We start from the raw sequence: 56,527 nt of genomic DNA on the forward strand, positions 1-56,527 counted from the left end.
CCATCCCAGCTACTCTTCTTTTACATCGCTGTAGGTACTGCTCTGAGCCACTGTAGGTCCAGAAATGCCCCTGTTTATGCCCTGCCTGAGGAGAGCGTAGGCATCAGGTGATTAGGATGGATTTATGGGGCTACAGGAAGCCTCTGGCATTGCTTCACTGGTATGCTCCTCTGTTAGACATCCTGATCGAAAAAGACCCTTAGGAACAAGCTAACCGAACCAGTCACGCCATCTTTCCGTCTTCTGGGTGGCAGAGGCCCTCTTCGGCCAAAAAGCGCACGAAGAGCAATGTCAGGCTTTCGCGCCGCGATTTGTCTGGCCACACAGCATAGATGCCCAGTTCGCTCAGTTCCCATTCAGGAAGAAGCTGGATCAATTCGCCGGATGCAATGCCCCGATCCGCAAGGAATGAAGGCAAGATCGTTACCCCCATGTTTTGAGTGGCGAGGTGATAGACAGCATCAATGCTGTCGACTTCGATCTGGGCGTTTCCGGTGGCTTTTTCGACTTTTCCAGTTGATGATATGAATTCAGTCGTGTCGCTACGTTGTTGGTATCTGATCCAATCCCAGTCGTCCAAATCAGACGGTCGTTTGGGTGATTTTCGACCCTGAGCATAGTCTACGCCAGCAACCAGCACACGCTGACCATTGGCCAGTTTTCGCGACATCATCGAACTATCTTCCAACCAGCCGACGCGGATGCTCATGTCAAATCCGCCGTCAATCAGATCTAGCGGGTGGTCGGTGTAGGCCACAGAAAAAGCCACGTTCGGGTGTCGTTTGGCAAAGACAGCAACTGCGGTAGACAGCGGGCCAGTCGCCAAGAATGCCGGAATTGAAATGCGCAAGGCACCAACGGGGTCGAGCGATAAGGCGTTCAATTCGTTCAGGCCGGCCTCTGCACTGCGCATCATTTCAACCACGCGGGCATAGAAAATGCGCCCCTCATTGGTGAGCGTGATTTTCCGCGTGGTGCGGTACAAAAGGGTGATACCGAGGTAGGTCTCAAGCTCTGAAACCGTTTCGCTGATCCGCGACGGGGCCAGGCCGACGTCTTTGGCCGCTGCCCTAAACGATCCTTCGTCCACGACGCGCGCGAAAATTGCCATCTGCCTCAAGTGATCGATCATTGTTCGGCCCTACGGATTAATGACTTCTGAAATGGCTCAATAGTCGAATTAACCCTCAAGGCATAGCCTAAGCGGCAGATGAGGAATTTGGAGCGTCGCGCTCAGGATTGATTGCAACAGCGTTTGCCCAATGCCTGATGCCACACCGACCAATCCCCAAGGAGGACCACCATGCATGAAGAAAGAAAACAGCGCTTGCGTCTTTTGTGCTCGCCACGACGTTGGCAATGCCCGCCTTTGCCCAAGACACGCCGCTTGATCTGAAATTTGCCGGAGCGCTCGAGTTTTCAGACACGGGCACTTTGTTCGTCGGAGACAACTACAACGGCGCGATTTACGCGTTCGATCTGGAAGGTGCTGCAGCACTTGAACAGGTGACCCCTGTCAACATCCTCAGCATTGATGAAAAGATTGCCGACGTTTTGGGTGTCGGCCCAAGCGCACTGGCGATCAACGATATGGCCGTTCATCCGGTGTCGGCCGAGATCTACATTTCGCTCACACGGATCGGTAATTTCGAATCCACCCCAGCGATCATGAAGATTTCACAAACGGGTAAGATCGAGCTGTTGGACCTTGCGTCGCTCGACTTTCAAAAGCAGGGGCTGAACCACTATCCCGATCAGGAAACCACATTCCGGCCGCGCGGCTTGGGCCAGAACCCACCACAGGCGCGTGACCTTGCCAAGGGCGACATCACGCTCAGCTCGCTTGCGATCATGGACATGGAATACCACGACGGCGAACTGTTCGTGTCGGGCGTCGCGTTTGACAATTTCCTGTCGACCCTGCGCCGTATGTCCTATCCGTTTGATGGTGCGCAAAGTGCTGCCAACGTCGAAATGTATCACATCTCGCACGATCAATTTGAAACACGTGCGCCGATCCGTGCGATGTCGATTCAGGACATTGATGGCAAGGCCCAGCTTGTGGCCGCCTACACGTGCAGCCCACTGGTGCTGATTGATCTGGACGACATCGTTGATGGTGCCCAAATCGCGGCACGGACCATTATGGATTACGGAAACGGCCAACCGCTGGACATGGTATCCTATTCTTTTCAAGGCAATGAGATGTTGTTTCTGACCAGCAACAGCCGCGGACCTCAGGCCATTCCGATCAACGGTCTGAGCAACGCCAAAGCCTACGCTCCCGAAGATTTTGAGCGCGGCGGTCAAATGGACTTGTTCCCGACGATGCCGGTTGGTCCCGTCGGTAAGGCCGTGATGTTTGACGGGATGTCGCTTCACATTGATGCACTGGGCGACGGTATGTTCGTGTCTATGACGCGCGATATGTTCACCGGCAGCCTCAATCTGGACTCGAACGCGAACATGTTCCCCAACCGGTTACATAACCTCGTGGCCGAGTTCGATTTCCCGCAATATTGGGCCGCGAAAGCCGAGTAAACTGTGGGGAATTTCATGAAACAGACTGCGTTCAAACGCGTTCTAATCGCCATCTGTTTTGCGGGACAATCATGGTCAACGGTCCTCGCGGATGAGGGACGCTTGATCCTTCCGATACAGGCCGATGGAAACGTCGTATTGCAGCGGCCGGACGGCGCACTTGGCAAACCGAGTGATGTCTTACAGGTGTTCACAGGTGTCGCAACGGACTGCTGTGAAGGCAAATCCCCGATGGCCGGTGCCTATCGCGTTGACGGGAAACGCGTCACTTTCGACCCCGCCTTCGATCTTGTGAGGCGGCAATCGTATACCGTTTTAACGCACGATCCCGTCCGCCACCTGACCGAATTTAAGATTGATGCTGACAGTGCTGCCAGCCGCCCAAAAGTCGTCGCGATCTATCCGAGCGGGGCGGATATTCCCGAAAACACCTTGCGGTTTTACATCCATTTTTCTGAACCGATGCAGCCCCGTTTGTCGACTGAGTTCATCAAGCTGGTGAATGCGAACGGTAAGGCTGATCTCGCAGCGTTCATGTCATTCAAGCAAGAGCTGTGGAACAAAGACCGCACGCGCCTGACCCAGTTGATGGACCCGGGTCGTATCAAACGTGGTGTCGCCACAAATCCTGAACTGGGGCCAGCTTTGCTAGTCGGCAACAGCTATTCCATCGTGGTTGAGGACGGTTGGCCAAATGCGCGTGACGGGCAAAAGGCCAGGCAATTTGAGCAGCCCTTCACCGCTTCTCCAGCGTTGCGGGTTTTGCCTGACACAAAACTCTGGCGGTTTCAGCGACCAAAATTTACGACCCTTGATCCGTTGGTGATCACATTTGATCGCCCGTATGATCATCAACTTGCACAAAACGCGATCACAATTTTGGACGCAGGTGGGCACATCGTGACCGGAACAGTGTCTGTCGGAAACCATGAAAAAACGTGGCGTTTCGTGCCGGATGCCGCATGGTCGAGCCGCGCGATCAACCTTGTTGTGAACGCACGGTTTGAGGATGTCGCGGGCAACAATTTCAGAGAGCTGCTTGATCATTCGGTCGAAACGCAAGTGGCGGGCATAGATCAAAAAACGATCCGTTTGGATCTGAGACCTTCGTCAGATTAAAGCGCCCGGACCGTCGATAGATAGTTCCGCCTATCCGAACAATGACTTCTAAAATGAGCCAATAGGCAAGATAATTAGATCTGCATAGGTTCTCTGTACACGTATGGAGACCACGCAAGTGAACACTTTTGCATCATTCAAAACCGATGGCGCGGGCCGCTATCTCGCGGCGCTGTGTGCGCACTTTGGCCGCAAGGTTGAGGTTGAATACGACATCAATAAAGGATGGGTTCAGTTCCCGTTTGGTCGCTGTGAAATGATTGCAGATGACAACAAACTCGACTTGCTTGCGTCAGCCGAAGATCAGCCACGGCTCGATCAAGTGGTGCACATCCTGACCAGTCACTTGGAAAGGTTCGCCTTTCGCGAAAACCCCACCCTTGTTTGGCAGCCCCCCTCGCAGTGATCCCCGAAATTCGCCCGAAATCATCCCAAAAGGAGCATCGCAAATGAACCGAAGACGCCTGATGAAAACTTCAATCGGGGCCGCATTGGCACTGATCCTCGCACAACAAGTAGGAGCACAAGATATGGACGAAACAAGTCAAGCCAGCTTTGACACGGTCATGGCTTTTATGGCCGCAATGAACGAGGGGGTTGATGCCATGTCGCCCCTGATGGCCGACGATATGGTCTGGCACAACGAAGGCGACACGACCCTACCATGGATTGGCGAAACCAAGGGCAAGGACGCCATTTTTGAATTCCTCGGGGTTTTTGGGGCCAACGTGCAGACCACCAAATGGGAAAACACAGACGCCTTTGCATCCGGTGATACGGTCGCTGTTTTTGGCGTCATGGACGGCATCACGCCACATTCCGGCCAAGAGATCGGCACGTTTTCATTCGCGCTGCGCGCCAAGGTTCGCAACGGCCAAATCGTGCTGTGGCATTGGTTCGAGGACAGCTTTGCCGTCAGCCAAGCCTACCACGGCCGCAGCTAACACTGCCAATTGGCCCTGCCCCATTTTTCAATTCTCCAGGAGAACACCAACATGAAACACCTCAAATCCAATTTTGCCACGGCACTCTTTGCGGGCACCGCCCTGACATTCGCCACGATAGGCCCTGTCGCTGCGGACACTGCCAACACCCTAAGCCAAGCGGTCAATTTCTTTGAAAACGGCCAAGCGACGGGCGGCAACCCTATGACAGTGGATGCCAAGGGGCCCGTCGCCATCAGTGACGCGGTTGAGCTGCCCGGTTTCGCGTTTGCGGTCTACGACGTGGATGTGACCAGCGACAGCCTGACCATGACGCTGGTGGCACAGCTGGAAAAGCTTCAGGTCACGCTCTACGACGACACAACGTTCGACCGTTATTATTTCGCGTTTGATACGGAAATCATCTCGGCCGCGTTGTCGGATCTGACCGATGAGAACTTTAACGCGACAGTCGAAATCGTGGCGCCCGGTACAACCGTGTCCTCAGTGGGCGCCTTCGTTGAAGGGCTGGCGACAGAATTCACCTTCGAGACCGGCGGTATTCTGATCACGGTCGGCGAAGGCACAGACCTCAGCAAGATCACGGAAAATGGCGGTGCGCTGACCGTCAATTTCTGAGTGGAAATCGTGGCCGCAAAACCACGCGTGCAACGTGTGGCCACGCCCCGATCCCCACTTGACCCTTTGAGGAAAACCAATGACGTTTAACAAACAATACCTGCTCGCTCGGATCCTGATCGGGCTGTTGGCGGTCGTAATGGCGGCGTTCACTCTGCCGGCGTATTCAAACCCGATATCAAACCCGGGGCTTGCGGAATTGACCGGTCCCGCGCTGTCCCTTGGCGGTACGGCTGGCGCATTTTTGGGGCGGCAAACGACCTTGATCCTGATTGCGTTGATCGGCGCAGTGGTCGGGCAACGCCATCTCGTGATGATCGGCGGGTTCGCCATGATGTTCATGAACGGCCACGATGCGATCTTTATGGGATTGATGGGCGGACCAGCTGAGGCCGCGATTGCCGGTCTTGTTTTTGCGATCAGCGCCGCCATTGCGATCCTTCTGGTGTGGCGCAAACCTGCTGCTGCGTAATGCAACTTAATAGGAGTTAGAGACGATGGGCAAAGGCTTGGACAACGTACGCGACATTTATTTGGACGGGATCGCGGGCGGCAATGCGCGCGCGGCCGTCCTGCGCAATACCGGTCACCGTTACACGCAACACTCAACCGGTGTTGCTGATGGGGCCGAAGGGTTTCTGGCCTTTTTTGAACCCTTCGTTGCGCGCAATCCAAAACGCGACATCGAGATCATTCGCATTTTTGAGGATGGTCCGTGGGTGTTTTGCAGCGCTTACCAATCGCTTAACGATGGCGCGGCGCGGTGGGTGACGATGGACATGTTTTACACCGATCCGGATGGGTTGATCCTGGAACATTGGGACACCATCGCGCCCTATGTTCAGGACAGTAAATCCGGCGAAGACATGGTCAAAGGCACGCGCGATGTTGATTTGGCTGCGGATGGCGCTGCCAGCAAAGCCATTGTCCTTGAGTACACAAAGCAAGTGCTGCAAGAGCGCAAGCACGACAAGCTTTCTGCCTTCGTGTCGCAAGACATCACCCAGCATGCGACAGCGATTGGCGCGGGACTGAACGGGCTTGCCGATTGGATTGCATCTGACGCAGCAGGCCAATACGAGATGCTATTTCAACTGATTGGCCAAGGCGATTTTGTTGCGACGTACGGCAAGCGCCATGTCGGTGGAAAAGATATCGCTGTGTTTGATCTGTACCGCATCGCAGGGGGTTTGATCGTAGAACATTGGATGAACCAAGAAGAAATCAGCCCCCGCGCGGACTGGGGGAATTCCGGCAAATTCTGAATTTGGCACGAGAAAGGCAATCAACACATGTCGATATTATCGAAAGTGGCGCAAGTCGCACGCAAGGCAACCGGTCGGTCAGCCGCTCGGGTTCTGACGGTTAAGGCAGCGTGGTATTTGACGCCCAATATGATCCGCGTCGTCTTTGCTGGCCCCGAGTTGGCCGGTTTTCCAGAAAGGTGCGAAGGCGGCAATTGCAAGCTGATGATCCCGGACGTGGATGAGACGAGAAACAGTTTTTTGGATCGACTGCACAACACAGAGTGTTGAGCGAAGCCGGATCAGGAACAGATTGGGAAGTTTTATGCCGATACGCATGATGAGGCGTCGCGAGGACAATGTTCAGGCTGCGCTTACAATCTTTGACCGCGACGGTTTCAAGGCGGCAAAAATGGTTGATATCGCGCGCGAAGCCCAAGTGGCCAAAGGTACGCTCTATCTCTATTTCGACACCAAGGTCGATCTGTTGGAAGCGGTGATCCTCACTGAAGTAATGCCCATGCTCCAGAAAATGGGAGAGGTTGCGCAATCATGCACTGGACCGGCAAGGGACCTTCAATTGCGTTTTGCCACAAGGCGCATGGTCTCTCAAGAAATGGCATCACGGCTGCGCCACATGATTGCTGGCGGTTCACAACATCAGCGGATCATAAAACTATATGGTGACAACGTTGTGCAGCTTGGCGACACCTATCCAGTTCCAATTTCTTGGAGGAGCTTCTTTATCTGCTTTCACAACGTCATCAGACGCACTAGGCATGCCTATCTTTGCAATTTCAGGACAGATCATGGCGCAAAAAGCCACCATTTATAAAGTTGAACTTTCCGTTTCAGATATGGATCGTCACTATTATGAAACCCACAAACTGACCGTCGCCAAACATCCGTCCGAGACCGATGAACGGTTGATGGTGCGCATTCTCGCTTTTGCGTTGAATGCCCATGAACAATTGGAAATGACCAAGGGTCTTTCAACGGATGACGAGCCGGACATTTGGCAAAAGAGCCTGAGTGACGAGTTGGAATTGTGGGTGGCGTTGGGGCTTCCGAGCGAGAAGATTGTACGTCAATCCTGTGGCAAAGCTGATGAGGTGATCGTCTATTGTTACGGCGGCAGGACAGCTGAGACGTGGTGGGAGAAGATAAAAAACAGCACCACCCGATTTGATAATCTCTCGGTCATCAATTTTTCAGAGACTGAGACCAGCGAACTGGCAAAACTGGCAAGCCGCGCGATGAAGCTGCAGGTCAATATTCAGGACGGCGAAGTAATGGTCAGTGTGGGTGATAGCCTCGTTTACGTGACGCCGCTCAAATGGAAGTAAACTGCGTAGTTGAGCGAAGACCGCTGGTTCAGTTAGGATTGGCCTCTTTCAAAGCCAATCGAGACCACTACACGACGCCATCCCACGATTTGTCCGCCTGCAGTTCAAACTTCAGGTGCTCGGAATGAAACTGTAGTAGGATCACCGGCTCCCTTATGGAGCACGTCTTTGGTCGACGCACTTCATTCTTGCGGGAACGCCCCGCCCGCTTGTTTGCGCATTTCAATGAATGCTTCGATGTTGCTGGCGGCGTGTGGCCCGTGCGCCGGGTCTTGGAAATCAGCGAGGTTCTTTGTCCAGATGTCAGTCGCGCGCTGGGTTGAAGTTTTGGCACCCGCCTCTGACCATGCGCCAAAATTCGTGAGGTCCGAAACCAGCGGCGCGTAGAAGGCCGATTGGTAGCGGTCCATTGTGTGCTGCGTGGCAAAGAAATGGCCGCCAGGGTCAACCTCGGCCAAAGCATCAAACCCGATTTCTGCATCGTTCCCGATAGGTTTCACGCACAGTTCGGCCATCGTTTGCAGCGCTTCGACATCGTTGATGAATTTTTCGTAGCCAAAGCTTAACCCGCCTTCGAGCCACCCCGCCGCGTGCACAGTCAGTGTGGCATTTGCCATCGCCCCGCCCCACACCGCCATGTTCGTCTCAGTTGCGGCCTGCATGTCTGGGGTGTTTGACGCAGCCCCCGTCGCTGAACGCCACGGCAACCCGATGTGACGCGCCAACTGCCCCGCCCCGATTTGCATTTTGACGTGTTCAGGGGTGCCAAACGCCGGCGAGCCGGATTTCATATCCACGTTCGAGCTGAAACCACCGTAGCTGATTGGCGCGCCTGCACGGGTCAGTTGCGCCAGCGTGATGCCGGTCAATGCCTCGGCATGTTGCAACGTCAGCGCACCGGCCACAGTGATCGGGGCCATTGCACCGGCCAGACAGAAAGGCGTGATGATTGTCATCTGACCTGCACGGGCAAAGTCGATCAGCCCTTGGGCCATCGGAATATCCAGCATACGCGGTGAATTTGAATTGATGACGGTTGTGGCCCAGACCCCATCGGTAAAGTCATCCTCAGACAGATCCAGAGCCATGCGGATCATCTCAAAACTATCGTTCACCTGCTCGGTGCCCCGGGAATAAACGAACATCGGCTTGTCACAGTGGATCAATTGCGCGCGCATCATTTCGTAGTGGCGAAACTGGATCGGCACGTCTTGGGGTTCAACGCAGGGGCCAAGCATGTGGATCACGTCATAGGTCTGCGCCAGCTTTAGCGTCTCGACGTAAGCTTGCAAATCACCCGGCCTGCGCCCCCGATTAAGATCGTTGGCATTGGGGCAGCCCGCACCGGCCATGAACAGCATCGCGCCGTTTTCGTACGTTTGACTGCGTGCAGGATTGGCGGCACGCAAACGAATGGATGCAGGGGCGGATTGCAAAGCAGCCGTGACAATATCCCGGCCTACAAACACCATATCATCTTTGATGCGTGCGCCTGTTTTGCGAAAAATCTCCCGCGCCTCGGGCAATAGAATTTTGATCCCCAATTCCTCGATCACACGCAGGGCGGTGTCATGGATGTTTGCAACTTCGTCGTCCGAAAAAACGACCTGCGGCTGAAACGGATGGCGCAGGTTCACGTAATCTGTTGCGCGCACAGGTTTGGCCGCGTCCGACTGCGCCCGACGACGCCCACCTGATCTGCGTGGCTTGGTTTCTTGTGACATTTAATTTCCTTTGGGCGGCAATTGTTAGCTGAAGGCGATCCAATCACGCCGAAATGATGACCCTGTGTCAGCGTCCAGCGCCCTGCCCGTGAATGCAAAAAAGTAGTCATCCAGCATCGACATGCGTTCTTCCATGACCTCGTCGGGGTTCATCGCGAAATATCCCACTTGCGCAAAATACAGCACTCGTGCCCGCACCTCGGCCTCTTGCTGCTGGTAATCGAACCGTTGGAAAAGTGCTGCGATGACTGCGATCCGGTTGGTATCTTCAGCGCGCACCACGCCAAGCACGCGGTCATCAAGGCGCGCCCAGTCCCGCACTGCCTGCTCCAACTGCGAGTTGAAATTGTCCGAGTTGGTCCAGATCGCAAAGAAGGACAAAACACCACGGTCCAGACTGTCCACTTGATCCAACACAGCCTTGATGCGCTGGCCATTTACCGCGAACCATTCGCCCAGCAACCCGTCCAGCAGCTCCTGACGCGACTTGAAGTGCCAATAAAAGCTGCCCCGACTCGCGCCGATGGACGTGGCAAGGCGCGTGACCTGAACAGCATCAATCCCGTCCTCCATCAAACACGACATTGCGGCGCGTAGCCAATCTGCTCTACCCAATCGCGGTTTGGGGGCGGTTTCAGTGCGGATTTGAAGTGTGTTCATTTCAAAACCATACAACCTTGTTTGGAAGCAATCAATCCTGTACAGTTGGAGTGCGAAACAAGGGAGATCGACAATGAAACCGTCACAGCCAAGGGTTATGGAATGGACCAAGTCCACGTTTCAGCCGCGCTTCGAACATGGCGATCAAGCCCAAGCGGCCCATCTGTGCGGCACAGACGACGGCAGCAAACTTGGGGCCGGATTTGGCCGCCTGACCAACGCGTCTTTTGAATGGACGGTGCAGTATGACGAGATCATTCTGGTTCTAGAAGGGCAGGTTTCGGTGATAACCGAAACGGAGGCACTGACGGCTGGTCCAAAGGACACGATCTGGTTGCCCGCCGGAACGCGCGTCACCTATCAGGCACAAAATGCCCTGATTTTTTACGCGATCCAACCTGCCGATTGGGCGCAGACGGATGGCGAGCAAGGGTAGAATTGAACATGCTGAACATCTCTCGCCTGCCGCGCAACGACCAGACAAACGCGTGGAATACAATCTTGCCAAAACGCACGCCGCATGCAGCTTTGGCACAAGATATCAATGCCGATTGGCTGGTTGTCGGCGCGGGATACGCAGGTTTGGCGGCAGCGCGGCAGCTGGCACGCAATCGCCCGAACGACAGCATCGCGCTGGTCGAAGCCGGCGTCTGCGGTGAAAATGCATCTGGGCGAAATTCCGGTTTCGTGATTGATCTGCCGCACACCACGTCGTCGAATTTGGACCAGCTAGAAGGGTCGCACCGTTATTTGCGTCTGGCCCGCGCCGCGACCGCCGCGCTGGAAAAGAACGTCCGCGATTTTGACATCCAGTGTGACTGGTCACGTGACGGAAAATACCACGCCGCTGTTACACCCGCAGGGTCGCGTGCGATGCTCGATCCATACGCCGCAGAATTGACCGCCTTGGGCGAGCCATTCGAGTGGGTCGAAAAAGACGCCCTTGCTGCCAAGTTGGGGACGACACATTTTCACCGCGCGCTTTATACGCCCGGATGTGTGCTGGTGAACCCGGCTGCGTTGACGCGCGGACTGGCCGATACTTTACCCGAAAATGTTTCGATTTTCGAGAACTCTCCTGTGACCGGAATGGATTATTCAAACGGCGCGCGGGCGACAACACAAGGCGGATCAATCACCGCACCGCGCCTGATCGTGGCCGCAAACGGATTCAGCGACCAGTTCGGCTACGGCAAAAACACCTTTGTTCATCTGGCCCTTTGCGCCAGCCTGACGCGCCCTTTGACAAAGGAAGAGCAAACGTCGTTCGGCGTAGATCAACCGTGGGGCCTGACGCCGGCCAACGGGTTCGGTGGCATAACGATGCGCTACACAAATGACCGACGCATTTTGATCCGCCAAGACATCAAAGTCGCGATGGGACAGGATTTTTCTACGCTGAAAACCCAAGCCATAGGACGAAACCACAAGGCATTGATGGACGCCCGCTTTCCGGCACTAAAGGGCGTAATGTTTGAAAATTCATGGGCAGGTTACATCTGCATGTCGCGCAACGGTGCACCGATGTTTGGCGAAGTGAGCCCCAACATTTGGATGGCAGCCTGCCAAAACGGGATCGGTGTTACAAAAGGCACGATCAGCGGCATGCTGACTGCTGACAAGGCGTGCAACATCGATCATCCGCTGATCGATGACATGGAGGCGTTGGGCAAGCCACTGCAATTACCGCCGCGGCCGCTGGTTGAAATCGGAGCACGGGCGAACATCGGTTGGGAAGTCTGGAAAAACCGGGCCGAGGCCTAGAATTTCTAGAATTGTCGCTGGATAGCGTACCACACTATGCCCGCTCGCAGTCAAACGCGCAAAACCACGAAATTCTTGAAAAACTCAGATGAAATTGAGCGCGACTGAGGTTACCCAGTTCTGCTTTTTTCGCTCAGGGCGTATCAACCCAGCAAAAAGGCATCGTTGCGTGCGACCGTGCCGCACGCAAGAATTTACGCGCCCGTCACATGTAGTAGACGTAAAAATCGCGCAGGGCTTCGGGATCAAGATTTTCCGTCTTTTCGACTTCGGCCTCTTTCATAAAGACATGGTTTTCAACCAGTCCTGCCCCCACGGCCTGCGCCAAAACGGTGTCAGCGGCCAGATCGGCGATGGCTGATTTCAGATCAGTTGCAGCACCGATTGTGGCGTCGGTTTTGACGAACCCGTCACCGGTTTCTATGGGCTGCAAATCATAGCCGTTTTCGACCCCCAACAGGGCTGCTTGCAAGACGGCGGCGACGGCTGTGTAAGGGTTGGCCGATGCGTCCGCCATGCGGTGTTCGAGGCGTGCTTTGGCACCGCCTTCCGAGCTGATGCGCGTCGTGACATTGCGGTGATCGCCGCCCCAGTTTTGCCAGTGACCTGACAATGATCCCGGTTGCAGGCGGTCGTAGGAATTTGCAGTTGGCGCGATGAGACCTGCTAAGCCTTTGTGATGATGTAACAATCCTGACAGGCACCCACGCGACAGATCGTTCAGATGATCAGGTCCACCCTTGCCGCCGGTGGACAGTGCGTTGTTGCCGTCCTCGCCGGTGAACGAGAAATTGATGTGCATGCCGTTACCACCCGCCTCGACGATTGGCTTGGGCATAAAGGTCAGAATGACGCCTTCGTGCAGGGCAACTTCGCGCGCCATTTGACGGAACAGGATGATGTCGTCGACGGCCTTTAACGCATTGTCAAAGGTCAGCGTGTATTCAAATTGTGGGCTGTCGTATTCGGCCGTGATCATGTCGAGGTTAAAGCCAAGTTCTTCGGCCACGTCCCAGATCGCGTCGTTAAATCCGCGCGGATCGGTGAAGGGGCCCGTGCCGTACACCACGCCGCCAAGGCTGTCGTAGGGCACGAGTTTGCCCTCGTCGTTGTGGATAAGCGCAAAGGCTTCCAGCTCGATACCGACTTTGGGGGTGAGACCCTTGGATTCCCATGCGGAAATCGCGCGTTTCAGGGCACCGCGAGGACACATCGCCAACGGCACGCCGTCGGTGTCGTACAGATCGCCAAGTACGATTTTTGTGCCATTTTCCCAGCAGTCGCGGATGTCATCAGCGGCCCAACGCAGTTCCATGTCCGGTAGCCCGTCCATCATCATCGCACCGGGGGCGGGTAGCAAATCTTTGTCGTAATGAACGCCAAACGTGGACCGGCAAAACCGCGTGTCATCGTCGCCAATCTTGGAATGAGGCAAGTATTTCCCACGCATAATGCTAAGGTGGTCGCAGAATACCGCGCGCAATCTATCGTTCATTTCGTTCTCCTAGCTCAGATGCGTTTGATGCGCACCGGAAGCGACTTGATGCCGCTGATAAAATTTGACCGCAAAAACTGCTCTGCTCCATCCGCCTCAATCGCGCTGATCCGTTTGCTGAGTTCCTGAAACAACACCCGCACTTCCAGCCGCGCAAGCCACATGCCAAGGCAAAGATGCGGCCCCCCGTGCCCAAAAGCGAGATGTTTATTGGGGGTGCGGAACAAATTCACGCGCATCGGGTCGTCAAAGGCCGTCTCGTCGCGGTTGGCAGAGGCAAACCAGTAGAGCACCTTGTCGCCCGCACGAATGGTTTTGCCGTGCATTTCGAAGTCTGTCGTTGCGGTGCGGCGGAAATAACTGGTGGGCGTGGCCCAGCGGATAATCTCGTCTGGCAGCGTGTCCCAAACGTCGCCGCCCGCCTGCATTTGGGCCAGCAATTCGGGCTGATGGCACATCGCGTGCATGCCCGCTGCGATGGAATAACGCGTCGTGTCGTTACCGGCCGCCACCAGCAGGCAAAAGAAATTTCGGAACTCTTCTTCGGTAATGACCGAACCGTCAGCGCTGGGTTGCAGGATCAAATGCAGGATGCCGTTGGTGTCGCCGGTTGCGTTCTTTTTCGCCATCAAATCCTTGGCATAGACGTATAACTCAGCGCCCGCAGGGGAATTAAACGGCATCATCCGAAACTCGTCAGTGCTCATCTTATCGAGCACGTGTGCGGTGAAATCAGGATCAGTGTTGGCGATCAGTGCGTCGCCTTTTTCAACAAGCCACGGCAGGTCTTCGTCCGGTGTGCCAAGGATGCGACCCAACATGCGCATCGGCAATTCACGGGCAATCATTTTAGTGGCATCAAAGCTGTCGCGTTGCAGAACATCATTCAAAATTTCGACGCAAATCTGGCGGATATCCGTTTCGAAATCAGCAATCACGTTCTTGGAAAACGCGCGCGCCAGCTTGACCCGCATCTGCATGTGGTCGGGTGGATCTGTCTCTTGGAACGTGCGGCGGGCGAGGTATTCTTCGTAGCTTTGGTCCTCCATCCGGATGCCCTGAGCCGAGGAAAATACCTTGGTGTTGCCGTTCATCAGCCAGATATCTTCATGGCGCGTGACAGACCAAAACCCTTTGCCGCCATCCCAATCGGTCCAGCTAAGCGGGTCGTCACGACGCATCCGTGCAAAGGTGTTTAGCGGCGGGCCGTTAACAAAGGTGTCGTGCGACGCAAGGTCGGTATGGCCATCGTCGGTCGGCGTCCAAATGGTCATGACTTTGCCTCTTGCGTTAGTATATTGAAAGATACCATAAATATACGTCACTAAAAAGAAAGTCCTAAAATGCATCTTGCCGTTTTGATGACCAACACAGACGAAAGCGAATTTGCGCAAGACCATCCCAAAGATGGTGAGAAATTCGCGATGCTGATCCACATGGTGCGCCCCGATTGGTTGGTCACGTCCTATGCTGTAAAAGGCGGTGATTTTCCGAGCGATATCAACAGCTACGATGGCGTCATGATCACAGGCAGCCCTGCATCTGTGCATGATATGGACCCGTGGGTGGGGCAATTGTTAACGCTGCTCCGAACCGCGTTCGACGCCAAAACCCCGCTGTTTGGCGCGTGTTTTGGGCATCAAGCCATCGCGCTGGCGTTGGGTGGCAAAGTAGAGCCAAATCCGGCCGGTTGGGTGTTTGGATTAACGGACGCGACCATCGTTGCCAAAGCCGACTGGATGCAGGGATTGCCCCAAACGCATTACCAATACGCCGCACACATTGAACAGGTGACGCAAGCGCCGTTAGGGTCGCAGATTTTGTCCATAAATTCCGCCTGCCCTATCGCGGGTTTTCGGATTGATGACGCTGTTTACACGACCCAGTATCATCCGGAAATGACAGCAGATTTCATGACGGCGCTGGTTGCTGAATACGCGCCCAAGCTGCCTGCACATGTTGCAAAAGTGGCCAAAGCATCGCTGTCAGGACAGGCGGATACACTTCAATATGCAGAGTCCATTGCACGGTTTTTTGAAACGGCTTCAGCCGACTGAGGCGATCAAATCCATGACGGTTTGGCGGTCATAGTTAAAGTGATCTAGCATTGCGGATGCGGCATCATCACTGCGGCGCGCAAGGATGTGACCGGCGATTACGGCGTGCTCTTTTGCGGATGCAGTTGCCGCATCAGGATGGCGATAGCGCATCCGGTAATAGGCCATCAATTTACGCGCATTTGTTTTGACCATGTGCATCAAAACATCGTTGCTGGCGGCGCGCACGACGATCTCGTGGAATTGCAAATTCAGCTGGTAATACTGCGCGGGTTCGGCGTTGCCGTGGGTGTCAACGTGGGCTTGGCAGGCGGCAACATTTGCACGCAAATCTGCCTCTGTCGCCTCGGTAATCCGGTGCGCGGCGAGACTGGCGGCAAAGCTTTCCAGGTTCGCGTGGACCTCTAGGATAGTCAGGAATTCGGCGACTGTGGGTTTGAAAATCACCGCACCTTTGCGCGAATGACGCTGCACCAGCCCGTCGGTTTCAAGCCGGATCAGCGCCTCGCGAACGGGGGTGCGCGAGACGGCGCAAGTTTCCATCAGTTCTTTTTCGCTGATCGCATTGCCAGGTAAAATCGATCCGGCGTCAATGCGCGCGATAATCAATGCGATGACCTGATCCGTCTGTCCTGCCACTGTGCATCCTTTCGCGTTTTACATGGCCAACTTACCCAAGCATTGGGTGAACGGCTACCACGTAAAAACGCGGCGCGGAATGTGACTATCTGAAGGTGTCGGGCATCAAAGTTGTCGGCAACCAAAGCGCGATTTGCGGGAACAAAATGATCAGCAGCAGGATCAGCAACATCGGTGTGAGGATGATCAAAACATCTGGCATGACTTTGACAACGTTGACCCGCCCAATGGCCGCCGAGATCAGCAAACACAGCCCGTAAGGCGGTGTGACCAACCCGAATGCCAGCGACACGATGCCGATAATTGCGAACACGACGGGGTGAATTTCTGCCGCCGTGGCGACCGGCAAAAGCACGGATCCCAGGATGATAATCGTCGGGATCGCGTCAATGAACAGTCCGAAGAACAGGAACAAGCAGGCGATCATGATGGCTGTGCCAAAGCCCCCGAATTGCATGGTTGTCATGAATTCAACGATCAGGCGTGGGGCATTATAGAACGACAACATCCAGCCGAATGCCGACGCCGTGCCGATGGCAAACAGCGAGATCGAGGCAAAGCGTCCGGTGTCATAAAAGATGCCTCCCAAGTCGCGGAACGTGACGGTGCGGTAGACAAAAACACCAAGGACCAGGGCGTAACCCGCTGCGATAATTGCGCTTTCTGTTGGAGTTACAAGGCCACCGACAATGCCGCCGATCACGAGGATGGGGGTGAGGATCGCGAGGAATGCGCCCTTAAAGGCGGTCCAGAAATCGCTGAACGTCGGGCGTGCCACGATCGGATAGTCGTAGATTTTGGCGTAAACATAGACCGTCGCCATCAGGGCAAAGCCGATCAGAAAACCCGGAACTGCGCCCGCGAGAAACAGCGCGCCGACGGACACTTGCATGACGCCGCCCCACACGACCATCAGGATGCTGGGCGGAATAATCACGCCCATCACGGACGAACACGCTGTGAGGGCAACGGCGAAACGGGTGTCGTACCCTTCTTTGACCATCGCGGGGATCAGGATTTTGCCACAGCCTGCCGCGTCCGCGGTTGAGGACCCTGAAATGCCGGCAAACAGCATCGACACGGCGACGTTTACGTGGCCCAAGCCGCCGGGCATCCAGCCCGTCATCACCCGCGCAAGCGCGATCAGTTTGTCAGTGATCTTGCCCGAATTCATCAGGTTGGCGGCCAGCAGGAAAAACGGCACAGCAAGCAGGATGAACGAGTTATACGACTGGAACATTCGATCAAGAATGATGAACGGCGTCAGGCGAATGTCCAGCACGACAATCGGAATAATGGCGATGCCCAGCGCAAAGGCCACCGGCACGCGGATCAGGATCAAGGCCAGAAATCCGCCAACAAGAATGGCGCAGGCAACGCCAGTTGTAATGATCATGTGGTCGCTCTTTTACTGGTTTGGAACGCGGCAAATGCCTCGTACAATCGATAGCCGCAGAACAGGGTCCAAACGACGCCGGCGATGGGCACGGTGACGTAGGTCCACAACAGGTTGGCGCGCATCATCACCGAACTTTGGATCGAGCCGATCTTGGCATATTCGATCCCGTACCATGCAAACAGCAGCGCAAAGGTCAGCACAAAAATGTAGACGATGGATTTTTGCAGCAAAATGAAAAACGGGTGCCTTGCGTCTGGGGTGATGACCACGTCAAAATGCGTGCCTTCCCAAACGGCGACCATGGAGCCGATCATGACGATCCACACAAAGATGAATGTCGCGAGTTCTTCGGTCCATAAAAAGGTGGGGATGATGCCGGTATAACGCGAAATAACCTGCATCCCGACAGGTATCGCCAGCGTCGCCATCAAGCATCCGAGCAGGATGCGCAGGCCTTGGCAAAAAGTCTCGAGTGCACGCCCCAGCATAGTGTTCCCCCGCGCGAAAGTCTGTCTTAGCAAAGACCCAAGGGCACCTTTTTGACAAGATGCCCTTGGTTGGAGATTTACATGCCACGCACAGCTTTGAGCAGCTCTGTCGCGTTGATGTCTGATGCAAACGCATCTTGCACAGGGATCACCATTTCAAGCAGCTTGTCGCGGCCGGCAAATTCCTGAACTTGCAACTGGCCTGCGTCGACCATTTCTTGCAATTTCACGCCGTCTTCGCGTGATTCCAGTTCACGACCATAGGCCCCTGCTTCGCCGCCAGCTTTTTTCACAGCAGCTTGCAGATCGGCAGGCAATTTGCGGAAGGTTTTGCCGCTCATGACGATTGGGCGCACGGTGATTGTGTGCTTGGTCAAGGTGACGTGCGGTGCGACTTCGTAGAACTTCAGGTTCTGGATGCTTGCCGCTTCGTTTTCAAAGCCTGCGATCACGCCGGATTGGATGGCGTTGTAGACTTCGTTGTAGGCAATCGCCGATGGGGCCGCTGTCAGAGCAGAGAAAATCTGTGCTTGGATTGGCGCACCCATGACCCGCATTTTGTGACCCGCAAGTTCATCCAGATTGCCGATTGGCGCGCTGGATACCAGATTGCGCACGCCGCCGCCTGTGTAGCCAAGGATCATGATGTCGGCGTTTTTCTCAAGCTCGGCTTCGAGCGGACCGAACGCTGTGCTGGACAGAACCGTGTTCCAGTGATCCAGATCGCGGAACAAAAACGGCATATCCATCAGCGGAATGGATGGTGCAAATTTCGCCATGTTGGACGGTGCCATGATCGTGTAATCGATCGCAACACCCTGCTGCAGGAAGTTCACGTAGTCTTTTTCGACGCCCAATTCGCCGTTCAGACGCAGATCAAACGTGACGTTACCGTCGTAATATTCGTCAACCAATTCGGCGAATTTCACCATGGTTTTGGTGAATGCGTGGTTGTCGTCAAACATGCTTGCGCCGCGCAATGTGACGTCTTGCGCCAGTGCCGGTGTCATCGATGCGACCCCAAGAGTGGCGGCAAGCGTCAGGCCAGCGGTCACTTTGGTTACTGTGTTAAAAAGCGTCATTTTGTTCCTCCCAGAATTCAATTCACGCCTGGAATTTCGCCCAGACGATCAGATTTTTCGCAAATCTGCCCTGAGATAATCCTGCAAACGCCAGCACGTCAAGTAAAATGCAGACTAGTATGGTACTTTGATTTATGGAATAATTTCACAACCAACCAAGACGGGGCGATTTGGTTTGATCCCAACGCGGCGTGCGTTCCATGACGACACCGTTGATGCCAAACGACTTTCGCCCTACACGGTATGTTGGACATTGCTCAGCGCCCGAGGATTTCGGGAAAATCAGGTATCGGATCGAAAAATGCTCGTTCATCAAATGATTAAAGACGCCAAACGGCTGACCACGGCTGAAGAGGTTTTTCGCAAGCTGAAGTCCGATATCATCACCCTGCGCCTCGCCCCCGGAGCCAAGATTTCAGAGGTCGAAGTCGCCAAGGCGTGCGATGTGTCCCGCCAGCCTGTGCGCGAGGCATTCATGCGTTTGGGCGAATTGAACCTGCTGCACATTCAGCCACAAAAAGCGACCCGCGTGCGCAAAATTTCCCACCAAGAACTTAGAAACACACGGTTTATTCGTGCGGCTGTTGAGGTCGAGGTGGTTCGGCATGCCTGCCAAAACGCGACCGAACAGACCTTGCTTCCGTTGCGAGACAACTTGATGCAGCAAAGCATTGCAGCCCGCGAAAGTGATCCGATCATGTTGCGTGAATTGGACTATCAGTTTCACAATCTGATCTGCGTTGCCGCCAACCGTTTGCCCGCATTCGAGACGATTGCCGAGAACAAGACCCACACCGATCGGGTGTGCACGCTGGAATTGGCAGACGTGTCTGGCATGGCCGAAGTCCTTGAAGGCCACACCAGTATTTTCGACGCGATTACAGCCCGAGACGAAGATGTCGCGGTAAAAATGACGCGTCATCATTTGAAACATCTGGATGTGACATTGGCGAATGCCAGCCAGAACTACCCGGATTTCTTTGAAGATTGATTTGCAACCGCGCGCCGAGATTAGCGCACTGCTATACCAGTTTTGCCCCCAAAGGCTGCCCTAAGACAATTCGTTTACGGATACCTCGTGCATCTGAACGGGGAATTGCCATAGAAATGAGTGGCAGGCGCGAGAACGACAGCTGAGTCTCACGACAACCGCACGCTTCATTCCGAATTTGACATCCTTACCCTCGCGCAATCACTTCTTGTCGCGCGCGGCTTTTTCTTCTTTGGTCAGCTTGTTGTTCCAAGCATTATTGCTCAGGCCCAGTTCGGCCGGAAGCGGCTTGGTTTTACCTTTGCTGATCTTGCCACCCTTGTTCAGAAATTCCTGAATAAGCGCGTCATCGGTGGTTTCTTTTGGAACATATTTCATGCGGACACCCTACGCCGCCACGCGTATGCTTGTCACGCGGGAACGTATGCGGATTGCTCGAAAAATCTTAGGCTTACGCAGAAATTTTCGAATGGGTCAGCGACCAGAACAAGAAACAAAAGCGCGGTTTCGACGCATCCGTTGACCTTAATAAAACTACACAATCTGCGCCTAATGCATCCAAGACCTTGCCCGAAACTAGCAGATGTTCGGGCACTGTGATTTAGCTAATCGTGTGGTCACAGATTGACTGGTGGATTTCAGGAAAGTGTGCAACAAACGCGGCATACAAAAGTGCCTGAGGCGTTTAGTCCTGCGCAAGGTGGGACGATCAGATGAGTTTGCGAAAAAGAATTATTGATAGCGACAGGTATGCGCGTGTCGTAACCGGAATCATTTCCGGCTACTTGCGCTTTGCGTATCGCACCTCCAGCTGGCAGCGACTTGGGTTCGAAGCGATGGATGACGCCGTAAAGAACGGCGATACAATTATCATGGTGCTTTGGCATGAACGGCTAATCATGGCCCCCTACATTTTTGATGTGTCGCTGGGAAAGCTCTGCGGCTTGACGTCATCTGCCCGTGGCGGAACGATGATCGGGAAATTTCTGAACCGCTTTGGAATTGATTACGTGCCAATGGCCAGTCGCCAGCGTCACGTTGCGTTGTCACGCACGGTTCTGAACCGCATGAAAGACGGCAGTTCCATCGCAATTGCAGCTGATGGATCGCGCGGACCGGCGCATAAATCAACAACCGTGCCCGTGGTTTGGGCGCGTGTGTCCGGCAAGCGTGTTTTCGCAGTAAGCTTTTCGTCGCGCCGATCGATTCGGATTCCCACTTGGGACCGGACGGTGGTCCCAAGACCCTTTTCGAGCGGTGTTTTTATGTGTCAGGAATGGAACCAGACAGTCCCTCGAAAAGGTACAGAAGCAGAATACGAAGACTTGCGACTGGACCTTGAAGGTCTCTTGAATGAAGTCACCGATGCCAGCGATTTGGCGAGCGGCCATAAGTCTTAACGTGAGGCGCGATACGGCGACACAACGCCTAGAGCCACCATTCGGCCATTTCAATCAGACAAAATTCAATCACGATTGACGGTTCACTCTTTCAGTAGCTGGCCGGAATCGTGAGCAGCCTCGATTTCGACGTCCGAGACAAGATCGTCGGAATTGGTATCGATCAGGTCAAAGAACTCATCCAAGCCCATCTGACGATAAAGCCGTTCGCCAGCATAAGCCGCCACTTCCTCGATCGTCAAAATACCGTCCGCATTTGCGTCCGAGCCGTCAAATGCAAACGCTGGTTCTACCTTGGCAATTTCGTCTTTGTCCAAAATTTGGTCAGCGTTGGCGTCGAATTTTTCGAAATAGGCCTCCATTCCGACGCCACGCTCAGGTCCCATCGTGATGAACTTTTCAATTTCAGAACGGGTAACCTGCCCGTCCTTGTCAAAATCTGAGGCACTGAAGGGGCCGTGAGGGCCAGGGCTGCGGGGACCATCCGCCAGAGGATTGCCCTCGTCTGGTGACAAGCGGGCAAAAATGACCACCGCTACAACTATGATCACGAGCGCCGAGCCGATAATCTTTTTCATCTCATTTCCTAATTTGGACCCAGAACAAATGGACGAACGAAGAAAACGTCGTCGCACACGTCATACGTATGAGATGGGTTTTTCTGTCGATATTTGGAGCACTCAAAAAGGACGTTCGGACCCTGGCCTCTTAGGGGTCCCAAACCGTGGGAATGTTTAAGCCCGGTTTTTGATTTTCCAATGCGTCGATGTAGGCCGTCATGTTGTGGTTCAGCCCGCGCTTTCGATCGTTGTGGATCAATTGTCTGGTTTGACCGGTGTGATGAAAGCCACTGGGCAAACTACACACGATGTCATCTGCGCGACAAATCGACAGAGACAGGTGATCGTGTTTGATCCGACCATTCACCTTGCGCAGCTTAGGTGCTGCAAAACCGATGGCTGGTGACACAAATGTCTTCGACAAAATCTGTGCAGACGCTGCCCCCAGCGAGTGCCCGATAATCAGGCTTGGCCAGTCGCTTTGATCTGCGCCGATCCATTTGGAAATGATGTTTGCATGCGAAAAGAACCCTTGATGCCAGATCGTACGCGAGGCCCCCGCCTCGGTTTCTTTTGAAAAAACCTCTTTGTCTGCGTGTTTGTAGCTGAGGGTCAGTTGCTTGGCACCTGCCTTGATGACCCGCAAATTGAACCTGACATAGTCCGCAAACGAATTGCTGCCCGGGATCAACAGGCAGTTGTTGCTCAGCATGTAAGCCTCGACGCCGGGCGTCGGACAACGACGGGTGACTGTCAGCCCGAACTTCGCATCCAATTCCTTGTCAGCAGTCCCTTTTCGCTTTTGCCTCAGCTGATAAGACAGGGCCGCCAAATGTGCGCTGGTCATGATGGAATGGTCGATTCGTCCACTGGATCCGAACATCACATCGCGGGTTCTACGCCCGACAATTCCGTCCACGACCAACCCATTTGCGGCTTGAAACGCTTTGACCGCCGCGAGGGTCTTGGCACCGCGAATGCCGTCAATTGGTCCGGGGTCATAGTTAAGCTTTCGCAACTGACGCTGAATGCTTTTCCAACTCTTTCCAGACATAAATAAATTTCCCAAACAATCTTTTGCGCAATACGCCCCTACGAAGTCACACCACAGACCAAAATGCGAGCATCATTTCACGCAGCGCCACAATCATAGATTGAACGCGCGCAAACATGTCTCGACGCAACAGGCTCGTCACGCTAACCAATGGCGTAGGGAAATTTTTGCCCAAGGGGAACCAAATGAACAGCAGCCTTGTCGCTGTGCTCGCAGCTGATGTTGCAGGTTATTCAAAATTGATGGGTGACGATGCAAAATCAACGCTGGTGGCGTTGAAGCGATTGCGCTCCGAGGTTTTCGGTCCCGTTGTTGCGTCTCGGCGTGGGCGTATTGTCAAAAGCATGGGCGACGGTTGGATTGTTCTGTTCGGGGCCGCCACAGACGCGGCGTCATGTGCGTTGCAAATCCAAGACTTGCTGACAGCCGACGTGGCACGAAGTGACCCGAATATTTTGCTACGACTTGGTGTTCATTTGGGCGATGTGGTCGAGGACGAAGACGACATTTACGGCGACGGCGTGAACATCGCGTCGCGCCTCGAACAATTGGCTGAACCGGGCAGCATCGTCATTTCTGATACAGTGTTTAGCATTCTGGATGGCACGTTGCGCCCGTCGTTCGATGACGCCGGAAAACGTTCGCTAAAGAACATCACGCATCCCATGCGCGTCTGGGCAAGTGGATCTGTACCAGCCCTTGGTCAATCCCCCGAGGTAGACGAGAGCGGCACACGCATTGTGATCCGTCCCATAGAAACATCCGATGACAGAGTAGAAGTTTTAGAACTTGCCGATGCGCTGACTGGCGACTTGGTCACGTTCCTGAATGCGACCCATTGGCTGTCCGTCACCACAGGATCCACCCCTACGGGGGCCTATGCGTTGACGGGTAGAATGCGCGCGCACGCAAACCGCTTTCGCCTAGAGGTGAAATTCATCGATCCGTCAGGTCGGGAATTGTGGTCCGACAAAATCGACGGCAATTTGGATGATGCGTTTGAATGGCAGGACATGGCGTGCGAAGCCCTCGTCGCGCGTGTCATGACAGCGACCTTTGATACCGAACGTCGCAAATTAGACAAGCTGACGATAGATCAGATGACGTCCAGAGAATGCGAATTACGCGGGCAATTGGCGATTGATCGGCTGGACCCCGACGCCTTTGCCTCTGCGCTAAAGTACTCAAGCGCGGCTATCGAAAAAGACCCAGCTGCGGCACATGCCTTGGCCCTTGCTCTCGTGGCGTACCTGTCAGCGGCTGTGATGGGGTATGACGAGGTGAATGAACGCTACACCGCCTCTGTTCCGGCTTGGTGCAAAGCCGCAGCCCCCTTGGCTGCGGATCATGCGTTGCTGCATTTGGCGCTGGGTGTCACCACCTACGCACAAAGCAATGATCCCAAGGCGTTGCGCATCATCGTAGAGCAAGCCTTGCGCCAATCCTCGTCAGATTTCATCACCCTGACGCTAAGCGGTTGGGCCTATATTTGGACCAGCGACTACGGCCCCGCGTTGGATTGCCTTACCAAAGCCCGCAAACTCGGGGGGCAAAGCCCATGGTCCATGTCGATCCTCGGCGGCCTGGCCTTGGCGTCTTTGCTGGCAGGCGATGAAGCCGCGGCAATCGAATATGCAGAACAAGGTTTGAACGTAAGCAGCAACTATTCGACCCTACACCGGGTCCTTGCTGCGGCCCACGCGCATCTGGGGCAGATGGACGCCGCCCGGCACGCCATACAAGCCGCACAGGCGCTCAATCCTGATGACTCAATCGCCAGCATTAGCGCGCGTAACATGTTTCGCGACACGGCCCACGAAAACAGATATCTGGACGGACTCAGGCTGGCAGGCATGCCAGAGTAATTGAGTTTTGCGGGTTGCTCGCGCGTCGCGGCGACATCAAACGTATCGTCAGCTTGGTGCTGTTTTTTGGGGTGGAAAAAATGCCGCTAAATTTACGCCCCGAGATAGGCGCGTTCTAATATCGTGTGATCGGACTTGAGTTCTGCAGGCACACCTTCAAACCGCACTTTGCCCTGAGACAACACATAACATCGATCTGCCACATCCAGCGCAAGTTGGGTAAATTGCTCGATCAACAAAATCCCGACGCCTTGGGTTCGTAAATCGCGAACCACGCCGATCAAACGGTCGATGATCACAGGGGCAAGGCCCAACGACATTTCATCGATCAACAAAAAGCGAGGGCGCGACACCAACGCTTGCGCGATCGCCACCATTTGCTGTTGCCCACCCGAAAGCGATCCTGCGGCTTGGTTTTGCAACGGGACAAGTTCCGAAAAAACATCGAGCGCATTTGCGACTGCGTTGTCCCGTTCCGCACGTGATAGACTGGGTGCGGCGGCGCGCAAATTGTCCAGCACACTTAACCCTTCGAGCACTTGGTGACCTTCTGGAACGGCCGCGACACCCTGCGCGCGAATGGCCTGGATGCCGGTCCCGTTCAAAACGTTGCCATTCACGCGAACGGTACCAGATGCAATTGGCATGACACCCGCGATTGCGAGAACCAATTCCGATTTTCCGGCACCGTTGGGACCCAAAAGAGCCACGATTTGACCCGCTTGGACCTCGATTGAAACGTCATTGATTACAGCCCGCATGTTGGATTTGATCGTGATATTGCAAGCTTTTAGCATTGTCGTTGCCTTCTATTTTTATCGACCAAGGTACGCGGTTTTGACGGCTTCATCTTGCAGCACGTCGCGCGTTGGCCCAAAGGCGATGAGTTTTCCGAAATCCAGCACCGCCGTAGATGTGCAAACGTCACGGATCAGATCAACGTCATGATCGACCATAATAATCTGGGCACCAAACATAGATTTTGTCTGTCTGATCAGTTTGCGCAAATGTTGCATTTCGTTTTCGGACAACCCGCCGCCTGGCTCATCCAAAAGGATGATTTTCGGATTTCCGATCAGGCATTTAGCGATCTCTGTCATGCGTTTTTGATAAGTATTCAGCTTGCTGCCCAAAACATCGCCACATTCAAACATCCCGACAAAATCCAATACTTTTTCCACCCGTTCCTTACGACATTTACGTGCAATCCCCTGTGTATCGAGCACTGCCAACATGTGGTCCGTGACTGTTAATTCTTGCACGACCTGCACCTTTTGGAACGATCGCGACAGCCCCCAACGGGCCCGCTTGTGAGGTGCCAAATCCAGCAAATTCAATCCATCGATCACAACGCGCCCGCTGGTGACGGGCGCAAACCCCGAGAATGCGTTGGTCATCGTGGTCTTGCCCGCACCGTTTGGGCCAATCAATCCGATGACGTCATCGTCGATCGCCAATGTTAGGTTATCCAAGGCAACAACGCCGCCGTATTTGACGGTCAGGTTTTCGATGCTAATCATGCGACTTCCTTTGCAGGACGTCAGACAACTGACCTGCGATCCCGCGCGGCGCAGTCATGATGGCGTGTAGCAATGCGGCCCCAAACACCATCAAAGCAATGTCCGCGCTGATCCCGAAATCGTTCAAGACCGCGGGCAACAGCTTGTAGAGCAAACCTGCGATTACCGCCCCGATCCATGAATAGGTTCCGCCAACGACAGCCAGGGCGAACAGCAAAATGCCGTCTGACGCGAGGAACGATCGCGCGTCCAATTGGCCCAAGGCGCCACTAAGCAGTGCGCCGGCAATACCAGCAAGCAGCCCCGACAGCGCGAATGCCCAAATCTTGTAAAATGTGACATTGATACCGGCGGCCAACGCGTTTGCTTCTGATTGCCGGATCATGGCCCACGCCCGCCCGGGTGCAGTGATCCTGTGCACTGCGACCACCCCGAAACAAAGGGCTGCGATGACGATGGTGTAGCGCAAATAGGCGACGTCGTTCGGGGCAAAAACAGGGGTCCGAATTTCGGCGGCAGATTGGCGGGCGACCCCCCAAAAACCTGCACCGCCGTTCGGGAATTGAAAGGCATTGAACAGAATTTGGAATGCCCCTGCGGCCATCAACGTCACCAACGCCAAATACAAGCCGCGCATCCGCATTGCGGGCAACGCCAGAACCGCACCGGTAGCAGATGCGCCAATCCCCGCGATCAAGACTATCGACGTCACCGGCAACGATGTCGCGTAGTTCAATCGTAGTGCGATCCAACCGCCGACCGCGACAAGCGCGATTTGCGCCAAGTTTATCAGACCAAGTTGTGCGAACAGCACCGAAATGCCGGCGGCAGCAAGCGCAAAGATTGCCGCAGAGGTGACGACTTTGACCCAAAGGGCAGACAGCAAAAACGGTAGGACCAGAACGCAAAATATCAGTGTTGCGGCGGGCGAAAGGGCAGTTTTGAACATCTTAGGCCTCCTTTGCGAAGGTCAGTTTTTGACCGCGCTGCATCCACAAAATCACAAGTGCCGCGATGACAAACGGGGCCATCGTGCGCAAAGGCGCGGCAGGGCGATAAAGCGTCAACATGGATTCAACAACGCCGATGAAGAGCCCCCCGACCAGCGTCATCGGCAAAGACGTCAACCGCCCGCAGATTGCGGCGGCCGTCGCGGGAATGACCATGAATGTGATCACTGTCGGTTCCAGCCGCACAAGGCTGCCAAAAATCAAACCGGTAAAGCCCGCCAACGCGCCCGAAATCCCCCACGCCAAAGCTTCGGTCTTGACGATCGGGATTCCCAACAAGGCCGCGTGGTCGCGATTGTCAGCCAATGCACGCATGTTCAATCCGGTGTGCGACCGGTGCAAATATTGCACCATTCCGATGACCGCGCCGATGCTAACCGTGAATGCGATGATCCGCGTCACAGTCACGCGAACCCCCAGTACGGTAACTGCGATTTTGTCGCTCGGCAGTGAGATTTTGCGCAACGCGTCCTCCCAGAGGAACCCGACCAATCCAAGTAGGATAAGCATGTAGCCCAGCGTCGCGATGGCTTTGACCGCGGGTTCGCGCCATGCCAATGCCGGCGAAATCAAGCGGCCATATGCGACCGATAACCCGATCCCCACCGCAATCGCAGAGAACCAGGACAACACGCCGGGCAGACCCCATTCCGCCACTTGCCACGCGCACATCGCACTGGCCGCAGCAATCGCCCCGTAGGCAAAATTCAACACACCTGTTGAATTGCGCAAGATCACCAACCCTATCCCGCCAAGCGCGTAAAGCGACCCAACAGCCAGCCCAGACACCAGAAATAATCCATACACCATCTTCAAAATCCTATGCGAAAAGGACCGGCAGGCACGTCACCCGCCGGTCAGTTCGGGGAAGGTTACTGATTGATCCCAAGCGCTTTTTCTTGGGCACGGATCGGCTTTAGATAGCTGCTTTGGATGTCATAGCAGTCCCGCACGACTTCGAATGCGCCACCCGTATACGCCACCATGCGACCTGCGTGATTTGGCATGTGGCGGTCTGCATCACCGACGTAATAGGGCGCGCACAGCAAATCAGACGTGGCGTTTTCAATGCCTTTAATCGCTGTTGTCACGGTGGCGCGGTCCAACGTTTCCGGGTCCAAGTCCAACAACGCATCGACAAAGAAACGGGCGGAAATGTAGCCCGATTGCGAGAACGTGTCGCGCCGGTCGCCGTCTTGTCCGTATGCATCCATCACGGCGGCCCAATTCTGGTTGTCAGCGCCATCACTGTCAAACGGGGCCAGTTCGATATTGACGAACAGATTGTCGTTCCAATAATCGCCCAAGACTTCGGCCACGCCTGGGTCATACAGCGGTGTCGGGGATACCCATTTGAACAGGTCACGCCCGCCTTGTTCTTCGGCTACTTTCAGCAAGCCGATCGCGGGACCTGCAGGCAACATCAACAGGATCGTATCTGCCCCCTCGGACAGCGCTTGCAGGTAGACAGAATTCAGATCGACCGCTGTCGGATCCATCAAGATGGACGTGCCAGAGAGCCTTTTGCTTTCCATGAAATTTTTCATCCAGTCGCACGCCCAACCACCGTTGTTGGGGATGTTGAACCCGATGCAAGCGGCGTTCTGCGTCCCTAATTCTTCGACCGCATAGGTTAACGCACCAATACCGGACGGCAGCGGACCTTGGTTCGTCGACACAATGTTCGAACTCTCGTAGCATTCGGAAATGGCGCACCCAGAGGCCATGACCATAACGTCTTGGTCCTTGTAGAGTTTCGCGTTCACGGCCATCGACACGACAGATCCGTTGCCGACAAGGGCCACAACGCCTTCGTCTTTGACCAACTTGATTGCGACTTGGCCGGCTAATTCAGGATTCCACTGGTCGTTTTCGACAATGTATTCGACGGGGCGGCCATTGATGCCGCCGTTTGCATTTACGCATGCAAAGTATGCAGCTGCGGCGTCTGTTCCACCTGAAAAATCACCCGGAGGGGCATTGCCGTTGATCCCGCCCACTTTGATTGGATCACCTGTTGCGACCTTGCCAGTGCCGAGCCCGCAAACCGGCGTGTGATCGTCGGCCATGGCCGAGGTCCCGATAGAGGCAAGGCAAAGCGCTGCCGCCCCTATAAATAGGGTTGTTGTAAATTTCATTTCTGTCTCCCGTTGAGTTTCGCTTTGGCCTTTGGATAGCCGCAGCTTTAGGACGTGCCTTGCAGCACTTTATTCAGGTATTCTTCTTCGGTAAGGGTGCCGCCTTCGGTGGATGCGCGGCCCTGATCGTCAGGATGCAAAACTGGTTGCAAACCATCGATCCGCTTCCATGCCGGAAATGGTTGGCTGCCGTCTTTTGCTGGAACGTAAGGCGAGGTTTCCAAGCGCGCATGTTTGTGGATGTAGCGGGCGCAGTTTTGAAAAACGACCGCGACGTCGACATCCACCACCATGTTGCAGCCGGGAAATTGCGCCATCAATTCAGGATCTTTTGACAGTTTAGCATTGCCTTGAACGCGAATTCGCCACGGCGTGACCATATCCATGAACAGCAGGCCGACTTTGGCCGCCTCGTCGATGTTGCCCATCGAAAACCACATGCCGTTACCGTCATAATTGGGAAAGATCAGGCGGTTCGGCCCCATAACTTTGACAAAACCGACAGCACCCCCTTTGTAGGACACCGTTGGCATGCCGTCCGCCGAAACCGTCGACAAAAAGAAGTAATCGCGGCTGTTGATGTAGTCGGTGTGAATGTCTTCTAAAGCGTCGCGCACAATGGCGTGCACCACAACTTCGGCCAGTTTTTCGTGCTGTCCATCTTTTTGCAAAGCACGTTGGGCGTCGGTGTAAAACTCTGTCGGTGTTGGCATGTGACCCTCCCAAGTCTGATCGGAAAAACGGGAACGTCGTGCGCCCCGTTTTGGTAATTTTACTCAGTGACGTCTGCAGGTGAACCGGATTGTTCCACCATTTCCTCCCAGCCCGAGGCATCGTCGAAATTGACCACGGCACGCTGTTTCTTACGGTTGATCAGCAACCGGGTGCTGTCGCGTTTGGCGTAATGACCTGCGGGGTCAGCGGCACCTTTTGCGTAACCGATCATGTGCAGATCGATGTCTGCGTACATGATGCCTTCATGGTCGTGCGGAATACGCTCTGCCAATTCTGATCCGTCGGGGCCGTAAATCGTCGTATAGCCTCCACCGAGAGGCAGCAGCGCTTCTTTTTCTGCATCGCCATCGCACAGCATGTCTTGCATCTCTTTGGTCACCAACGAACACGGTGCCACAACGAAACACGATCCCTCGACGGCATAGATCATCGATGCGCCATTGTTGACCTGATGACCCAACGCATACGCAACGCCTTCGTACAGCGCCAGATTGGGCCATGCGGCGACGTGGATTTGCTCGTTTTGGGCGTACATCGCGTATTTGCTGAGGGGTTGCAGGTGTTCCCAGCAGGCCAGCTGACCGACGCGTCCAATTGAAGTTTGTACAACATTCAAATCCGACCCGTCGCCCTCGCCGTAGACTGTGCGTTCGACGTGGGTTGGTTTTAATTTTCGACGTCGGTTCACAACTTCGCCGGTCTCGTCAAAGTGCCATTGCGCGATGTACAACGATCCGCCATCGCGTTCCGAACAGCCCATCGACAGCTGAATATTATTGTCGCGACACGCTTTTGCGAGGCGGGCTTCTTGTGGGCTGCCAGCGACGATCGAGTTGTCAAAGTAGCGGCCAACAAACTGCATTTGCCAAGCGACGGGGCCCAGCCAAATGTGGTTCGGATAGCCCGGCAACCATGTTTCACTGAAAGCGATCAGGTTGGCACCGTTCGCGGAAGCCTCTTCGATCAGCCCTATCGCTTTGTCGATGCCGGCGTCCAGATCAAGGAAGCAGGGAGCGGCTTGAACGGCCGCGACTTTGGATTGCGTTGACATGGTTTTCCTCCGTGAATTTCCCAATCAAGCTGCACCTTTCGCGCGGTTGGTGCTTTTGGATTTGGGCGGAAAAACTTGCGTTTTTGTGCGTTCGGGTCACTATTAGTTAACTTTAGGACTAATTTTGATGGACATCCAAACGCGCTACGACACCAACGACGTCTCTGCCCAAGATCGCTTTGCGTATTGGCGCGAGTCCGTGTGCGACAGCTATGTCCAGCTTGGGTGTGACACTGAAAACAGAAACGACTTCAGAGGGTTGATTGAAATCGGGCGGCATTCGGTTGTGTCGATCTCAAAGGTTGCAGGGTTGGCGCACACAGTCGAGCGGCGCAAACGGGACATTCGATCTGCATCGGATTCCTACTTTTTGCTGAGCCTGCAAACCGCCGAATCGTCCAGCGTAACCCAGTTCGGTAAGACGGCGGTTTTGCAGGCCGGCGACATGGCGCTGTATTCCAGCACTGATCCCTATACCCTGCGGCTGGCTGACGATTTCCACAAAACGGTGGTGCAATTGCCCACGGCAAAATTGATCGAACGGCTTCCTAATGCAGAGATGCTGACCGCTCGGAAGATTGACGGGCAGTCGGGAATTGGCAAGCTTGTCCGCGAAAATATTCTCGCTTTTGCCGAACACGTGAATTCGCCGAACCCGATGGTGCAAGCGCTGCTGCAAGATACGTTGATTGATCTTATCGCGACGGGATTGGCTGTGCATGGCGCCGACAAAATCGAACTGTCATCCCCTGAGCAACACGTGATGTTGCGCGCCAAATCATTCATCCGAAGCACTCTGGGAAATCCGGATTTGGGCCGCAATCGCGTGGCCGCAGAAATCGGAATGTCGGTGCGTCGTTTGAATGATATTTTCGCAAAAGAAGGCGAGCCGATCAGCGCATTTATTCGCCGCACACGGCTTGAAGGCGTGGCCACTGACCTCAAAGACAACCGCTTTGAACGTCACTCGATCAGCGAAATTGCCTTCCGCTACGGATTTTCGAATATGCAAAATTTTTCGACCCTGTTTCGCACGCATTTTGGGCACAGTCCTCGGGATCATCGCGCACCTTAGGTGTCGACGAGGGCCCGAACTGACCTGTCGTTAGGATGGTCAGAAAATTTACTATGGCCGATCTGAACGACGGTTTCACTAAAACAAACAAGCGAAAAAGCGTTCTGGATGAATTTCCGCGAGATTGAACAACTGTCAGCTTTTGACTAACAACCGCGACATGGACATTCGCTATAGTCTTAACCGGCTTACCTACTTTGTCGCAACAATTGATGCAGGCACGATCACTGCCGCAGCGCATCAGCTAGGCATCAGCAAGGCAGTCGTCAGCAAGCAATTGCAGATTTTGGAACAAGAGGTCGGCACACCGCTCTTGCTGCGCAACACGCGGCACCTGAAGCCAACAGATGCCGGTTCGGCATTTTTCGAGGATGCCAAGTCTGCCCTTACGCAGGCCAACAACGCCTACAAGCAGGTGCTGGATCGCGATCAAAAACCGAAAGGGCGATTGCGTGTGACGGCCCCTGTTGATTACGGTGCCTCGCATGTTGCGCCGTTTGTAGCGCGGTTCCAAAAAGCCTACCCAAATGTGGCCGTCGATTTGTTTTTGAACGACATGCGCTTAGATTTGATCAAAGAACGCTACGATGTCGCGTTCAGGATCGGGTGGTTAAAAAACTCGCGAAACTTGGCCAAAAAGCTGCGCGATTTCGAAGAGATTGCTGTGTGCACGCCTGCGACATTCGAGAAATTCAACGCCAAGGATCCCGCCGATCTAGCTGCGGTGCCGTTTATCCTAAGTCATGCGTTTGCAGGGAAAACGGATTGGACCTTTGCCAAGGGTGATGTCACTCGGGACAGGTCCGCTCAAACGCGCTGAAGTGCTTTTTGGAAATGGGTCACTCCGAGATTGGGCAATTGCGTTAGCTCGCAACCTTCGTCAACCAAAAGCTGACAGTCTATCAGGCAATCGTCGGTTTCGGTGGCTCAGGGCAGGCGATATTTGGTGTGGTGAATTCACTTCGCGCACGGAAAGGCCACCTTATGAAACTCTATGGACATCCGCTTTCAGGAAACGCTCATCGTGTTCAAAATATGCTTGGTATCCTGAGAATACCCCATGAGAATGTCATCGTCGATCTGACCGTTGGCGCGCACAAGCTGCCGGATTTCTTGGCCATGAACCCGCTGGGGCAAGTTCCTGTTCTGATCGATGACGATCTGACCTTGCGGGATTCAACCGCCATTCTGCCCTATCTCGCACGCAAGTACGATGCCACAAACCGCTGGTTGCCCACAGATGCAATTGGCAATGCGCATGTCCAAGAATGGCTATCGATTGCTGTGAATGAAATCATGCAGGGCCCATTTGTGGTGCGCGCCATCAAAATGTTCGCCATGCCCGCAGACCTGAACGCGGCAAAGGCCAAAACCGACGACTTGTTCGACGCCCTGTTTGAACCCCACCTAAAGGACCGTCAGTGGCTGGCAGGTGATCATGCAACAATCGCCGATATTGCATGTTACAGCTACATCGCCCGCGTCACGGACGGCGAATATTCGTTAGATGCATACCCTGCGATCAGGGCTTGGTTGACCCGCGTAGAAGATCTGGATGGGTTCGCGCCGTTTGTTGTCGGCGCTGATTTCCTTGCATCGCTCAACGCCTGATCCTGCAATGCGGATGTATGGAATTTACAGCTCGCCAAACCCCAACCTTGGAAACCTACGCAACAATGATGATCTGTCCGGTGATCGCGCCTTCGACACTTTTGGCATAGGCGCGTCCGACCCGTTCAGATGACACTGGATCATGGCCCGCAAACCATTGCCCATATCGCGGCACCGACACATCCAGCAAACCGGGGCTGACGGCATTTATTCTTAGTCGACGCGGCATCTCAATAGCACTGCCAACGACAAAGCCGCCCAAAGCCCCATTGGCCGTCGCGGCCCCAACGCCCATCCGGACCGGATCGCGATCAAGCACACCACTGGTCAGCGTAAACGACCCTCCTTCGAGCACAGCCGTCAACCCTGCGAGGACAAGATTGATCTGTCCCATGACCTTTTGACGAAACCCTAACATCAGAGTTTCGTCTGTCTGTTGCTCCAGCGGTCCGAAATGAACATCACCCGCAGTCGACACGACGGCATCCACAGGCCCTACACGCGCATACATATCATCCACCGATTGACGGTCGGATATGTCGAGCTGAATGTCACCGCTTGAACGCCCGACACGTATCAAATCATGGCGCGCACCCAGTTCATTACATGCCGCTTTGCCAATGTCGCCTTGGGCACCGACCACAATAATTTTCACGGGGTTTCCCCTATGATTTCATCGTAACGCGCGCGCTTTTGGGCCAAGAGTTTACGGCATCTGGATAACTGCATTTGTTGTACGTCCAAGTGTTGTGCGTGATCGCCAAGTACCGCTTTGCGCTCTGGTACAGTTGCGTCGCCTTGCCGATAGAGGCCTGCGAAATGTTGCATCGTTTTCATCGGCATGCCTGTAGCGCGTAAGGACGCGAGCAAGGTCAGCCACTCCAAGATTTCTCTTGAAAACTGGCGGTGACCATCATCACTGCGGGCAATTTCGGGCAACATTCCCGCCTTTTCGTAGAACCGGATCGTGTGGACAGTTAGCCCACATTCCCGCGCTGCTTCTGCGATTTTCATATGGTTCACAGCTCCTTTTTTTTCACCTCTAGCGGGTTAGAGCAACTATAGGTCAAGACCTGTTTTTGAAGAACAGCGGCATCTGTGCTGACCTGCCCCCCGAGGCTCCCTCATTCATAACGAGAGTTTGCGGGTTTGGATTTCATATTCTTCATCGTCAGTTTGGGCAAGCGCGTCGTGCGCGGAGCCCTCAAGTTGCTCAAGCGCCCGGCGCGCTTCAGTGGGCGTTTTGTTCCCGAGAGACGAGTGCGGTCTGACCTGATTGTAGTCGTATCGCCAAAGCGCCAGTTTTCTGCGGGCGTCATCTAAAGTGTCGAAGATCTCCTCATTCAGCAGCTCGTCTCGCAGGCTGCCATTAAAGCTTTCGATGAAGCCATTCTGCTGCGGTTTGCCCGGATCGATGTAATGCCAATCCACGTCGCTATCGCCAGCCCACTTCAGGATCGCGCGACTGGTAAACTCCGTCCCGTTGTCACTGACAATACAAGCAGGCTTTCCGTAGACGCGCACCAGTGCGTCCAATTCACGGGCAACCCGAGCGCCAGAGATGCTGGTATCGGCCATCAGGCACAGGTTCTCACGGCAGCAGTCGTCATTCACTGCCAGCATGCGGAACTTGCGAGACGCACCAAACGTGTCCGACACAAAATCCAACGACCAACGCTCGCCCGGGCGCAAAGCCACGGGCATAGGTGTCCGCGATCCACGCGCACGTTTACGGCCTCTGCGCCGCCTGACACCCAGCTTTTCCTCGGTGTAGAGACGATACAGCTTCTTGTGGTTCATAATCATGCCTTTGCGTTCCAACAGCACGCCAATCCGGCGATAGCCGAACCGACGCCGTTTGCTGGCAATCGCCTTCATCTCTTCGCGAACTTCTGGATTATCCGGCGGCTTGTCGCGCCGTACGGTCTTGGGATCGACACCGACCAGCCTGCACGCACGACGTTGCGAGATATCATGATCCCGCATTGCCTTGCGTGCTACAGCCCGTCGCAAATTCGGTGTCGTCAGTTCTTTCCCAGCAAATCTTTCAACACAACATTGTCGAGCATCGTGTCCGCCAGAAGACGCTTCAGCTTGGCGTTCTCGTCCTCCAGCGATTTAAGGCGGTGGGTGTCAGAAACGTTCATGCCACCTTTGGCTTTGAACTTGTAGAACGACGCAGGGCTCAGGCCATGTCTCCGACACACCTCAGCCGTTGGCATTCCAGCTTCTTGCTCTTTGATCATCCCAATAATCTGGGCCTCAGTAAAACGACTCTGTCGCATTTGTTTGCTCCTTCGAAAGTTGAGCAAACTTTACATTAAAACGAGGGAAGTTTCGGGGGGCAGGTCAGTGCGTAGAGCAAAAGCCACGACCAGCCAATCCAGCATCGGCTTGAACTTACTGATAATCGAGGGGCGTCAGTACTAAAGGTAAGGCTAATTTCTTGGGTGCTGCGACTGTACTTAGGTCGGAACACCCCGGTTCTAGTCGCGAAATTTGTCGATATACTTTAAACATAAAATATTTGTGCTTGAAATTTATGAACGACTTTCCTAACCTCCAAAGGGCACCGAACTGTAACAGTAGAAAGTGACATCACATGCGCATCGCTTGCTTAGGTGGCGGACCGGCTGGCCTATATTTCGCAATCTCAATGAAACTGCGTGACCCATCATCCGAGGTCGTTGTTTTTGAACGGAACCGCGCCGACGACACCTTTGGCTGGGGCGTTGTTTTGTCTGATGAAACCCTTGGCAACCTAGAGATCAATGACGCGCAAAGTGCTGCTAGCATTCGCCAGCATTTCGCCTATTGGGACGATGTCGCGACCTTTCACAAAGGTCAAAAAATGTTATCGACAGGCCATGGGTTTTGCGGCATCGGGCGCAAGCGGCTGTTGATGATTTTGCAGGCCCGCGCCCATGAATTAGGTGTTGATCTGCGTTTTGAAACCGAAGTTGGCACCGCCTCTGATTACATGAATGACTTTGATGTGGTCGTGGCCTGCGATGGTCTGAATTCCAAAACCCGTATGGAATTTGCAGACACGTTCAAGCCAGATATCGACACCCGTTTGTGCCCTTTTGTCTGGCTCGGGACGCATCAAAAATTCGATGATGCGTTCACGTTCATCTTTGAGGAAACCGACAAAGGCTGGATCTGGGCGCACGCCTATCAGTTCGACAATGACACCGCGACGTTCATTGTCGAATGCAGCCAAGAAACCTTTGACGCCTACGGTTTTGCGGACCTGACCCAACAAGACAGCATCGCAATTTGCGAAGACATTTTCAAAAATCATCTTGGCGGTCACCCGTTGATGACAAATGCCAATCACGTGCGCGGATCGGCGTGGATCAAATTCCCGCGGGTGCTGTGCGAAAAATGGAGCCACGAAAACGTCGTGCTGATGGGCGACGCCGCGGCCACCGCGCATTTTTCGATCGGGTCCGGAACCAAACTTGCGCTCGAAAGTGCTCTTTCACTGGCCGAGCATTTAGACCAAAGCGAAACCCTCCCCAAAGCATTTGCGGCTTACGAAGACTCCCGCCGCCTCGAAGTTTTGCGCCTGCAATCAGCCGCGCGCAATTCAGTGGAATGGTTCGAGGATGTAGAACGTTATTTGCATCTCGATCCTGTGCAACTGAATTACTCTTTGCTCACGCGCAGTCAGCGGATCAGCCACGAAAACCTGCGCGCGCGTGATCCAAACTGGCTGGCTTCGGCAGAAAAGTGGTTCGCGGATCAGGCTGGCGCTGACACAGACGGCCCTGCCCGCGCACCGATGTTTGCACCGTTCCAACTGCGCGACATGTGCTTGAAAAACCGGATCGTTGTGTCCCCGATGGCGCAGTACAAAGCCGTCGATGGTGCCCCGACGGACTGGCATCTGATCCACTACGGCGAGCGCGCAAAAGGCGGCGCAGGGCTGATCTATACCGAGATGACCTGTACCTCTGCTGACGGTCGTATCACCCCCGGATGCCCCGGTCTTTACGCGCCTGAACACCAAACGGAATGGTCGCGTCTTGTCGATTTTGTACATTCACAAACCAGCGCCAAAATCTGCTGCCAAATCGGCCATGCTGGGCGCAAGGGATCGACAAACATTGGTTGGGAAGGGATGGATTCGCCGCTGAAATCCGACAACTGGCCACTGTTGTCCGCATCCGCGATCCCGTGGTCAGACGTCAACGCGCCCCCAAAAGCGATGACGCGCGACGACATGGATTTGATCAAAGCAGAGTTCGTATCTGCCACCGAAATGGCCCACCGCGCCGGTTTTGACATGATCGAATTACACGCAGCCCACGGGTACCTGATATCCTCGTTCATCTCGCCCTTGTCGAACCTACGCGCTGATGACTACGGCGGCAGCCTCGAAAATCGGATGCGGTATCCGTTAGAAGTATTTCATGCCATGCGCAGCGTCTGGCCAACTGGAAAGCCCATGTCAGTGCGCATTTCCGCGAACGATTGGGCCGGAGATGACGGTGTCACCCCGCAAGACGCCGTCGAAATCGCCCGCATGTTTGAGGCGGCAGGCGCTGACATCATCGATGTTTCTGCGGGGCAAACCTCGACCGTGGGCACACCAGTTTATGGACGCATGTTCCAAACGCCATTCTCTGATCGCATCCGTAACGAGGCCGGGATCAAAACCATGGCCGTGGGCAACATTTACGAAGCCGATCACGTGAATTCGATCCTGATGGCCGGACGCGCAGACCTTGTGTGTCTTGCGCGCCCGCATCTAGCGGATCCCTACTGGACCCTGCGTGCCGCAATCGAGCTGGGCGATCATCACGAACACTGGCCGCTACCTTATGAAGCTGGACGCGATCAGGCACGGCGTTTGGCCGAACGCGCCGCTGAAATGGCGGGCAAAGTATGAGCCCGCCCTTGGCAAATCTGGCCTCAAGACATGTGGTCGTCACGGGCGGTGGCACCGGCGTGGGTGCTGACATCGCGCAAAGCTTTGCCAAGGCCGGTATGACCGTCACAATTATGGGCCGCTCAGAGGCACCGCTGAAGGCGCAAAACCTGCCCTATCAACTGTGCGACGTGACCGACCCCGAGGCCGTGAAAACGGCGTTTGAAAAAGCCCGCGCCGAACACGGGCCCATTAGGATTGTCGTCGCAAATGCGGGTGCTGCGACCAGCATGCCATTCGCCAAAATGACGATGCGCGATCTGACAGCGATGACTGATGTGAACCTCGCAGGCGTGTTCAACGTTTGGCAAGCCGCATTGCCGGATATGAAGGCTGCCGGTACGGGGCGGATGATCGCAATCGCATCGACTGCCGGTCTGAAAGGGTACCCTTACGTTACGGGGTATTGCGCGGCCAAACATGGCGTCGTCGGATTGACACGGGCACTGGCGCTGGAACTGGCCACAACCGGCATCACTGTGAACGCAATTTGCCCGGGCTTCGTTGAAACCCCTATGCTAGATCGATCGATCCAGAACATTGTCGCCAAAACGGGCATGTCCACCAAGGACGCCACAAAATCGTTGACCAAGGGCAACCCGCAACGCCGATTTATCGAAACGGACGAGGTCGCGAGGGCAGCGCTGTGGCTTTGTTCAGATGCCGCGCGATCCGTCAACGGCCACGCACTTAGCCTATCAGGGGGTGAAATATGACCGAAACACAAACAAATGCCACGCGCGAACCGGTGTCAAAAGAACGACTGCGGTTGTGGCTGCGTTTTCTTAAAGCCAGTCGCGCGATCGAAGCCCAATTGCGTGAAAATTTGCGTGTCGAATTCGCGTCGACCTTGCCCCGTTTTGACGTGATGGCAGCGCTGTGCCGCTTTGAAGACGGGCTAAAAATGAGCCAGCTTTCCGGTGTCCTAAAAGTGTCGAATGGCAACGTCACCGGAATCGTCGACCGCTTGGCCGAGGACGGCATGATCGTGCGCGTCCCTGTCCCTGGTGATCGCCGCGCGAGCCTTGTGCGCATGACCAATCGCGGACGCGAAGAATTCGCCACCCAAGCCGCCGCGCACGAGACATGGATAAATGAAATGTTGATCGATTTCTCGCCCAGCGAGGCAAACGATCTGGCGGCCCGGCTTGAACAGCTTGACGCCAATTTGCAGGAGAAAACCCCATGAGCACGCGCACCGACGTTAAGCACTTTAGCTGCGTCATCCAAGACGGCATCGCAACCGTCAAACTGGACCGTCCTGACCGTAAAAACCCGCTGACTTTCGACAGCTACGCCGAATTGCGCGACTGGTTCCGTGATCTGGTCTATTCCGACGACGTGAACGCGGTTGTCTTTGCGTCAAATGGTGGCAATTTCAGCTCGGGGGGTGACGTGCATGACATCATTGGTCCGCTGACGAAAATGTCGATGAAAGAGCTGCTGACGTTCACCAGAATGACCGGTGATTTGGTCAAGGCCATCGTCAATTGTGGCAAGCCCGTCATTGCTGCGGTTGATGGCGTGTGCGTTGGCGCTGGTGCGATTATTGCGATGGCCTGTGATCTGCGGATCGCGACCCCTGCGGCCAAATGCGCGTTCTTGTTCACCCGCGTCGGCCTTGCGGGATGTGACATGGGGGCCTGTGCGATCCTGCCCCGCATCATCGGCCAAGGCCGCGCTGCAGAATTGCTGTACACTGGCCGCTCGATGAGCGCGGATGAAGGTGCGGCCTGGGGTTTTTACAACAAAGTTGTCGACGCAAATGCGCTGGAAACAGAGGCATTCAACCTTGCAACCCGGATCGCGTCGGGGCCGAATTTTGCGAACATGATGACCAAAACGATGCTGGCCCAAGAATGGTCAATGTCCATCGAACAAGCGATCGAGGCCGAAGCCCAAGCGCAAGCAATCTGCATGCAAACTGCTGATTTTGAGCGGGCCTACAACGCCTTTGTTGCCAAGGATAAACCCGTGTTCGAGGGCAACTGATGGCGGATAAAACATTCCTGACCTGGCCGTTTTTCGATGAAAAACACCGTGACTTAGCCCAGCGCCTTGATGTTTGGGCAGCTCGCGAATTGACCCACATCGATCACAGCGACACGGACGCCGCCTGCAAGTCTTTGGTTGCCGCCTTGGGACGAGGGGGCTGGTTGGAACACGCCGCAGTCGACCCTACCGGTGACGCCCCGCTTGACGTGCGATCCCTGTGTTTGATCCGCGAAACATTGGCCCGCCATGACGGGCTGGCCGATTTTGCATTCGCAATGCAGGGGTTGGGCACTGGCGCGATATCCTTGTTCGGGACCGATGATCAGAAACACGAATGGCTGCCAAAAATCCGCAAGGGCAAGGCTATTTCCGCCTTTGCCTTGACCGAGCCGCAGTCAGGATCAGACGTCGCCAATTCGACCATGACCGCCACGCTGGACGGTGATCACTACGTGCTGAACGGCGAAAAGACCTGGATTTCGAACGGCGGAATTGCGGATGTTTACACGACCTTTGCGCGCACTGGCGATGCACCGGGCGCAAAGGGGTTGTCCGCGTTTATCGTGCCCGCGACCACGCCCGGATTAGAAATCGCGGAACGCATAGATACAATCGCCCCCCACCCGCTTGCGACGCTGCGGTTCACCGATTGCCGCGTGCCTGCGCATGCGATGCTCGCCCAAAGCGGCGATGGTTTCAAAATTGCGATGGCCGTTCTGGATGTCTTTCGATCAACAGTTGCTGCCGCAGCCCTCGGGTTTGCACGCCGCGCACTGGACGAGGCATTGACCCGCTGCACCACGCGACATGTGCAAGGCGCACCGTTGTTTGATTTGCAAATGGTTCAGGGTCACATCGCTGACATGGCAGTAGACGTCGATGCCAGTGCGTTGCTGATTTATCGCGCCGCATGGACCAAAGATTCAGGGGCCCCGCGCATCAGTCGCGAGGCGGCGATGGCCAAACTATTCTCAACCGATCAGGCCCAAAACGTCATCGACAAAGCAGTGCAATTGCACGGTGGCGATGGTGTGCGCTCGGGCGAGACAGTTGAAAAACTATACCGTGAAATCAGAGCTTTGCGCATCTATGAGGGGGCCTCGGATGTGCAGCGCGTCATCATTGCGCGCCAAACTCTTGGCGCCCATTCACCCGACTAAAGCATCCCAAGGAGATCACATGTTCGAGCCAACTGCACACGTAGATACCTTTGCGCGCGACAACCTTCCGCCCAAGGATCAAATGCCCGATTTCCTGCTGGATGGGTTTGAATATTCTGATCGCTTGAATGCGGGTTACGAATTGACCGATGCCATGGTCGAAAAAGGTCACGGCGATAAAACTGCTTTGATCGGAAATGGCAGACGGCGCACCTACAAAGAGCTTTCGGATTGGACCAACAGGTTGGCCCACGTGCTGGTCGACGATCTTGATCTGAAACCGGGCAATCGCGTTCTGATCCGCTCTGCCAACAACCCTGCGATGGTGGCGTGTTGGCTGGCGGCAACCAAGGCCGGCGCTGTTGTCGTCAACACGATGCCGATGTTACGCGCCGGCGAATTGGCCGAAATTGTCGAAAAAGCCCAAATCAGCCACGCCTTGTGCGACACACGCCTGATCGATGAAATGGTCGCTTGCGCAAACGGGAGCGCACATTTGACCCACGTGACCGGGTTTGATGGCACATCCAATCACGACGCTGAACTTGACCGTTTGGCCTTGGAAAAACCTGTGCAATTTGGCGCAGTGCAGACGGCGCAGGATGATGTTGCCTTGTTGGGGTTCACCTCTGGCACCACGGGTTCGCCCAAAGCGACAATGCACTATCATCGCGATCTACTGATCATTGCTGACGGCTACGCCAAAGAAGTCCTTGGTGTGACAGCCCAAGATGTTTTTGTCGGCTCGCCGCCCTTGGCCTTTACCTTTGGCTTGGGTGGTCTTGCGATATTTCCGCTTCGGTTTGGGGCGACGGCAACGTTGTTGGAACACGCATCACCGCCGAATATGATCGAGATCATTCAGAAATACAAAGCCACGGTTTGCTTTACCGCCCCAACCGCCTACCGCGCGATGTTGGCCGCAATGGATCAAGGCGCCGACCTGTCCAGTTTGCGGGCGGCTGTCTCGGCGGGCGAAACCCTGCCCTCGCCGGTGTATGACGATTGGATTGCAAAAACCGGCAAGCCGATGCTGGATGGGATTGGTGCCACCGAAATGCTGCATATCTTTATCTCGAACCGTTTTGACGATCATAAACCGGCGTGCACCGGCCGTGTGGTCACCGGCTATGAGGCCAAGATCATTGACGAAAAAGGCGACGAGGTTCCGCGTGGCACTGTTGGCAGGCTGGCCGTGCGTGGTCCAACCGGATGTCGCTACTTGAATGATGATCGCCAGATCGGGTATGTGGATAAGGGATGGAACGTCACTGGCGATGCCTTTGTGATGGACGCCGACGGGTACCTGCATTTCGCTGCCCGCAATGACGATATGATCATCAGCTCCGGCTACAACATTGCCGGACCAGAGGTCGAGGCGGCGCTTTTGTCCCACCCATCTGTGAGTGAATGTGCCGTTGTTGGTGCGCCGGATGACGCGCGCGGCATGGTCGTCCAAGCGCATGTTGTGCTGGCATCAGGCCGCCCGTCGTCCGAGATGATCAAAACGTTACAAGACCACGTCAAAGCCGTAATCGCCCCGTATAAATACCCGCGCGGTGTAAAATTCTGTGATGCCCTGCCCAAAACGCAAACCGGGAAAATCCAGCGTTTCCTGCTCAAACCGGCGCGCGCGCAGCATTAAGCACAAGCGTTCTGCCCGCGCATTCGCGCCCACCGCAGCCCCTCCTTCTACGCCCCACTTTCGATCCAATTTTCGGAGACATCCATGACCGCCAAAACAATCCAACCCAACGATTGGGCACCTGCCAAGGGCTATGCCAACGGAATGCTTGCACGTGATGGAACGCTATACATTGGTGGCCAAATCGGATGGACAGCGGATCAAGAATTTGAATCCCATGACTTTATTGGTCAGATGGAACAGGCTCTGCGCAACATTGTTGCCGTTGTCCAAGCGGCGGGCGGCACAGTCACCGACATCACGCGCCTGACCTGGTTTGTGATCAACAAAGCAGAATATGTCGCACGCCAACGCGAAGTCGGAGAGGTGTACCGCCGCGTTCTAGGCCGCCATTTTCCTGCAATGTCGATGCTGGTTGTCGCCGGTCTGATCGAAGACGACGCCTTGCTTGAAATCGAAGCGACAGCGTTCATCGGAACCGCCGATTGATGCGGCGCAAACATCGCCCATTTATTCGGCAGCTACCCCATTAAATTTAGACAACAAGCCTGTCGCAAGTGCCGCCCTGGATGGATCAGAACTGTTTGCCAACAACCAACCCTGAATTTCGGCAGGACTAGTTTTCTGTGATCCCAATCGCGTTTGGAATTGTGTGGCGAGCAACGCCTCATTCGGGAAAAACCGATCAAACAACAGTTTCGCAGTCGCAGAATTCACCAAACCCAATTCGGTGTGCACATCAGCGCGGCCAGGTCGGATCAAAGCCGGGTCCAATCTGTCCTTATGGTTCGTCGTCATGATCAACGCGCGCCCCTCTTGCGCGGCAACACCGTCAATAGCATTCAAAAGCCCGGAAAAGCTGATGCCTGAACGCTTTTCTCCGACCGAGCGTTGCGTAAACACAGCGTCGACATCTTCAATTGCGATCAGCGAACGTTGCGGCGTGCACATCATCGCCTCTCGAAGATCATCATCCGACAGCGTCGCTTTGCCAACGTCCAAATTGGCAATGTCCAACGATAGTTCAGATGCGAGTGCGCGGATCAGGCTGGATTTTCCGGTGCCGGGTGGGCCGTGAAACAGGTAGCCAAGTCGCCACGGCACACCACGTTCTGCGTACCAATCACTGGCAGAATAGAACCATCGCATGTCATCGAGAACGCGCTGGACGCGACCGTCATCCACAACGACAGTGTCCATCGACCGGCGCGGAATATCACCAGCGTTATCCCAGTAGTCCCCCTTCAGAATGTGCCGCCCCGGACCGACGCGGTCTTTGGACATTGCGATTTGTCGTCCGGTTTCGATCCACCCAAGCAGCGTCGAGACATGGCCGAACAGCACTGTGACATGCAGCGTTTCCATCGGACGTTGATTGTGAGACGCCCCGACTTTGGACCTGTCGTTGATCTGTCGTTCAAGGCAACAAATTCTGCCGTGGGTCAGAAACCAATGGTGCCCCGGCGCCGGCGCATAGCCCTTTGTGCCACTGGCCCATCTTCCATCGGTCATCCGCACGTGACGCGATTTAGACAGCACATTATTGTGTTCCATCCAGATGCAAAAATGGCGGTATGCCACGCTACGATTATCAAGCGTCAAACTGACCCAAACGCGGCGCATGATCAGTTGATAAAACGCAATTGCAGCAACGCGCAATGCGGCCACTGCAATTCCAAATGCACCCAAAGCTAGACCTCCGGCGAAAAAGTCGCTCTGAACGGCATCCGTCAGGAAACTATCGAACATATCCATCATCGACATCGTTCCTCACGAAAGGTCGCACCCCTAAAACTACGGATCGGATTGCCGCGTTCCAATGTGGTATGCAGCTGGTTTTGGTCGCTTTTTTGCGCCTCGTAGTCAGCGGCAGCTTGGGCATTCACCAGAATCTGAAGACGCTCAAGTGCCAAGGATTTGTTGCTATGTTGTGACCGCATTTCGCGCGCAACAGCCGTCAATCCGGTTGGTCGATGCGTTGCGCGCACTGCGCTGTCAGTGGTGTTCTGGTGTTGCCCACCGGGGCCGCCCGCGCGAAAGCTTTCGAAGACGACATCGACGGGCTGCACTGTGGTGGTCGCGACCGCGCGGTGCGTCAGCTGAAAGACTCCAACAAACCAGTTAGCGCGTTTGTGGTGCGGACGGATCGTGCTTTTGGACCGCCACCGGATCGCCCCACACCAATGTTTGGCAAACCCGTCACCGCCTGCGCCGTGCACCACAATCACAGCAGATTTCACGCCGTGTTTTGACCGCGTGGCACTGACATCCAGATCAAGGCCGATCGTTTCAGCCTCGTCTTGCATCAGCTGCAAAACACCCGCCACCGCTTGCGTGCATTCTGCTGGCCCGTTGCCACTGCTGATCAGAAGGGAAATGGACAGATCCTGTTTCATGACCGGCCTCCTTCTCGGGTTTTCTTAAAGGTCAAAAGTGGATGGAACTGCGCGACTGATTTTGCCGCGCCCATTGTGTCCAAATCCGCCACCACACTGAGCGATGATTTGTAAGCCAGCGGTGCTTCTTCGATCAGTAAATCGCGATCTTCACAAATGATGCGACCACCAAAAGACGTACGTTGCATCGCCTCGATGTCGGATCGTTTTGCCCGAACCCGACCATGCATCGAGGATCGGTCATAGCGTCGCCCCGCCCCGTGTGCTGTCGACAGCAAGGCGTCTGGATGTCCCGCTGGCCGCAACAGATAGCTCGGTGTTGCGCGCGATCCAGCCAAGGGCACCAGACCAGAAACCGCACGCGCCGCCCCTTTTCGGTGCAACCAACCGCCGCATTCTTGGGTCAGCAGATTGTGCGGCGCATCAACGATCAATTCCAGATCTGTCCGCAGTGCTTCGCCCGCCCGCTCAGCAATGATTTGACGGTTGAGGCTGGCCCAAAGAACGGCTGTGTCGTGGTGGCGCACGTAGTCTTGTGAAGCGATCTTGTCTGGATCCATCCCGGAAAACGCGCCCGTCGGGACAGCCCCTAGAACCGCGTTGCCCAAACCCCGCGATCCCGAATGCACCAGCAGATACAGCGCGGATTTGTCCAGATCAAGGTCAGCGTCACATTCAGCCAAGGTTTGAATTTCGCAAAAATGATTGCCGCCGCCGATCGTACCGAGGGATGTCGCGAACAGATCCGGTGCGAAGCCAGCTTGTTCGAACCGATGGCGCGTGCTGCCCGAAAAAGGCGCGCTTAGTACACGCATCCGGCGCACCGCTTTTTCCATTTTGAATTTGCGCACAGGCAAATCCAACCGGAACAACGACATGCCGCAACCGATGTCGTTTCCGATCAACTGCGGATAAATGCGATCCGCCAAAATAGTGCAACCAACCGGCCCGTATTTACCGGGGTGCAGGTCAGGAAATGCCGCGATTTGACGGACCCCAGGCCATCCGGCGACCTGTTCAAGTTGTTGTTCAGCGCGGCCTTCGACCCAAGCTGTAGATGTGTAGAATTTAGTGATGGTGCCGCCGCTGCGCACAGCAGACGAACGACCATCCAAGACAGAATTGCCCATGGCGTAATACCCAATTTTCATAGTGTAGAAATGCTGACCACAGTGTCAGCGCATAAGATCCCACTCGGCCGGTTTGCGGCTTAGGCGGTGATCTGCCCCTGGAGGGCGTTGCGATAAATAGTCATGTTTTGCCCTTTCTTTGCTGGGGTCTGAATTGGGTCTCTGGGACCGTCCGGAGGTGTCACTTAGATCTGCATTAAGATTCTGACAAACGTTGATTTGCTCTGTCCAGCACTCTGTGGCCGATCCGCAACAGGCTTCGGGCCGCACTGGGCACCTTTGCCAAACACCGTCTGTCACGTTGCACGATCTGGCTTGTTTTGCGGCGCAAGCGACGGAATTCCGCACCTCTCACGTTGTAGTTACAGCAAGGCAAGATGGTACCGAGGCATCATCGCCCCCGTTGGTAGGAACCCAAAATGTCCAAATTGAAACACATAATTTCCCCGCTTACTTTGGTCAGTGCACTGGTCGCGCCTGCGATCGGTTTCGCGCATCCGGATCTGGAGGTTTTCCACCCGAACACATTTGCCGAGCAACCAGTCACCGTCGATTGCACGCTCGAAAATGGCACCGCGGCAGTCTGCTACGAGATCGTGGTAAACTATCGACCCGCAGGCGTGAACATCGGGCCGTTTTGCCCCACAACTGTGGCAAACAAAGGCGGTATTTGGGACTGGACCGGAGAGAACGCCAAGCTGTACCGCGTTGACGAAACATTTCCGCAGATGCTGGACGATTTTGGCTATCGGTTTTTCAACGACGACGGAGCGGTTCACACGGTCAGCATCGCAACAGAACGACCAACGGCAGATCACGCATGCATCAATGTGTCCCCCGACGACACTGTGAAAATGACGATGCGCCTTCCGGTGACGCCGGTTGTGGCTGAAACGCCGGACACATGCCGGCGCTGGACACCTGTGGCGGGCATATTGACCCAAGATAGCTCTGCCCTATTCGGGTACGCGTTCGACGGGTTTCCGGTGTTTGGCAGCCGCGAAATGGGTGGCGCGATACGGCTTGCCGACGACACGGGCAGTGAACAGCGGCGCCCGGACAATGGCCAACCACGCGGAATCCCCCGCGGTTTTGATGAGGCCGCCGCCACCCTTGGCGTCACAACCGAAAAGCTGATGCGCGCGCTGGAAACCCCGCAAGGCGGTCGTCCGGACCTTGCCAAAGCTGCGAAAACCCTCGGTGTACCCGAAAGCCGCCTGCGCGAAACCCTTCCGCCCCCACCGGGGCAATAAATGCGGCCAAACAGGTCTACGGTTTTACTGGCGGCGGTTTCTTTCGCATCATTGTGATCGCCGCCGTCTATGCGGTTGAGCAAAACAAGAGCCTACATTTCATCTGACCGAACGCCCCCACGCGCAAAATGGTTCCCATCGCAGACCCAAAGTGATAATTGTTGCGTAACAACTCAGTGGGGAACATGTGAGAATTCTATTAGCTGACGACCACGATTTGGTTCGTGAAACGATCGCTGCATTTCTTGAAAGTGATGGCACGTTTCAGGTGGTTCAATCCCCCGATTTACCAAGTGTTGAAAAAGCGCTGATGGCGCATGACCCGTTTGATTTGGTGCTGCTGGATTATGAAATGCCAGGCATGAACGGCCTAGACGGGTTGGACAAAATCCTAGAGGCCACGCGACCGCGCCCTGTGGCCCTTATCTCAGGCTCGGCTAACAAAGACATTGCAGAACAAGCGCTTGAACGGGGTGCCGCGGGTTTTCTTCCCAAAAGCATGGCGGCAAAGTCGCTGGTAAACGCAATTAAATTCATGGCGATGGGCGAGAAATACGCACCTATTGATTTCATGACCCAAGAGGCAGAAGTAACAGATCACCCGTTGAAAAAACTGCTGACAGAACGTGAATTCCAGGTTCTCTCTTGTTTGACCCGCGGCCTCGCCAACAAAGAAATCGCGCGTGAAATCGAGCTTCAAGAAGTTACGATCAAGCTGCACGTCAAAACCTTGTGTCGCAAGCTTGAGGCCAAAAACCGCACCCACGCTGCCATGATTGCAAAAGAGGCGGGCCTGTTCTGACCCGCCTCTCTTTGTTGTTTTACAGCTGCAAGCCGTCCAGCACTTGATCAAAGAACTGATCTTGCAAATCGGCGTGATCAATCAGATTGATAGTCAAACCACCCAGATCAATTGTGACGCTGTTGTCGGCGTTTTGGTTGATGTGATCGCTGATCCAATCGGCTGACGACGAACCATCGCCCAACACATCAAAACTGCGCAGATCGAGGCGGTCGTTTTCGGACCCATCGTGCGTGTAGTCGCGCAGCGTGTCGGTGCTGTTGTTGGCATCAGACGTGCGGAACACAAACCAGTCGGTGTCCGCCCCGCCCCAGATGTCGTCAGACCCTGTGCCAGACAAGATTTTGTCGCGGCCGGTTCCGGCATTAATCACGTCGTCGCCGTGCCCAGCGTTGATGTAATCGCTGCCTTGGTCGCCGTTGATCACGTCATCGCCGTTGCCGCCGTACAGCTTGTCCTTGTCACCGCCGCCGTTCAGCGTGTCGTTGCCCGTGCCGCCCTTTAGAACGTCGCGTGCGCCTTCACCTGACAAAACGTCGTCGCCAGAGCCACCGATGATGCTGTCGATACCGGACCCGCCGGTCATGTTGTCATGACCCGACCCGCCGTTCAGCGTGTTGTTACCCGCCACATCAGTCAGCGTGTCGTTGCCGGTGCTGCCATTTAGCACGTCATTGCCGGTGCCGCCGATCAACAGGTCATCACCGATGCCGCCGTTCAGCAGATCGTCACCCGCGCCGCCATCTAGCGTGTCAGCGCCTGTGCCACCCGCCAGATCGTCCAGCCCTTCGTCGCCAGACAATGCATCGTCGCCCGATCCGCCAATCAGCTGATCATCGCCCGCGCCGCCATTGGCCACGTCGTTTTCGGACCCAGACGCAAGGATATCGTTGCCCTCGCCCCCGTTCAACGTATCAAGGCCAGATCCACCATTCAGATCGTCGTTGCCTGTGCCGCCATCAAGAATGTCGTGGCCAGACCCGCCGTGAATGATGTCGTTTCCGGCACCGCCAAACAGCTCATCGTTTTCTTCGGGCAACAAGTTACCGTCGCCGTCGTAGCGATTGCCGAATTCGTCGTAGGTGTAGATCGTGACAGGCGAATTTTGGCCAGAGTTGCCACCAAAAAGTTCGTCGTCGCCTTCGCCGCCAATCAACGTGTCGTTGCCGCTTTGGCCTGCGATAGTGTCTTGGCCAATACCGCCATCAGATTGATCAGCACCGCTGCCGTTTTCGATGGAATCGTCATAGCTGTCGTCGGCATCCGGTACGACGGTAACGTCCAGATTGCGGATCAAGACCGATGCACTAACATCGATTTCAGCAAAAGGATCAGCAGCGCGCGGATCGGATGTGCCGTCATTCGAGGAAGACCGTGGGCTGGTTGCGACCAGTTCAAGATACACCGTTCCTGTATCGGAGTTCGTGATCACACGGTAGATGCCGCCGGCGCTTGCGGTTGCATCGTTCATGTCGTGATCGCCACTGTTGCCGGCCACGTAGAAATTGCCGTCGGCATCCTGGATCGCAGCACCAAATGACATGGCAGGCACGCCGTCATGCATCACGCCGTCGATCAATGTGCCGGTGACGTCCATGGTTTCGAACGTCGGTTCACCGCCCTCGGCGACAGCCGCCACGTTGATCACATACATTCTGGCGTTTTCGCCCTCAGCACTTGGCCGTGTCACGCCACAAAAGCTTTGGGATACCGCGTCAAATGCCACGTCCCACAACTGATCAGTGATCATGTCCTTTGGGAACTTGAACGTCTTGGTTGCCACGTCGCCGTTTGCATCCACGTTGTCGACATCGATCATCGTCATGCTGTCCATGCTGGACTGAAAGGCCCACAGGTTGCCGTTGGAATCAAAGTCACCCGTCCATGACCGGTAAGGCGTTGAGCCAATTTTGTAGCTGTCGCCAACCGCATCCAACATCACCAAATCGGTTTTGATGACTGCGTTCCCAAGGCTGTCGACGCCGTCGCCAACAGCCACACCGTAGATCAAGTTGTCTTGGACGTTAAAGCCGATTGCGTTCACTGTGACTGTCGCCTGGCTGCCGGCAACGGTGTAGGTTCCCTCGACCGCATCAAAGACTTGCAAGGTGCCGTTGATGACTTGGTAGATGCCGGATTGGCCGGTTGCAAAGGCTTTGACTTCGACCGTTTCGCCACCGATGTCCTTGTCCTCTAGCGTGTAGAAAATCGGGCCATCCGTGTTCACTACGGGGCCAGATGTGCCGGTGCTGTCGATTGATCGAAAGGTCAGTTCGCCTGAGCCATCCACACCCTCGAATGTGATGCCGTGGGGCGAAAACGTTGCACTGTTTGTGTCAAAGCTGTCGATGATTTCGCCGTTCCAAAGAACCTCGACTGCACCGCTGACAGATTGCGCGCCGTAGTTGGCAGCCAAATCAAAGCTGATCGCATAGCTTTCGCCCGCTTGCGTGTCGATGGACTGCGTCATGCTGGTGTGGCCGCCGTCTTCGGCCTGAACCGACCACGCGCCAGTTTCGCCGTATTGGGCAAAGCTGGAGGCACCATCCGTACCCGTCAGCAGGTTTTCTGTGCTGAAATCGCCATAAACAACGTCATCGCCGCCGCCTGATGTGATTGTGTCGTTGCCCGACAACCCCAGAAGCAGATCTGCGGTGTTTGAGCCATCCAGCGTTTCGGACACATTGGTGCCGGTTTGCTGGTTCAAAATGTTAGATGTGTTCATGATTTCCTCTTTAAAAACATCACGTTTGGGGAAGGATCAGCATTACCAGCCGATCCCGTTGTAGTTCGCGTTTGGTGTTGTCTGGGCATTGATGCGAACCAGATCGATGACCGGTTTATCGCCCGCATCCTTGATCGCTTGGCGGTACAAATCGTTGGCGTGTGTGACGATCAACGCATCCGCATTGGCCACCACATCAGCGCAATCTGCGCGCATCATGTGCGGCAAATCTTTGGCCAAAGATTGCAGGCCCGCGCTGCCGTGGCGGACGTAAGCCAACTGGCCATCCAGCGGTGTATCAGGTGTGATCGCAGGGTCATGGATCACGACGTTCACGCCTTCGGTATTCAGGGCGGCGATCACTTCGAGGATCGGGCTTTCGCGCAGATCGTCTGTGCCGGGTTTGAATGCCAAACCCAGAACACCTACGGTTTTTGCGCCGGTTTCGCGGGCCATTTCAACTGCGCGTTCGATGTGTGTGGCGTTGGATACCCCAAGGCTTTCGATCATCGGCAGCGAAACGCCGGCTTCTTTGGCGATGTGGGCCACGGCGCGGACTTCTTTGGGCAAGCATGATCCGCCAAACGCAAAGCCGGGTTTCAGGTAGTACGGGGACAAGTTCAGCTTGGTGTCTTGCACGAACACATCCATCACGTCGTGGCTGTCGACGCCCAAAGGCTTGCACAAACGGCCGACTTCGTTGGCGAAACAAACCTTGGTGGCGTGCCAGACGTTGTCGACATATTTGACCATTTCTGCTGTTTCAATCGACGTCACGATCGGGTTTTCATCCACCGCTTCAAATATGCGGGTCATGATGGCAGCACTGCGGTCGTCATTGGCACCGATTACGGTTTTTGGCGGGGCATAGAAATCTTCGACTGCGACACCTTCGCGCAGGAATTCCGGGTTAAAGCAGACGCCAAAATCAACACCAGCCACCTTGCCAGACGCTTCTTCGATAATCGGGGCCATAAAGTTCATTGTGACACCCGGTGGGATCGAGCAACGCATGACGACAACGTGGAAGTCGGTCTTGTGTTTCAGACCCTCACCAATGGCGCGGGCTGCGGCTTCGATGTAGCTGTGATCGCATCCACCATCCGCGCCTGTCGGGGTGCCCACGGACACAAATGTAACGTTGGTGTCGACAACGGCTTGCACTAGATCAGCTGTGGCCGAGATTAGGCCGCCGTCGACACCATCACGCAACAAGCGATCGAGGTCATGCTCGTGGATAGGGGAGTCTCCATTTGCGATGCACGCGACCTTGTTGGTGTCTATATCCACGCCGATAACGTGGTGACCCAAGCTGGACAAACAGGCTGTTGAAACCGCGCCGACATATCCAAGGCCGACCACACTGATGGAGGGTTTGTCATCAATGACATGCAGTGGGGCAAAGGCCGTCTGACCAGAGAGATGGTCATCGAATTGTGGGTGTAAATCAAACATGTGTTCGTTCCTAACTTGTGACTGAACACTGTTTAGCCTGCTGATTTCATTGATTCTATTTCACCAAAGGTTAAAAACAGCATCGTCCGTATGCCGCCACTATCCTTTGGCATAGGGACCCCTATCCTTGTCGGCTTCACCTGCGTTAAACACAAAAAAACGACGCCCGAAGGCGCCGCTAAAGGTGGTGTGAGAGTGCTTGTTGGTCTTGGTTTATGCAGCTTTGTCATCGGTACTGGCACGGGCATAAATGTCCTCGTAGCGCACGATGTCATCTTCGCCCAAGTAGGCACCAGTTTGCACTTCGATCAGGTGCAACGGTACTTTTCCCGGGTTCTCCAGCCGGTGGATTGCACCAAGTGGAATGTATACAGATTGGTTTTCTGAAACGAGCTTCACGTCCTCGTCCACGGTCACATTTGCGGATCCCGCGACCACGATCCAGTGTTCAGAACGGTGCACGTGGCTTTGCAATGACAGCGCTGCACCGGGGTGCACGACGATCTGTTTGACCTGGAACCGTTCGCCCAAAGACAGCGTTTCAAAGTAGCCCCAAGGGCGGTGATCTTTGGGGAACTGTTCAGCTTGTTTGACCTTTTCGGCCTTCAGCATTTTGACGGCTGTTTTGACGTTTTCCGACTTGCTCATGTCAGCCACCAAGACCGCATCGCTCATCGCAATGGCCGTGATGTTGTTCAAACCAATGCCGACTAATTCCAGTCCTTCGGTTTCTGATCGCAGCAGCGTGTTTTCGCAATCAATCGACGTGGTGTTGCCGTGTTGAACAACGCCGTTTTCATCGGCATCGCCAGTTTTCCAAACGGACGCCCAGCTGCCCAAATCGGACCAACCGCAATCCAGTGGGATCACCGAAAGCGTTTCGCACGCTTCCATCACGGCATAGTCGATCGAGATATCTTCGGCTGTTTTGTAGGGTGTTTCGTCAAGCCGGTAGAAATCAAGATCGCGACGTGCGCCTTCAACTGCGCGGCGCACAGGCATCATCAAACGCGGGTACAACACTTCGAATGCTTCGAGAATTTCAGAGACGCGGAACATGAAGATACCGGCGTTCCAAAGGTGGCGGCGCGAGGCAAAGAATTCGTCTGCAAGGTCTTGTTCCGGCTTTTCGACAAACGCCTTGAGCGGCTGTGCAAAAGGCACCGCGCTATTGATCGGATCGAACAATTCCAGATAGCCATACCCCGTTTCAGCGCGGTCCGGCGTCACCCCGAAGGTGATCAGTTTTCCGGCCTCAGCAGCTTGCTCTCCGGCGCGTACTGCTTGTTCGAACGCAGCCTCATCCGTGATGGCGTGATCCGATGGCATAACCAGCATGATCGCGTCTGGTTGGTCTTGCAAACTGAGTGCTGCAGCCAGGATCGCAGGCGCGGTATTGCGTGCTTCGGGTTCGATCATGATTGTTGGATTTTCTGATCCTGCCGTTTGCAGCTGTTCGGCGACGATGAAACGATAATCTGTATTTGTAATGACGATCGGGGCTGCAATGCCCGGGGTTTGAACCCGCTTGACGGTTTGCTCAAACAGGCTGGTGTCACCATGCAATTGCGCAAATTGTTTAGGATAGCTTTTACGTGACAAAGGCCAAAGACGGGTACCGCTGCCGCCGCACAGAATAACTGGATAGATCATGGGTTAACTCCTAACACTCTCACATGTGGCCGTACGTTCATCGCTTGGCCTGTGAATATGTTTAGAGGCCCCGAACGTTTTATTCTTGGTCCCGCAAGGACAGTTTTTATCCCAATGGCATTGTCGTTGTATTCAAAAGGATAGGCAAAGTGTTTTCCGTTAAATTGTTAAAATACAATGTGTTATGAAGTCAAAATAGATGCGGAAGGGCAAGAACATCGATGTAGATGGCCAGTCCGATCAAGAAACCAACCACCGTTGTTATCAGTTGGAACATCGCCGTTGTGTTCTTGATTTTGTCAATCATCGCGGTGCCGCCACCTGCGCTTTGGTTGCCGCGATTAGACCATTTCTGCTTGCTCAAATGAAAGATCATGTAGACCTTAACGCTCGCGTTGATGATCTGGTTAAAGTACAAAATGAACGGCCAAGTAATGTCGGGTGCACGGGCATAGCGAAACAAAAACAGGCACAATAAAGTGCGGCTAAGGACGATCCAAATCAGGCAATGCACGATGTACATAGGTTCGACGAACAGGGTCAGAATGGCCAGCGTCGGGCTAACCAACATCGTCCACATTGCGATGCGCTGATCGACCAAGCACCACCAGATGAACGGTTTTGCGACAAACGGACCCAACGCGATTGCACGTGATCCGTTACGCAACATGTTGCCCGACCAGCGGCGGAAATTCTGGACCATGCGGCCGGTGCCAGACCCTTCGATTTGTTCGATAGTGTAGACGCACGCATCAGGCACGTAGGTCATTTTGGCGTGCTTGGACAACAGGTAGTACCACGTGCTTTTGTCGTCGCCGGACAAAAACCGGAACCGTCCCCACAGCCAGTGATCCAGGTGGTCAGCCTCGATTGTGCGGATGAATTTTTCGTCGATGATGTAGCGTGCGCGAAAGACGCTCATGCGGCCGGTCAGCGTCAAAACCTTATCCGACATCGCATGGCTTTGCATCGCTAATCGACGTTGGGCAAATCGCATGGACAGCCAGTTTTGAATCCATTGCGGGCCATAACAAATCACCTCTTCGTTGGTGGTCAACGCCTGCAAATCGGGATCGGCACCAAACATGGAACAGGTTTTTTCCAGCACATCGATGCCATAGACCGCATCACCATCCATAAAAATCACCAGATCGTCGGGGCCAACGCATGCACGGTTGATCGCACGCAAGATCATGCCAATCGCCATGCGTTTTCCGGGTTGGTTTTGACGCAGAAAAACGATCTCG

General features: G+C 54.8%; 58 protein-coding genes (1 of these 58 only partly in view). 28 read left to right on the plus strand and 30 right to left on the minus strand.

The window, feature by feature from the left end:
• Positions 1–223: 223 nt before the first annotated feature.
• The gene (locus ACFIO0_RS14130) at positions 224–1,132 is read right to left on the minus strand and encodes a LysR substrate-binding domain-containing protein (RefSeq protein WP_390911038.1); all 909 of its coding nucleotides are present in this window, start codon (positions 1,130–1,132) and stop codon (positions 224–226) included.
• A gap of 206 nt (positions 1,133–1,338) precedes the next feature.
• On the opposite strand from ACFIO0_RS14130, the gene ACFIO0_RS14135 reads away from it, so the two are divergent.
• From ACFIO0_RS14135 to ACFIO0_RS14180, 10 genes are all read left to right on the plus strand, one after another.
• On the plus strand, positions 1,339–2,541 hold the full coding sequence (locus tag ACFIO0_RS14135; RefSeq protein ID WP_390911039.1) for a hypothetical protein: 1,203 nt from the start codon (positions 1,339–1,341) through the stop codon (positions 2,539–2,541).
• A gap of 15 nt (positions 2,542–2,556) precedes the next feature.
• A complete protein-coding gene (locus tag ACFIO0_RS14140; RefSeq protein WP_390911040.1) occupies positions 2,557–3,660 on the plus strand; it encodes a hypothetical protein in 1,104 nt (367 codons plus the stop codon).
• 118 nt (positions 3,661–3,778) lie between these two features.
• A complete protein-coding gene (locus ACFIO0_RS14145) occupies positions 3,779–4,066 on the plus strand; it encodes a DUF2218 domain-containing protein (protein ID WP_390911041.1) in 288 nt (95 codons plus the stop codon).
• Between the two features lie 43 nt (positions 4,067–4,109).
• Positions 4,110–4,604, plus strand: a complete 495-nt coding sequence (locus ACFIO0_RS14150) for a nuclear transport factor 2 family protein (RefSeq protein ID WP_390911042.1) — start codon at positions 4,110–4,112, stop codon at positions 4,602–4,604.
• Between the two features lie 51 nt (positions 4,605–4,655).
• Positions 4,656–5,222, plus strand: coding sequence for a hypothetical protein (locus tag ACFIO0_RS14155; RefSeq protein WP_390911043.1), 567 nt, complete (start codon positions 4,656–4,658; stop codon positions 5,220–5,222).
• A 79-nt stretch (positions 5,223–5,301) separates the two neighbouring features.
• The gene (locus ACFIO0_RS14160) at positions 5,302–5,694 is read left to right on the plus strand and encodes a hypothetical protein (RefSeq protein ID WP_390911044.1); all 393 of its coding nucleotides are present in this window, start codon (positions 5,302–5,304) and stop codon (positions 5,692–5,694) included.
• Positions 5,695–5,719: 25 nt separating this feature from the next.
• Complete coding sequence (locus ACFIO0_RS14165) at positions 5,720–6,487, plus strand: hypothetical protein (protein ID WP_390911045.1); 768 nt, start codon at positions 5,720–5,722, stop codon at positions 6,485–6,487.
• 27 nt (positions 6,488–6,514) lie between these two features.
• Positions 6,515–6,757: a siderophore-interacting protein gene (locus ACFIO0_RS14170; protein ID WP_390911046.1), complete on the plus strand. Its 243-nt coding sequence runs from the start codon at positions 6,515–6,517 to the stop codon at positions 6,755–6,757.
• Positions 6,758–6,791: 34 nt separating this feature from the next.
• Positions 6,792–7,301 (plus strand): TetR family transcriptional regulator, encoded by a 510-nt coding sequence (locus ACFIO0_RS14175; RefSeq protein ID WP_390911047.1) that lies wholly within the window; start codon positions 6,792–6,794, stop codon positions 7,299–7,301.
• Complete coding sequence (locus ACFIO0_RS14180; RefSeq protein WP_390911048.1) at positions 7,276–7,812, plus strand: YaeQ family protein; 537 nt, start codon at positions 7,276–7,278, stop codon at positions 7,810–7,812. Before ACFIO0_RS14175 ends, ACFIO0_RS14180 begins: the two co-directional genes overlap by 26 nt.
• A 182-nt stretch (positions 7,813–7,994) precedes the next feature.
• On the opposite strand, the gene ACFIO0_RS14185 is transcribed toward ACFIO0_RS14180, so the two are convergent.
• A complete protein-coding gene (locus ACFIO0_RS14185) occupies positions 7,995–9,536 on the minus strand; it encodes a trimethylamine methyltransferase family protein (RefSeq protein ID WP_390911049.1) in 1,542 nt (513 codons plus the stop codon).
• A 24-nt stretch (positions 9,537–9,560) separates the two neighbouring features.
• On the minus strand, positions 9,561–10,196 hold the full coding sequence (locus ACFIO0_RS14190; protein WP_390911050.1) for a TetR family transcriptional regulator: 636 nt from the start codon (positions 10,194–10,196) through the stop codon (positions 9,561–9,563).
• A gap of 73 nt (positions 10,197–10,269) precedes the next feature.
• On the opposite strand from ACFIO0_RS14190, the gene ACFIO0_RS14195 reads away from it, so the two are divergent.
• Positions 10,270–10,632: a cupin domain-containing protein gene (locus ACFIO0_RS14195; RefSeq protein WP_390911051.1), complete on the plus strand. Its 363-nt coding sequence runs from the start codon at positions 10,270–10,272 to the stop codon at positions 10,630–10,632.
• Positions 10,633–10,640: 8 nt separating this feature from the next.
• Complete coding sequence (locus ACFIO0_RS14200) at positions 10,641–11,960, plus strand: FAD-dependent oxidoreductase (protein WP_390911052.1); 1,320 nt, start codon at positions 10,641–10,643, stop codon at positions 11,958–11,960.
• A gap of 205 nt (positions 11,961–12,165) precedes the next feature.
• Here the strand turns inward: ACFIO0_RS14200 and ACFIO0_RS14205 are convergent, their stop codons facing one another.
• On the minus strand, positions 12,166–13,455 hold the full coding sequence (locus ACFIO0_RS14205) for a glutamine synthetase (RefSeq protein ID WP_390911053.1): 1,290 nt from the start codon (positions 13,453–13,455) through the stop codon (positions 12,166–12,168).
• 14 nt (positions 13,456–13,469) lie between these two features.
• Positions 13,470–14,729: a cytochrome P450 gene (locus tag ACFIO0_RS14210; RefSeq protein ID WP_390911054.1), complete on the minus strand. Its 1,260-nt coding sequence runs from the start codon at positions 14,727–14,729 to the stop codon at positions 13,470–13,472.
• Positions 14,730–14,816: 87 nt separating this feature from the next.
• On the opposite strand from ACFIO0_RS14210, the gene ACFIO0_RS14215 reads away from it, so the two are divergent.
• Positions 14,817–15,512 (plus strand): type 1 glutamine amidotransferase, encoded by a 696-nt coding sequence (locus ACFIO0_RS14215; RefSeq protein ID WP_390911055.1) that lies wholly within the window; start codon positions 14,817–14,819, stop codon positions 15,510–15,512.
• Here the strand turns inward: ACFIO0_RS14215 and ACFIO0_RS14220 are convergent.
• The 5 genes from ACFIO0_RS14220 to ACFIO0_RS14240 all read right to left on the minus strand — a co-directional run bounded on the left by ACFIO0_RS14220 (position 15,501) and on the right by ACFIO0_RS14240 (position 19,433).
• Positions 15,501–16,151 (minus strand): FCD domain-containing protein, encoded by a 651-nt coding sequence (locus tag ACFIO0_RS14220; protein WP_390911056.1) that lies wholly within the window; start codon positions 16,149–16,151, stop codon positions 15,501–15,503. The two genes, ACFIO0_RS14215 and ACFIO0_RS14220, sit on opposite strands and share 12 nt — an antisense overlap.
• An 85-nt stretch (positions 16,152–16,236) precedes the next feature.
• Entirely contained in the window at positions 16,237–17,547 is a 1,311-nt protein-coding gene (locus ACFIO0_RS14225) for a TRAP transporter large permease subunit (protein ID WP_390911057.1), read from the minus strand.
• Positions 17,544–18,038 carry a TRAP transporter small permease subunit gene (locus ACFIO0_RS14230; protein WP_390911058.1) on the minus strand — a complete coding sequence of 165 codons (495 nt, stop codon included), beginning with the start codon at positions 18,036–18,038 and terminating at the stop codon, positions 17,544–17,546. Before ACFIO0_RS14230 ends, ACFIO0_RS14225 begins: the two co-directional genes overlap by 4 nt.
• Positions 18,039–18,115: 77 nt before the next feature.
• Positions 18,116–19,120, minus strand: a complete 1,005-nt coding sequence (locus ACFIO0_RS14235) for a TRAP transporter substrate-binding protein DctP (RefSeq protein WP_390911059.1) — start codon at positions 19,118–19,120, stop codon at positions 18,116–18,118.
• A 145-nt stretch (positions 19,121–19,265) separates the two neighbouring features.
• Positions 19,266–19,433 carry a hypothetical protein gene (locus ACFIO0_RS14240; RefSeq protein ID WP_390911060.1) on the minus strand — a complete coding sequence of 56 codons (168 nt, stop codon included), beginning with the start codon at positions 19,431–19,433 and terminating at the stop codon, positions 19,266–19,268.
• Positions 19,434–19,436: 3 nt separating this feature from the next.
• Between ACFIO0_RS14240 and ACFIO0_RS14245 the strand changes: the two genes are divergently transcribed.
• On the plus strand, positions 19,437–20,111 hold the full coding sequence (locus ACFIO0_RS14245) for an FCD domain-containing protein (RefSeq protein ID WP_390911061.1): 675 nt from the start codon (positions 19,437–19,439) through the stop codon (positions 20,109–20,111).
• 201 nt (positions 20,112–20,312) lie between these two features.
• On the opposite strand, the gene ACFIO0_RS14250 is transcribed toward ACFIO0_RS14245, so the two are convergent.
• Positions 20,313–20,489: a hypothetical protein gene (locus tag ACFIO0_RS14250; protein WP_390911062.1), complete on the minus strand. Its 177-nt coding sequence runs from the start codon at positions 20,487–20,489 to the stop codon at positions 20,313–20,315.
• A gap of 335 nt (positions 20,490–20,824) precedes the next feature.
• On the opposite strand from ACFIO0_RS14250, the gene ACFIO0_RS14255 reads away from it, so the two are divergent.
• Positions 20,825–21,511: a DUF374 domain-containing protein gene (locus ACFIO0_RS14255; protein WP_390911063.1), complete on the plus strand. Its 687-nt coding sequence runs from the start codon at positions 20,825–20,827 to the stop codon at positions 21,509–21,511.
• An 83-nt stretch (positions 21,512–21,594) separates the two neighbouring features.
• On the opposite strand, the gene ACFIO0_RS14260 is transcribed toward ACFIO0_RS14255, so the two are convergent.
• Complete coding sequence (locus ACFIO0_RS14260; RefSeq protein ID WP_390911064.1) at positions 21,595–22,089, minus strand: hypothetical protein; 495 nt, start codon at positions 22,087–22,089, stop codon at positions 21,595–21,597.
• A 130-nt stretch (positions 22,090–22,219) separates the two neighbouring features.
• Positions 22,220–23,125: a peptidoglycan-binding protein gene (locus tag ACFIO0_RS14265; protein WP_390911065.1), complete on the minus strand. Its 906-nt coding sequence runs from the start codon at positions 23,123–23,125 to the stop codon at positions 22,220–22,222.
• Positions 23,126–23,310: 185 nt separating this feature from the next.
• Here ACFIO0_RS14265 and ACFIO0_RS14270 point away from each other — a divergent pair, with 185 nt between their 5' ends.
• Positions 23,311–24,990 carry an adenylate/guanylate cyclase domain-containing protein gene (locus ACFIO0_RS14270; RefSeq protein ID WP_390911066.1) on the plus strand — a complete coding sequence of 560 codons (1,680 nt, stop codon included), beginning with the start codon at positions 23,311–23,313 and terminating at the stop codon, positions 24,988–24,990.
• A 92-nt stretch (positions 24,991–25,082) separates the two neighbouring features.
• On the opposite strand, the gene ACFIO0_RS14275 is transcribed toward ACFIO0_RS14270, so the two are convergent.
• The 7 genes from ACFIO0_RS14275 to ACFIO0_RS14305 all read right to left on the minus strand — a co-directional run bounded on the left by ACFIO0_RS14275 (position 25,083) and on the right by ACFIO0_RS14305 (position 31,444).
• Positions 25,083–25,751 carry an ATP-binding cassette domain-containing protein gene (locus ACFIO0_RS14275; RefSeq protein ID WP_390911067.1) on the minus strand — a complete coding sequence of 223 codons (669 nt, stop codon included), beginning with the start codon at positions 25,749–25,751 and terminating at the stop codon, positions 25,083–25,085.
• A gap of 54 nt (positions 25,752–25,805) precedes the next feature.
• A complete protein-coding gene (locus ACFIO0_RS14280) occupies positions 25,806–26,510 on the minus strand; it encodes an ATP-binding cassette domain-containing protein (protein WP_390911068.1) in 705 nt (234 codons plus the stop codon).
• Positions 26,503–27,459, minus strand: a complete 957-nt coding sequence (locus ACFIO0_RS14285) for a branched-chain amino acid ABC transporter permease (RefSeq protein WP_390911069.1) — start codon at positions 27,457–27,459, stop codon at positions 26,503–26,505. The genes ACFIO0_RS14280 and ACFIO0_RS14285 overlap by 8 nt, the downstream gene beginning before the upstream one ends.
• A 1-nt stretch (position 27,460) precedes the next feature.
• A complete protein-coding gene (locus tag ACFIO0_RS14290) occupies positions 27,461–28,330 on the minus strand; it encodes a branched-chain amino acid ABC transporter permease (protein ID WP_390911070.1) in 870 nt (289 codons plus the stop codon).
• 62 nt (positions 28,331–28,392) lie between these two features.
• A complete protein-coding gene (locus ACFIO0_RS14295; protein WP_390911071.1) occupies positions 28,393–29,658 on the minus strand; it encodes an ABC transporter substrate-binding protein in 1,266 nt (421 codons plus the stop codon).
• 47 nt (positions 29,659–29,705) lie between these two features.
• Entirely contained in the window at positions 29,706–30,371 is a 666-nt protein-coding gene (locus tag ACFIO0_RS14300; protein ID WP_390911072.1) for a pyridoxamine 5'-phosphate oxidase family protein, read from the minus strand.
• A gap of 59 nt (positions 30,372–30,430) precedes the next feature.
• Positions 30,431–31,444: a nitrilase-related carbon-nitrogen hydrolase gene (locus tag ACFIO0_RS14305; RefSeq protein WP_390911073.1), complete on the minus strand. Its 1,014-nt coding sequence runs from the start codon at positions 31,442–31,444 to the stop codon at positions 30,431–30,433.
• Positions 31,445–31,571: 127 nt separating this feature from the next.
• Here ACFIO0_RS14305 and ACFIO0_RS14310 point away from each other — a divergent pair, with 127 nt between their 5' ends.
• The 3 genes from ACFIO0_RS14310 to ACFIO0_RS14320 all read left to right on the plus strand — a co-directional run bounded on the left by ACFIO0_RS14310 (position 31,572) and on the right by ACFIO0_RS14320 (position 34,130).
• Positions 31,572–32,519: a helix-turn-helix domain-containing protein gene (locus ACFIO0_RS14310; RefSeq protein WP_390911074.1), complete on the plus strand. Its 948-nt coding sequence runs from the start codon at positions 31,572–31,574 to the stop codon at positions 32,517–32,519.
• A gap of 160 nt (positions 32,520–32,679) precedes the next feature.
• Positions 32,680–33,339: a LysR family transcriptional regulator gene (locus ACFIO0_RS14315; RefSeq protein WP_390911075.1), complete on the plus strand. Its 660-nt coding sequence runs from the start codon at positions 32,680–32,682 to the stop codon at positions 33,337–33,339.
• Between the two features lie 164 nt (positions 33,340–33,503).
• Positions 33,504–34,130 carry a glutathione S-transferase N-terminal domain-containing protein gene (locus tag ACFIO0_RS14320; protein WP_390911076.1) on the plus strand — a complete coding sequence of 209 codons (627 nt, stop codon included), beginning with the start codon at positions 33,504–33,506 and terminating at the stop codon, positions 34,128–34,130.
• A 55-nt stretch (positions 34,131–34,185) separates the two neighbouring features.
• On the opposite strand, the gene ACFIO0_RS14325 is transcribed toward ACFIO0_RS14320, so the two are convergent.
• From ACFIO0_RS14325 to ACFIO0_RS14335, 3 genes are all read right to left on the minus strand, one after another.
• Positions 34,186–34,785 (minus strand): short chain dehydrogenase, encoded by a 600-nt coding sequence (locus ACFIO0_RS14325; RefSeq protein WP_390911077.1) that lies wholly within the window; start codon positions 34,783–34,785, stop codon positions 34,186–34,188.
• Positions 34,782–35,144, minus strand: coding sequence for a MerR family transcriptional regulator (locus tag ACFIO0_RS14330; RefSeq protein ID WP_390911078.1), 363 nt, complete (start codon positions 35,142–35,144; stop codon positions 34,782–34,784). Before ACFIO0_RS14330 ends, ACFIO0_RS14325 begins: the two co-directional genes overlap by 4 nt.
• A gap of 114 nt (positions 35,145–35,258) precedes the next feature.
• Positions 35,259–36,415, minus strand: a protein-coding gene (locus ACFIO0_RS14335; protein WP_390910992.1) for an IS3 family transposase whose coding sequence is annotated in 2 segments (ribosomal slippage) — positions 35,259–36,169 and positions 36,169–36,415 — 1,158 coding nt in all. Because the reading frame shifts where the segments join, the coding sequence is not laid out codon by codon here.
• A 317-nt stretch (positions 36,416–36,732) separates the two neighbouring features.
• Here ACFIO0_RS14335 and ACFIO0_RS14340 point away from each other — a divergent pair.
• From ACFIO0_RS14340 to ACFIO0_RS14370, 7 genes are all read left to right on the plus strand, one after another.
• Positions 36,733–39,027: a bifunctional salicylyl-CoA 5-hydroxylase/oxidoreductase gene (locus ACFIO0_RS14340; protein WP_390911079.1), complete on the plus strand. Its 2,295-nt coding sequence runs from the start codon at positions 36,733–36,735 to the stop codon at positions 39,025–39,027.
• Complete coding sequence (locus ACFIO0_RS14345) at positions 39,024–39,782, plus strand: SDR family NAD(P)-dependent oxidoreductase (protein WP_390911080.1); 759 nt, start codon at positions 39,024–39,026, stop codon at positions 39,780–39,782. Before ACFIO0_RS14340 ends, ACFIO0_RS14345 begins: the two co-directional genes overlap by 4 nt.
• The gene (locus tag ACFIO0_RS14350; protein ID WP_390911081.1) at positions 39,779–40,255 is read left to right on the plus strand and encodes a MarR family transcriptional regulator; all 477 of its coding nucleotides are present in this window, start codon (positions 39,779–39,781) and stop codon (positions 40,253–40,255) included. The genes ACFIO0_RS14345 and ACFIO0_RS14350 overlap by 4 nt, the downstream gene beginning before the upstream one ends.
• Positions 40,252–41,058 carry an enoyl-CoA hydratase family protein gene (locus ACFIO0_RS14355; RefSeq protein ID WP_390911082.1) on the plus strand — a complete coding sequence of 269 codons (807 nt, stop codon included), beginning with the start codon at positions 40,252–40,254 and terminating at the stop codon, positions 41,056–41,058. Before ACFIO0_RS14350 ends, ACFIO0_RS14355 begins: the two co-directional genes overlap by 4 nt.
• Complete coding sequence (locus tag ACFIO0_RS14360; protein ID WP_390911083.1) at positions 41,058–42,221, plus strand: acyl-CoA dehydrogenase family protein; 1,164 nt, start codon at positions 41,058–41,060, stop codon at positions 42,219–42,221. The genes ACFIO0_RS14355 and ACFIO0_RS14360 overlap by 1 nt, the downstream gene beginning before the upstream one ends.
• A 19-nt stretch (positions 42,222–42,240) precedes the next feature.
• Positions 42,241–43,866: an AMP-binding protein gene (locus ACFIO0_RS14365; RefSeq protein ID WP_390911084.1), complete on the plus strand. Its 1,626-nt coding sequence runs from the start codon at positions 42,241–42,243 to the stop codon at positions 43,864–43,866.
• Positions 43,867–43,950: 84 nt separating this feature from the next.
• On the plus strand, positions 43,951–44,355 hold the full coding sequence (locus ACFIO0_RS14370; protein ID WP_390911085.1) for a Rid family hydrolase: 405 nt from the start codon (positions 43,951–43,953) through the stop codon (positions 44,353–44,355).
• A gap of 21 nt (positions 44,356–44,376) precedes the next feature.
• Here the strand turns inward: ACFIO0_RS14370 and ACFIO0_RS14375 are convergent, their stop codons facing one another.
• From ACFIO0_RS14375 to ACFIO0_RS14385, 3 genes are read right to left on the minus strand one after another with little or no spacing between them, the layout of a single operon-like run.
• The gene (locus ACFIO0_RS14375; protein ID WP_390911086.1) at positions 44,377–45,624 is read right to left on the minus strand and encodes an AAA family ATPase; all 1,248 of its coding nucleotides are present in this window, start codon (positions 45,622–45,624) and stop codon (positions 44,377–44,379) included.
• Positions 45,621–46,262: a peptide chain release factor H gene (prfH, locus tag ACFIO0_RS14380; protein ID WP_390911087.1), complete on the minus strand. Its 642-nt coding sequence runs from the start codon at positions 46,260–46,262 to the stop codon at positions 45,621–45,623. Before prfH ends, ACFIO0_RS14375 begins: the two co-directional genes overlap by 4 nt.
• Positions 46,259–47,392 (minus strand): RNA ligase RtcB family protein, encoded by a 1,134-nt coding sequence (locus ACFIO0_RS14385; RefSeq protein WP_390911088.1) that lies wholly within the window; start codon positions 47,390–47,392, stop codon positions 46,259–46,261. The genes prfH and ACFIO0_RS14385 overlap by 4 nt, the downstream gene beginning before the upstream one ends.
• A 419-nt stretch (positions 47,393–47,811) precedes the next feature.
• On the opposite strand from ACFIO0_RS14385, the gene ACFIO0_RS14390 reads away from it, so the two are divergent.
• Both ACFIO0_RS14390 and ACFIO0_RS14395 read left to right on the plus strand, forming a co-directional pair.
• A complete protein-coding gene (locus ACFIO0_RS14390; protein WP_390911089.1) occupies positions 47,812–48,645 on the plus strand; it encodes a hypothetical protein in 834 nt (277 codons plus the stop codon).
• 187 nt (positions 48,646–48,832) lie between these two features.
• Complete coding sequence (locus tag ACFIO0_RS14395; RefSeq protein ID WP_390911090.1) at positions 48,833–49,447, plus strand: response regulator; 615 nt, start codon at positions 48,833–48,835, stop codon at positions 49,445–49,447.
• Between the two features lie 19 nt (positions 49,448–49,466).
• Here ACFIO0_RS14395 and ACFIO0_RS14400 read toward each other — a convergent pair whose 3' ends face one another.
• The 4 genes from ACFIO0_RS14400 to ACFIO0_RS14415 form a co-directional block, all read right to left on the minus strand.
• On the minus strand, positions 49,467–52,172 hold the full coding sequence (locus tag ACFIO0_RS14400; RefSeq protein ID WP_390911091.1) for a DUF6923 family protein: 2,706 nt from the start codon (positions 52,170–52,172) through the stop codon (positions 49,467–49,469).
• A gap of 42 nt (positions 52,173–52,214) precedes the next feature.
• The gene (locus ACFIO0_RS14405) at positions 52,215–53,627 is read right to left on the minus strand and encodes a nucleotide sugar dehydrogenase (RefSeq protein WP_390911092.1); all 1,413 of its coding nucleotides are present in this window, start codon (positions 53,625–53,627) and stop codon (positions 52,215–52,217) included.
• Positions 53,628–53,840: 213 nt separating this feature from the next.
• Entirely contained in the window at positions 53,841–55,280 is a 1,440-nt protein-coding gene (locus tag ACFIO0_RS14410) for a mannose-1-phosphate guanylyltransferase/mannose-6-phosphate isomerase (protein WP_390911093.1), read from the minus strand.
• Between the two features lie 190 nt (positions 55,281–55,470).
• On the minus strand, positions 55,471–56,527 hold the 3' portion of the coding sequence (locus ACFIO0_RS14415; protein ID WP_390911094.1) for a glycosyltransferase. The gene runs 527 nt beyond the window's last position; only the last 1,057 of its 1,584 coding nucleotides appear in the window; its start codon lies beyond the right edge, outside the window; it ends in the stop codon at positions 55,471–55,473.

This window comes from Pseudosulfitobacter sp. SM2401, from assembly GCF_042932805.1.
Classification (GTDB): Bacteria; Pseudomonadota; Alphaproteobacteria; order Rhodobacterales; family Rhodobacteraceae; genus Ascidiaceihabitans.

Bases quoted from the DNA above. Each gene is read 5' to 3' on its own strand.
- ACFIO0_RS14130 (WP_390911038.1), bottom strand. From the start codon at position 1,132: ATGATCGATCACTTGAGGCAGATGGCAATTTTCGCGCGCGTCGTGGAC.
- ACFIO0_RS14140 (WP_390911040.1), top strand. From the start codon at position 2,557: ATGAAACAGACTGCGTTCAAACGCGTTCTAATCGCCATCTGTTTTGCG.
- ACFIO0_RS14150 (WP_390911042.1), top strand. From the start codon at position 4,110: ATGAACCGAAGACGCCTGATGAAAACTTCAATCGGGGCCGCATTGGCA.
- ACFIO0_RS14155 (WP_390911043.1), top strand. From the start codon at position 4,656: ATGAAACACCTCAAATCCAATTTTGCCACGGCACTCTTTGCGGGCACC.
- ACFIO0_RS14160 (WP_390911044.1), top strand. From the start codon at position 5,302: ATGACGTTTAACAAACAATACCTGCTCGCTCGGATCCTGATCGGGCTG.
- ACFIO0_RS14165 (WP_390911045.1), top strand. From the start codon at position 5,720: ATGGGCAAAGGCTTGGACAACGTACGCGACATTTATTTGGACGGGATC.
- ACFIO0_RS14170 (WP_390911046.1), top strand. From the start codon at position 6,515: ATGTCGATATTATCGAAAGTGGCGCAAGTCGCACGCAAGGCAACCGGT.
- ACFIO0_RS14175 (WP_390911047.1), top strand. From the start codon at position 6,792: ATGCCGATACGCATGATGAGGCGTCGCGAGGACAATGTTCAGGCTGCG.
- ACFIO0_RS14180 (WP_390911048.1), top strand. From the start codon at position 7,276: ATGGCGCAAAAAGCCACCATTTATAAAGTTGAACTTTCCGTTTCAGAT.
- ACFIO0_RS14185 (WP_390911049.1), bottom strand. From the start codon at position 9,536: ATGTCACAAGAAACCAAGCCACGCAGATCAGGTGGGCGTCGTCGGGCG.
- ACFIO0_RS14190 (WP_390911050.1), bottom strand. From the start codon at position 10,196: ATGAACACACTTCAAATCCGCACTGAAACCGCCCCCAAACCGCGATTG.
- ACFIO0_RS14195 (WP_390911051.1), top strand. From the start codon at position 10,270: ATGAAACCGTCACAGCCAAGGGTTATGGAATGGACCAAGTCCACGTTT.
- ACFIO0_RS14200 (WP_390911052.1), top strand. From the start codon at position 10,641: ATGCTGAACATCTCTCGCCTGCCGCGCAACGACCAGACAAACGCGTGG.
- ACFIO0_RS14205 (WP_390911053.1), bottom strand. From the start codon at position 13,455: ATGAACGATAGATTGCGCGCGGTATTCTGCGACCACCTTAGCATTATG.
- ACFIO0_RS14210 (WP_390911054.1), bottom strand. From the start codon at position 14,729: ATGACCATTTGGACGCCGACCGACGATGGCCATACCGACCTTGCGTCG.
- ACFIO0_RS14215 (WP_390911055.1), top strand. From the start codon at position 14,817: ATGACCAACACAGACGAAAGCGAATTTGCGCAAGACCATCCCAAAGAT.
- ACFIO0_RS14225 (WP_390911057.1), bottom strand. From the start codon at position 17,547: ATGATCATTACAACTGGCGTTGCCTGCGCCATTCTTGTTGGCGGATTT.
- ACFIO0_RS14230 (WP_390911058.1), bottom strand. From the start codon at position 18,038: ATGCTGGGGCGTGCACTCGAGACTTTTTGCCAAGGCCTGCGCATCCTG.
- ACFIO0_RS14235 (WP_390911059.1), bottom strand. From the start codon at position 19,120: ATGACGCTTTTTAACACAGTAACCAAAGTGACCGCTGGCCTGACGCTT.
- ACFIO0_RS14240 (WP_390911060.1), bottom strand. From the start codon at position 19,433: ATGAACGAGCATTTTTCGATCCGATACCTGATTTTCCCGAAATCCTCG.
- ACFIO0_RS14245 (WP_390911061.1), top strand. From the start codon at position 19,437: ATGATTAAAGACGCCAAACGGCTGACCACGGCTGAAGAGGTTTTTCGC.
- ACFIO0_RS14250 (WP_390911062.1), bottom strand. From the start codon at position 20,489: ATGAAATATGTTCCAAAAGAAACCACCGATGACGCGCTTATTCAGGAA.
- ACFIO0_RS14255 (WP_390911063.1), top strand. From the start codon at position 20,825: ATGAGTTTGCGAAAAAGAATTATTGATAGCGACAGGTATGCGCGTGTC.
- ACFIO0_RS14260 (WP_390911064.1), bottom strand. From the start codon at position 22,089: ATGAAAAAGATTATCGGCTCGGCGCTCGTGATCATAGTTGTAGCGGTG.
- ACFIO0_RS14265 (WP_390911065.1), bottom strand. From the start codon at position 23,125: ATGTCTGGAAAGAGTTGGAAAAGCATTCAGCGTCAGTTGCGAAAGCTT.
- ACFIO0_RS14270 (WP_390911066.1), top strand. From the start codon at position 23,311: ATGAACAGCAGCCTTGTCGCTGTGCTCGCAGCTGATGTTGCAGGTTAT.
- ACFIO0_RS14275 (WP_390911067.1), bottom strand. From the start codon at position 25,751: ATGCGGGCTGTAATCAATGACGTTTCAATCGAGGTCCAAGCGGGTCAA.
- ACFIO0_RS14280 (WP_390911068.1), bottom strand. From the start codon at position 26,510: ATGATTAGCATCGAAAACCTGACCGTCAAATACGGCGGCGTTGTTGCC.
- ACFIO0_RS14285 (WP_390911069.1), bottom strand. From the start codon at position 27,459: ATGTTCAAAACTGCCCTTTCGCCCGCCGCAACACTGATATTTTGCGTT.
- ACFIO0_RS14290 (WP_390911070.1), bottom strand. From the start codon at position 28,330: ATGGTGTATGGATTATTTCTGGTGTCTGGGCTGGCTGTTGGGTCGCTT.
- ACFIO0_RS14295 (WP_390911071.1), bottom strand. From the start codon at position 29,658: ATGAAATTTACAACAACCCTATTTATAGGGGCGGCAGCGCTTTGCCTT.
- ACFIO0_RS14300 (WP_390911072.1), bottom strand. From the start codon at position 30,371: ATGCCAACACCGACAGAGTTTTACACCGACGCCCAACGTGCTTTGCAA.
- ACFIO0_RS14305 (WP_390911073.1), bottom strand. From the start codon at position 31,444: ATGTCAACGCAATCCAAAGTCGCGGCCGTTCAAGCCGCTCCCTGCTTC.
- ACFIO0_RS14310 (WP_390911074.1), top strand. From the start codon at position 31,572: ATGGACATCCAAACGCGCTACGACACCAACGACGTCTCTGCCCAAGAT.
- ACFIO0_RS14315 (WP_390911075.1), top strand. From the start codon at position 32,680: ATGGACATTCGCTATAGTCTTAACCGGCTTACCTACTTTGTCGCAACA.
- ACFIO0_RS14320 (WP_390911076.1), top strand. From the start codon at position 33,504: ATGAAACTCTATGGACATCCGCTTTCAGGAAACGCTCATCGTGTTCAA.
- ACFIO0_RS14330 (WP_390911078.1), bottom strand. From the start codon at position 35,144: ATGAAAATCGCAGAAGCAGCGCGGGAATGTGGGCTAACTGTCCACACG.
- ACFIO0_RS14340 (WP_390911079.1), top strand. From the start codon at position 36,733: ATGCGCATCGCTTGCTTAGGTGGCGGACCGGCTGGCCTATATTTCGCA.
- ACFIO0_RS14345 (WP_390911080.1), top strand. From the start codon at position 39,024: ATGAGCCCGCCCTTGGCAAATCTGGCCTCAAGACATGTGGTCGTCACG.
- ACFIO0_RS14350 (WP_390911081.1), top strand. From the start codon at position 39,779: ATGACCGAAACACAAACAAATGCCACGCGCGAACCGGTGTCAAAAGAA.
- ACFIO0_RS14355 (WP_390911082.1), top strand. From the start codon at position 40,252: ATGAGCACGCGCACCGACGTTAAGCACTTTAGCTGCGTCATCCAAGAC.
- ACFIO0_RS14360 (WP_390911083.1), top strand. From the start codon at position 41,058: ATGGCGGATAAAACATTCCTGACCTGGCCGTTTTTCGATGAAAAACAC.
- ACFIO0_RS14365 (WP_390911084.1), top strand. From the start codon at position 42,241: ATGTTCGAGCCAACTGCACACGTAGATACCTTTGCGCGCGACAACCTT.
- ACFIO0_RS14370 (WP_390911085.1), top strand. From the start codon at position 43,951: ATGACCGCCAAAACAATCCAACCCAACGATTGGGCACCTGCCAAGGGC.
- ACFIO0_RS14375 (WP_390911086.1), bottom strand. From the start codon at position 45,624: ATGATGGATATGTTCGATAGTTTCCTGACGGATGCCGTTCAGAGCGAC.
- prfH (WP_390911087.1), bottom strand. From the start codon at position 46,262: ATGAAACAGGATCTGTCCATTTCCCTTCTGATCAGCAGTGGCAACGGG.
- ACFIO0_RS14385 (WP_390911088.1), bottom strand. From the start codon at position 47,392: ATGGGCAATTCTGTCTTGGATGGTCGTTCGTCTGCTGTGCGCAGCGGC.
- ACFIO0_RS14390 (WP_390911089.1), top strand. From the start codon at position 47,812: ATGTCCAAATTGAAACACATAATTTCCCCGCTTACTTTGGTCAGTGCA.
- ACFIO0_RS14400 (WP_390911091.1), bottom strand. From the start codon at position 52,172: ATGAACACATCTAACATTTTGAACCAGCAAACCGGCACCAATGTGTCC.
- ACFIO0_RS14405 (WP_390911092.1), bottom strand. From the start codon at position 53,627: ATGTTTGATTTACACCCACAATTCGATGACCATCTCTCTGGTCAGACG.
- ACFIO0_RS14410 (WP_390911093.1), bottom strand. From the start codon at position 55,280: ATGATCTATCCAGTTATTCTGTGCGGCGGCAGCGGTACCCGTCTTTGG.